Source organism: Streptomyces spinosus, from assembly GCF_020400655.1.
Lineage (GTDB): Bacteria > Actinomycetota > Actinomycetes > Streptomycetales > Streptomycetaceae > Streptomyces > Streptomyces argyrophylli.
In genome coordinates this window covers 337,511-381,329 of the sequence record NZ_JAINRC010000008.1, presented here as the reverse complement: position 1 = coordinate 381,329, position 43,819 = coordinate 337,511, and the positions used below count along the sequence as shown (strand labels likewise).

Sequence of the window (43,819 nt, the reverse complement as noted above, 5' to 3'; positions counted from 1 at the left end):
GGCACAGGGCGACTCACCGCGGAGGGCTACTCCGGCACAGGGCGACTCACCGCGGAGGGCTACTCCGGTAGCGGGTACGTGTCCCGCAGCGGCTACCCGGCAGGCGGGGACCACTCGCGCATCAGCCCCCTTACAGGCGGGGACCGCTCCCGCATCAGCCCCCTTACAGGCGGGGACCGCTCCCGCGTCAGCCCCCTGACAGACGGAGACCACTCCCCCACCAGCCATCCGGCAGTCGAAGCCCGCCCCGCCACCAGCACCCTGGCAGCCGAGGCCCGCCCCGGCGCCGGTCACCTCGCGGGCGGGACCCGGTCCGGGCCCCTCCCGGCCGTCGCCTCGCCCTCCGTCGCCTCCTCGTACGGCACCCGGCGGCCGTTCCTGGTGCGGCTGGAGGACGGCAGCGCGGTCACCGTGCGGATCGTCCTGGTCCGCGACCGCACGCCGGCCGTCTCCGGTCCCGACTTCCTCATCGTCGACCGGGCCGGGCTGCCCGCCCCGGCGAGCCGCCCCACGACCCTGCTGCTCACCGGCGACCACATGGACGCGGACGCCCTGCGGAAGGCCGTGGGAGGCTCGGCCGCCGTACGGCTGCGGGCCGAGGAACGCGCCCGGTACGCCGACTCGCCCCTCCAGTCCGGCGCCGAGCGCGTCTACACGGCGGCGGTCGTGACGGGGGCCGGCTTCGCCGTGCTGGCCCTGCTGCTGTCGCTGCTCCGGGCCGCCCCCGAACAATCCGCGCTACTGGCCCGCCTCCGCACGATGGGCCTCACCCGAACCGAGTCCCGCCGCCTGCTGGTCCTCGAATCGCTGCCCCAGGCCCTCCTGGCGGCCCTGGGCGGCACCCTGACCGGCTGGACGGCGATCCGCCTCCTCGCACCCGGCATCGACCTGACGGCCGTCGCCTTCCCGTCGGCCCAGAACCCCGTGACCGGGATCCGCCTCCACCCGGACACCTGGTCGCTGCTGCTGCCGGCACTCTCCGTGGTGACGGTGGCGGTGGGAGTGGCGGCGCTCCAGGCGTGGTGGTCGGGCAGGCGGGGCTCGGTGACGGAACTACGGGCGGGGGACGGCCGATGACCCCCCGCACGGCACCCGGCCGGCACGGGCCGGCGGCCCCGCCCAGGCCCGGCACGGACACGGCGTACCCGCAGGAGACCCCATGACAACCGACCCGAGCCTGACCGAGCTGGCCAACCGCGTCACCGAGGCCGGAGCGAACCCGGCCTACGGCCACGACGCCCTGATCACCTGTGACCGCCTCGTCCGCGTCTTCACCACCGCCGGGACGGAGGTGCAGGCCCTCCAGGGACTGGACCTCCTCGTCCGCGAGGGCGAACTGATGGCGCTGGTCGGCGCGTCCGGCAGCGGCAAGTCCACCCTGATGAACATCCTCGCCGGCCTCGACACCCCCACCGCCGGCGCGGCCCGCGTCGCCGGCCGCGACCTGCTCACCATGACCGCCGCCGACCGTCTCGCCTACCGCCGCGAGGTCGTCGGCTTCGTCTGGCAGCAGACCGCCCGCAACCTCCTGCCCTACCTCACCGCGGCCCAGAACGTCGCGCTCCCCCTCCAGCTCTCCCGCACCCGCAAGGGCCGTCGCGCCCGTACCGAACGCGCCCTGGAACTGCTTGAGCTGCTCCAGGTGGCCGACTGCCGCGACCGCCGCCCGCAGCAGATGTCCGGCGGTCAGCAGCAGCGCGTGGCGATCGCCGTGGCCCTCGCCAACGACCCGGCCGTCCTGCTCGCCGACGAACCCACCGGCGAACTCGACTCGCGGACGGCCACGCAGATCTTCGACGCCTTCCGCACGGCCAACGAGATCCTGGGCACCACGATCGTCATCGTCACCCACGACCAGGCGGTGGCGGGCGAGGTCCGCCGTACGGTGGCGATCCGGGACGGCCGGACCTCCACCGAGGTGCTGCGCCGCAGCGAGATCGACGCGGCGACCGGCCACGAGACGGTCGTGGCCCGCGAGTACGCCATGCTCGACCGCGCGGGCCGCCTCCAGCTGCCCGCCGACTACCTCCGCGCCCTGGACATGCGCGATCGCGTGGCCCTGGAACTGGAGTCCGATCACATCGGCATATGGCCCGACGACACACGATGAGCGCAACCACCCGGTTCAGCGCACACCGAACCTCCCGGTTCGGCGCACACCGGACCACCCCGTTCACGCACGCCGGACCGCCTGGCCCCGCACACGCCGGGCCGCCCGGCCCCGCACACGCCGGGCCGTCCTGCTCAGCGCACGCTGACCCCGAAGGCCCCGAGCAGCCCCGCCTGCCGCACGGCCACCGAGCCGTACGGCGTACGCAGCCGCAGCCACGCTCCCGAGGAGAACAGCCCGGTGTCGCCCGGTTCGCCGCCGGGCCGCAGGAAACCCAGTGACTGGGCCGCGTGCACGGCCCGGACCGGCAGCCGGGTGCCCGCGATCTGCCGGGACCAGATGTCCTGTCCGATCCGGTCCAGCTCCGCGCGGGTACGCCCGTGCGGCCCCAGTTCCTCGGTGCGCGAGCGGAACTCGGCCACGGCGGCGGCGACCGTGGCACGCAGCGTGTCGGGCGCCGGAAGTCCCGGCTCGGGCCGCCAGCCGGCGCGTGGCGGCAGCACCCCGGCCCACGGCGGTCCGGTGACCGCGCCGGGGACGGCGGCGGTGGCCGCGCGCTCGTCCACGGACTCCAGGAACTCACCGGCGGAGACGGTCACGTCGAGGGTGACGTCGAGGCCGTCCTCGTACGGCTTCGCCAGCCGCACCGCGCGGACCGCCAGCACCTCGAAGGACGGTGGCCTGCCGAAGACGGCGAGCGCGGTGCCGGCAGCCTGCAGCCGCACCGCGGCCCCACGGTCGAAGTGGAGCAGCCGGGAGAGGAAGGCCGCGAGGTCCGCCGCCTCCGTCTCGTCGGCCAGGTGCAGCACGGTCATGCCGCGACGGCCTCCCCTTCGGGATCGGGCTCGGCGTCCGCGGTGCCCTCGGCAGTGTCCATGTACTCCCGGAGGAACTCACGCTCCTCCGCGGTGATCCGCCGCGGGCGCTGGGCGTCGAAGTCGAACGGGACGATGACCGTCGACGCCCGCACGTACACGAGGTCCCCGTCCTTCACCTCGTAGGTGAGTGTGAAGGACGCGGCCTTGATCTCGGTGACCCACAGCTCGATGTCCACCGGCTCGTGCCGGTGGACGAGCTGCCGCTTGTAGTCGATCTCGTGGCGCGCCACCACCGACCCCTGCTTGAAGTCCTTGTCCGGGCGGAACAGGAAGTCGATCCGGGCTTCCTCCAGGTAGCGCAGGAACACCACGTTGTTGACGTGGCCGTACGCGTCCATGTCCGCCCAGCGCAACGGGCAGCGGTAGATGTGGCGCAAGACCGATCAGCCCCGGGTCAGCTTCTTGTAGGTGGCACGGTGCGGACGGGCGGCGTCCGGGCCGAGCCGCTCGATCTTGTTCTTCTCGTACGACTCGAAGTTGCCCTCGAACCAGAACCACTTCGACTCGCCCTCGTAGGCGAGGATGTGCGTCGCGACGCGGTCGAGGAACCACCGGTCGTGGGAGACGACGACGGCGCAGCCGGGGAAGTCCAGCAGGGCGTTCTCCAGGCTGGAGAGCGTCTCGACGTCGAGGTCGTTGGTGGGCTCGTCGAGGAGCAGCAGGTTGCCGCCCTGCTTCAGGGTCAGCGCCAGGTTGAGCCGGTTGCGCTCACCGCCGGAGAGGACCCCGGCCGGCTTCTGCTGGTCCGGGCCCTTGAACCCGAAGGCCGACACGTACGCCCGGCTCGGCATCTCGACCTGGCCGACGTTGATGTAGTCGAGCCCGTCGGACACGACCTCCCACAGCGTCTTCTTCGGGTCGATGTTCTCGCGGCTCTGGTCGACGTAGGAGATCTTGACCGTCTCGCCGACCTTGATGTCACCGGAGTCCGGAGTCTCCAGGCCCTGGATCATCTTGAAGAGGGTGGTCTTGCCGGCGCCGTTCGGACCGATCACGCCCACGATGCCGTTGCGCGGCAGCGTGAAGGACAGCCCGTCCACGAGGATCTTCTCGCCGAAGCCCTTGTGCAGGTCGTTGACCTCGACGACGACGCTGCCCAGGCGCGGGCCCGGCGGGATCTGGATCTCCTCGAAGTCCAGCTTCCGCATCTTGTCGGCCTCGGCGGCCATCTCCTCGTACCGCGCGAGCCGGGCCTTGGACTTGGCCTGCCGCCCCTTGGCGTTCGAGCGCACCCACTCCAGCTCTTCCTTGAGCCGCTTCTGGCGCTTGGCGTCCTTCTGGCCCTCGACCTTGAGGCGGGCGGCCTTGGTCTCCAGGTAGGTGGAGTAGTTGCCCTGGTACGGGTAGGCGCGCCCGCGGTCGAGCTCCAGGATCCACTCGGCCACGTTGTCCAGGAAGTACCGGTCGTGGGTGATCGCCACGACGGTGCCCGGGTACTTGGCGAGGTGCTGCTCCAGCCAGTTCACCGACTCGGCGTCCAGGTGGTTGGTGGGCTCGTCCAGCAGCAGCAGGTCGGGCTGTTCCAGCAGCAGCTTGCAGAGCGCGACGCGGCGCTTCTCACCACCGGAGAGGTTGGTCACCGGCCAGTCGCCGGGCGGGCAGCCCAGCGCGTCCATGGCCTGCTCCAGCTGGGCGTCGAGGTCCCAGGCGTTCGCGTGGTCCAGGTCCTCCTGGAGCTTGCCCATCTCGTCGAGCAGCGCGTCGGAGTAGTCGGTCGCCATCAGCTCGGCGATCTCGTTGAACCGGTCGAGCTTGCCCTTGATCTCGGCGACACCCTCCTGGACGTTCTCCAGGACGGTCTTCTCCTCGTTCAGCGGGGGCTCCTGCAGGAGGATGCCGACGCTGTAGCCGGGCGAGAGGAAGGCGTCACCGTTGGACGGCTGCTCCAGCCCCGCCATGATCTTCAGCACGGTCGACTTACCGGCACCGTTCGGGCCGACGACGCCGATCTTCGCCCCGGGGAGGAAGTTCAGGGTGACGTCGTCGAGGATCACCTTGTCGCCGTGCGCCTTGCGCGCCTTGCGCATGGTGTAAATGAACTCAGCCAAGAGAAACCGTCCGGCAGCTTGAAATCTGGCAGTGGGCAGATACACCCCATCTTGCCTGACGGCTACCCCTGGACGGAAACCCGTCGGGTCCGAGGGCCTCGACCTGCCGTTTCTCGGTCCGCGCGGCCGCCTCCCCCGGCACCGCCGGTCGTCGACGACCGGCCTTCCAGGCTCCGGCACGGCCCCGGCACTCCCGCACGGCCCGCAGACGGCGCACACCGCCGCCCGGTGACGCCCGCGTCCGGCCTCCGGTGCCGGTGCGTGCGACGACGGAGCGTCCGCCTTCGGGGGCCACGCTCCGGGGACCACCGCGCTGCCGCACACGGGCCCCGACGGTTCGCCGACCGAGCGCGACGGCTTGTGACGCACCACCTCCACCCGCTCACGGAGCGGTCGTACACGACACGAGGGGGCTTCCGGACTATCGCGAAGCCACTCGAGCGTCCTGGTGCCGCGTCGTCTTCGCCGACGAGGCCGCCGCTCGCCGCCGCCCGCTCAGAAGTCGTGCCATCACCGCGCCCACCAGGACCGGGACGGTCACGAGCACGGTCCACCACGGGAGGTCCAGCCACACCGAGACGGCCCCCACGCCCACGCCGACGCAGATGTCGGTGAAGACCAGCCACCTGCCGTACGGCTCCCAGACGAAGGGCGCGCAGGCGGCCGGCCTGGCCAGGCGGACCGCGCCGAACACCAGCGACTGGGCCGCGAGGAGTGCGAGGAGGACGCCCAGGGCGGCGTTTCCCGAGTGCTCGTCGCGGGGTGCGTCGGAGGTGTTCTGGCGGACACCGTCCTTGCTGAGGGCGACGATGTCACCGCGCCAGCCGGTGGCGGTCACCTCGTCGCCCCGGTGCAGCGTGTCGAAGAGGGGCCTGGAGTCGCCGAACCGCACGACCGTCCGCCGTGAGTCGTCGTCCTGGTCCCGTGAGTCGTCGTCCCGGGCCCTGAGCGTCGCCTCGTAGACCGTGACCTTTCCCGTGAACGTGGACTCGGTCTTCGTGACGGTGAAGTGCCCGGTCACGAGGCAGTCCTCCGCAGCCGCCTCCCGCGGGGCCGCCTGCGCGGGGCACGGCCCGGCCGCCCGGTACTGCTCGTAGCGCTCCTGCCGGCCCGGCACCCACACCGTGAACGCCAGGTAGCTCAGCACTGCCGCCGTCAGGGCCAGCACGATCAGCGCCATGCCGGTGAGCCGCACCCGGCTCTCCGGCTTCCGCCCGGAATCGCCCTTGCTGCCCGCAACGGCCCACGCCCGCTCCACCATCGTCGCCCCCTCGCTCGTCCATGAACTGAAGCAGGCATAGCACGGGGGCGGAGGGCGGTGGGTGACGGGGCGCGCGTCCCCCGTGACTGCTCACACGGTCTGGTACGACCGCCCGCCGGACTCCCCCTGACTCACGCGCCTGGAGCGCGGAAGGCGACCTGCCGGCCGGCGGCCTCGTCGACCTCCTCCAGTGTGAGGAGAGGGGTGGCCCGGGTGTGCAGGGCACCGCTGGCCTTGACCGCGAGACTGACGGCGGCCATCGACACCGGGTCGGGGAGGTCGATGATCAACACGAGGTCGTCCTCCCCGAAGGCGAAGTACATGGCCTCCACCGTCCCGCCGAGGTCGCCGACGACTCGGTCGACGGCGTCACGGCGACCGCTGGCGCCTTCCTTGAGCAGCCCCTTCGTACCCTCTGGCGTGTAGGTGGCCTGGATGAGGAACTTCGGCATAGGACTGCTCCCTGTCCGCTTCGTGTCCGACAGCACCATGCACTACCCGCTGCCACACCGGTCACCGCTCACCGAACGGCTCCATTCACCCGGAAGCGCCGCACTCCGCTGCCCGCACCGCGCCACCGCTGCACGCGCCATCCGGTCCGGAATGTCCGAACGCCCGACAGAGCGCCACCCGGCGGCATCGCTTCCGTGCCGGCGACGAGGAGGGCGGGCTGTGCTGTGCTGTGCTGTGCTGTGCTGTGACGAAGCCGTACCCGAGCACGGCGAGCGGGTCGCCCTCAAGCGGGCCGAGCTGACTTCCGCCCGGCCGAGGTCGGCATGGCGGCTCCGGCCGGAACCGCTTCGGCCCTCGACGCCGGCACCCCGCGCTGCCACGGCGTGGTCGTCGGACCGGCGCCGGTCGGGAATGGCCGGCGCCGCCCACGGATCATCCGCCGTGGGTCGACTCCCTCTTGCGCAGCACGATCAGGACCATGCCGCCGATCACCACCAGACCGATGGCCACACCCGCGATCATGGGGGTGATCATCGAACCACCGGTGGCGGCCAGGTTGGTGGTGTCCGCGGTGTTTCCGCCCACCGCGACCGGGGTGGGCTCGGTGCGGAGCTGGGCCGTCTCCGTCGTGATCGTGCCCTGCGTCTTGCAGTCCAGGACGCCGGTGAAGCGGTGGCTGAACCCGTGGGGGCCGGTGATCGTGAAGTCGTACGCCTGGTCCTCCTGGAGCGGCACGCTCACGGTGCGGGACGCGTGCGCGGGGACCGTGTGCTCGGCGCCCATCAGACGGAAGGTGAACGGCTCGTCGCCCTTGTTGGCCGTGGTGATGTACACACCGCCCTTGGCGCAGTTCTTGCGGGCCGAGACCGCCGGTATGGAGCCCTTCTCCGCCCAGCCCGCCGTCGCGGTCGCGGAGACGGTGGACTCGCTGGAACCCGCCAGGATCTGGGTCTGGCTGCGGCTCTCGGAGGCGAAGGCCCGCCCCACCGGCACGGTCGTGGAGGCCTGCACGCTCAGCTGGGCCGTCCCGTCCGCCGCGTCCTCGGGTATGTCGAAGAACAGCTGGCTGCCGTTCCTCGCCGAGGTGATCACCTTGCCGTTCCGGTCGATGATCCGCACCCCGCTGGTGGCCGCGTCCGCCGGCGGGCTCACCGTGACCGCGCCCGCGTTGGTGTGCACCGTCACCGGCCCGAGCAGGTCGCCCGGCCGGCCGGAGACCGCGGGCGGGTCCAGGGTGAGCGAGGGCTGCGGCTCGCCGACGTTCCGGGCGCTCTTCTCCAGGTAGTCGGCGAGCTTCTCGGCCCGCGGGTCCACGGCGTCGACCTTCGCGCCGTCGGAGTAGCGCCAGATGGCCACCTGGGTGCCGGCCGCCGCGTCCTGTTCGGTCAGCCCGCTCGTTCCCGCGTGCCGTGCGAGTGCGGCGAGGTCGTTGACCTGGGGGTAGGAGTTCTGCAGGATCCAGCGGATCCGGCCCGCGTCCTTGTTGGTGCCCAGCGAGGTGCCGCTCCAGGGCGTCTCCTGGTACCTGGCGTCCCGCTGGGTCGGGTTGTGGAGGTCCACGCAGTACGTCTGCAGGGTGCCGCCACCGTCCACGGACATCTCGAACAGGCCCGCGGACACCCGCTGGTCGCCGCCGTCCTCGTGGATCACGGCCTCGCCGTAGGTCTTCAGACCGTTGATCGTGGCCGTCGCGCCGCCCTGGGTCTGCGGCGTGTCCACGGCCACGGCCGTACCGGCGCCGGACAGCACGCCGGCCGCTATCAGGCCGGTCACCGTGACGGCGGCGGCCATGCGGGCCGTTCCCGTGGACCGGCAGAACCCAGAGAGCGCAGCAAGCACAGAATTCCCCTTCGAGCAGGACCCGTTGGACGTGGGGGACGGTCCCACCAGCAGAATCGGCAGCCCCAAGGGGCACGCCCGGCATCCTATGGATCAGGCGGAGCCTCCCCCGGCGGTCGGATCATCCGATGGCCGATCCGATCCGTAATCGTTATCGCCGGGACCGTCCGCGAGCTGGTCGTATCGACAAATCCACCGGTTCGTACCGCGTGTTCAGACCGTGAGAGGTGGACTTCGGGGACGGTCCGGCCCCAAGGCGTCGTTGACGACGCGCTGCTGACGTCACGTCACCGTTGCGGCTTGCTGTTCCTGTGTCTCGACTCCCCCTTCTTCCGCGCCTTGTTCCTGCTGCTCCCGACCAGGCCGCCCCGGCTGTCCGTCCTGCGGTTCCGCCGGCCGCGGCGTTTCCCAGTTCGGCTCCGGGCGGGACGCCGTCGGTGGTGCCTCCGGTTTGACCGCGCGCTGGAAGAACGCCATACCGCGCGACAGGTCATGGCCGATCGCCACGGCGTCGATGTCGGCGGAGGCCCACTGCTGCTGCCCCTGCACCTCCGTGCGCACCTTGAGCCGGCCCTGGACGACGACCGGCTGGCCCACCTCCACGCACGCGGCCACGTTGACCGCGAGCTGCCGGTTGGCCCACACGGTGAAGAAGTTGGTGTGCCCGTCCGTCCAGACGTTCTTCTCCCGGTCCCAGTAGCGCGCGGTCACCGCGAGCCGGAACCGGGCCGACGGTCCCGTCGCCAGTTCCCGGTAGGCCGGCCGGGTCGCCACGTTCCCCACGACACAGACAGTGGTCTCGTTCACTTCGATCACTCCCCTCCCCCGCCCCGCACCTTCCGGCCGGGCGGGCACGCGTACGGGCCCGTCCCGTACGGCTGCGTCTGCCGTGCCGCGCGTACCTCTGCCGTACGCGCCGGCACCACCCGACGACCGCCCGCACCGCCCGCCGCCACTCCTGGCCGGACCCGCCGTGCGATCGCCGTGCCCTCAGACTGCCTCCGCCGGGCCGAGCCCGCTGAGCGCTGTGGAGGATCACCCCCCTGTGGAAAACCTTGCCACCCACAGGGGTGACCACGGCCGGCTGCCGGCCAGTATGACGAGCCGTCCAGGTGCCAACCGGCACGGGTGACGGCCCGAAGCAGGAACCAACCAGCACGGGTGACGACCCGCCCAAATGCCAACCGGCACGAGTGCCGACCCGCCCGCGAGCAACCGCCCGCCGCTCCGGTCACCCGCCCCCGGCGTCCCTGTCACCCACCCATGCCCAGCGCTCCCGTCACCCCTGACCAGCCGGCTCCCCTCGCTGACCGAGCTTTCTCACCTCACCGCACCCCGCTCCCGGTCCGCACCACCCTGCCGTACTGTTCACGCACCTCGCGGTACCGCAGCAGTTCCGCGGCCACCGGATCGAGCACCCGGGCCCGGCCGCAGCTCGCCGCCGCCTCCCGCAGTCGGCGTTCCGCCTCCTGGCCGTAGCGTCGTGCGGGCCCCCGGGCCGCCATCCGGCAGGCCCACTCCACCAGCGGCCCGCCGATGATCCCGCACACCATCAGCAGCACCGGAACACCCAGGTTGGGCGCCATCACCCCGGCGATCTGGCCCACGAGCCACGCACCGCCCGCGATCTGCAGCAGGGTCATCGCCGCCTGGACCAGTACGGCCACCGGCCACCAGCCCGGCCGGGGCGGGCGGCCCGGCGGCAGTCCGGCCCGGGCCGCCAGGTCGTCCAGCGCCTCGGACAGACCGTTGGAACCGCGGACGGCCGCCTCGCGCACCGCCTGGGCCCAGGGAGCGGGCAGCCCGGCCGAGGCGCGGTCGGACACGGTACGTACCGCCTGCTCGACGCTCTGCCGGGCCGTGGCCTCCTCGTCGGCCTGGGCGCGCACCGCGTGGCGGCCCGTCGTGGAATCGCCACGGCCCTGGTACCAGCGCCACAGCCGCAGCCAGGGCGTGCCGCAGGCGCGGTTGGCGTTGCGCAGCCAGGCGCGCTCGGCGGCCTCGCCCGCCGCGGTGGCGCCCACCGCGTCCGCGAGCCGCGCGGCGAAGTCCTCGCGCGCCTCCTCGCTGAGGCCGACCCGTCGTCCGGTGGCGTAGACGGGCCGCAGCTCGGCCGCGGCGGTGTCGACGTCGGCCGCCACCCGGCGGGCCGCCGCGCCGCGCTCCGCCACGAACTCGCCGAGCGCCTCGCGCAGGTCGCCGACGCCCTCCCCGGTGAGCGCGGACAGCGCGAGCACGGTGGCGCCGGGTTCGCCGTGCTCGCCGAGCGCGATGCCGTCCTCGTCCAGCAGCCGCCGCAGGTCGTCCAGGACCTGGTCGGCGGCGTCCCCGGGCAGCCGGTCCACCTGGTTCAGGACGATGAACATGATCTCGGCGTGGCCGGCCATCGGCCGCAGGTACCGCTCGTGCAGGACGGCGTCGGCGTACTTCTCCGGGTCCACGACCCAGATGACCGCGTCGACCAGTTTGAGGATCCGGTCCACCTGTTCGCGGTGCTGTACGGCGGCCGAGTCGTGGTCGGGCAGGTCCACCAGGACCAGTCCGCGGAGCTGTCCCTCGGTGTCGGGGCCGTGCAGCGGACGGCGGCGCAGCCGGCCCGGGATGCCCAGCCGGTCGATGAGGCCGGCCGCGCCGTCGCTCCAGCTGCACGCGATGGGTGCGGCCGTGGTGGGGCGTCGTACGCCGGTCTCCGAGATGGGCACTCCGGCGAGCGCGTTGAACAGCTGCGACTTGCCGCTGCCGGTCGCTCCGGCGAGGGCGACGACGGTGTGCCGCCCGGAGAGCTTGCGGCGCGCGGCGGCCTCGTCCAGGACGCGACCGGCCTCGGCGAGGGTGTGGCTGTCCAGTCGGGTGCGGGAGAGCCCGACGAGTTCGCGCAGGGCGTCCAGGCGGGAGCGCAGCGGGCCGTCGTACGCCAGTGGGGCGGGGGTGTGGCTGCCCGGCCCGCGGTGCGTGGGTTCCACGGCGGAGGCGCGCTCGGCGGCGAGGGCGGCGGCGCTGGCGTCGGTGACGCGCCGTGCGATGAGACCGTCGTCCCAGGCGCCGGAGGAGTCGCCCTTGCCGTCGGCACCGGTGTCGGTGCCGTTCGCCGTACCGGTCCCGTTCGCCGTACCGGCGCCGTTGGCCGTACCGGCACCGTTCGCGGTACCGAGGTCGGTCGTGGCGGTGGTCTTGGGAGGCGTGGCGTCGGGTGCGGGGCGGGGCTTCGGGGAGTGGGGCTGGGGCCGGGGTACGGAGACGCCGCCCTCCTCAGAGCTGTGACCGCGCGCGGGGCGGTCACGATCGGGGGCGCGGTCGCTTGCGCCGTGTGCGCCTTGTGCGCCGTGTACGCCGTCACGGTCGCGTTTAGCCCTGCCGTCCCGCGCGGTCTCGCGGGCCCGTTGCCCCCGCTCGGCGTCGCGGCCGGCGTTGTCGTCCTTCACGCGCGCGGGGGCCCCGCCGCCGGCGTCCGGGCTCTTGCCGCCACCCCCTTCCAGGCCCTTGTCCCGGGTCCCTTCCATGCCCTTGCCCCGGCTTCTTTCCGGGCCGTGGTCCTCGCGCCTGCCGCCACCCTCGCCGCTCTCCTCGGCCTCGTCCCCGGAGAGGGCCACGTCGGCTCGTCGTGGCGCGTCCGCGCGGTGATCGGTACCGGGACCGTCGTCTCCGCGCTTGCCCTTGACGAGGTCCAGATGCGCTTCCAGAAGACCACCCGCGCGCTCGGCACCACCCAAGGGGCCGCGCTCGGCACCATCCCTGGGCCCGTGATCGACACCACCCTGGGAGCCGTGCTCGGCGCTGCCCTCGAGGCTCGAGCCGGGGTGCCCACCGTGCGCTCCGGGCTCCGTGTCACCGCTGTCGCTGCCGTGATCCATGCGCCTGATGTGCTTGGTGTGATCGGTGTGGTCGTGGTCAGTGACGGCGGTCACCGGTCACCTCTCCTTCTGCAGTACGGACAGCGCGGCGATGAGTTGGGCCTGGGGCTCGGGATGGACGTCCAGGGCGTCGAGCGGGGCGAGGCGCCGCTCGCGTTCGCGCTGCATGACGCGGTCCACGTGTTCGACGAGCAGCCGACCGGCCCGGTCGCGCAGCCGCAGCACGCCGTGGGCCCCGAGCCGCTCGGCGAGCCCCTCACCGGCGGTACGCGCCCGGCGCCCGCCGAGCACGGCCGTGGCGACGAGGGCGGCGACGACCTCCGGGTCGGGTGCGCCGGTCCGCTCCAGCACGCGTACCTCGTCCTCGGCGTACTCCTCCAGCTCGCGCCGCCAGCGCCGGGCCGCGAGCCCGATGCGGTGCTCGGCGCTCTCCAGGGAGGCCTTCCGCTCGGCGAGCCCCGGGGCGTCGGCGGCGGGCTCGCGCCGCCATGCGTCGTCGACGCGCTCGTCGGCCGCGGTCACGGCGCACAGCAGCAGGGCGGCCAGGCTGTCCACGAGGGCGTCCAGGAGTTCCCCGGCGGTGCAGTCCAGGGGGAAGGCGCGCCAGCGTTTGAGGGCGTCCCCGGCGAGTACGGCGCCGGACTGAAGGCGCGCCCGCACGCGCGCGTGCTCCTTGTCGTACGCGGTCTCGACGGCGGAGGTCAGCCGGAGGGCCGCCGCGTACTGGGCGGCGGCGGCGCCTGCCAGCTCGGGCAGGCGGGACTTGAGCGAGTTCAGGAGGCCGTAGGCCGTACGGGCCACGACGTGGTGGCGGGCCGCGGGATCCTGGGCGTGGTGGACGAGCCAGCTCTTCAGGGGCGCGACGGCGGTGGCGGGCAGCAGCCCGGCGCCCCAGGCGGATTCGGGCAGCTCGGGCACGGTGAAACGGGGTACGTCGCCGAGCCCGGCCTTGGTGAGCAGGGCCGCGTACTGCCGGGAGACCTCGGAGACGACCTGGTGGGGCACCCGGTCCAGGACGGTGACGAGGGTCGCGTCGTACTCCTTGGCGGTGCGCAGCAGGTGCCAGGGGACGGCGTCGGCGTAGCGGGCGGCGGTCGTGACCATGATCCAGATGTCGGCGGCGCAGATCAGCTCGGCGGCGAGGACGCGGTTCTGGGCGATCAGCGAGTCGACGTCCGGGGCGTCGAGGAGGGCGAGCCCGCGCGGGAGGGTGTCGGCGGTCTCGACGCGCAGCACGCGCGCGGGGTCCTCGTCGGTGAGCAGAAGCTCGTCCGTGGGGTCCTGGTGCGGCACCCACACACGGGTGAGGTGGGGGAGCACACGCATCCCGCTGAACCAGTGATGATCCTCCGGATGGCAGACGAGGACCGGCGTCCGGGTGGTCGGCCGCAGCACACCGGCCTCGCTCACCCGTCGGCCGACCAGGGAGTTCACGAGCGTGGACTTGCCCGCGCCGGTGGAGCCGCCGATGACGGCCAGCAGCGGCGCCTCGGGCTGCCGTAGGCGGGGTACCAGATAGTCGTCGAGTTGCGCGAGGAGCTCGTCGCGGTTGGCACGCGCGCGTGGCGCCCCCGCGAGGGGCAGCGGAAAGCGTGCGGCGGCGACACGGTCGCGCAGAGCGGAGAGTGTGTCGAGCAGCTGAGGCCGTACGTCCAAGGTCACCACATGCGAAGAATGCCCAATTTTAGGGGAATTCTGAAGCATATAGACATGTCTGCGCGCCGACGGAACAGATCGGACGGAAGGGATGACCGGGACACGCGCACAGTCCAGGCATAACGAGTGCACAACACCCGGTGCGTCAGGCGCCAAAAGCGGTGCACGATTCGTACCTGCCTGCGATTATCAGGACCGCTTCACCGAACCTCCACATCGAGCCACGGAGGCGAAGCGACAGGGTCGAGGAACCGGGAGCCCTATCCTTGACCCCGGCAACGTCACGGGTCAGCCCCCACCAGGGCACCAAGCACGAGGCCACCCCACCGGCCCCCGTAGCTCAGTGGATAGAGCAGGCGCCTTCTAAGCGCTTGGCCGCAGGTTCGAGTCCTGCCGGGGGCGCCAGTATCCGCCCTCCCGCTCGGGAGGGCTTTTCCCAGGTCAGAGCGGCTGTCAGCGGGTACGACGAAGCCCCGGACGCCCTCTTGATGATCAAGGGCAGACTCCGGGGCTGTCCGGCTGTCACCGGGTTTTCGCGGGTGGCCGTGTCGAATACGTGTCGAAGTTCTCGACCGGTCGGAGATCAGCCGGCGCCCCGCACCTCCGCCTCCGGAAGGTCACCCGCGGCTTCCAGCCGCCGCTTCAGGTCCGGCAGCTGCCCGTCGATGCACCGGGCGTACGTCGCCAGCAGCACGGCAACGCTGTTTCCGGCCCACTCGGCCACCTGAGCGGGCGGGATGCCGTCGTTGAGCCACTTCGTCAGGCGCGTGTTGCGGTTGTCGTAAACGCGCCGTCCGGTGGGTGACTCAAAGACGTGCGGGGGCAGTACGGCCTTACGCGCGCTGCGCCACGCCCGGCGGATGACGGAGCCGGCGAGGATCCCACCGAACTCACCTTGGAAGAGCAGATCACCCGGCTGGAGCTGTTCATCGGCGATGTGCTGCCGCAGGATGCGCGTCAGGGCCGGATGCCCCGGCACCGTGCGCGTCTCGCCCTCCGCACGGCCCTTCAGGTCACGTTGCTCGTGAATCTCGCCCGTATCGGTCCACTGCCTTCCGATCTCCGGGGTCGCCGTGTGGATCAGCAGTTCACACCACTGGTCATCGGCGTCGGGCTGGGGCAGGGTCACGTCCTCCACCCGCATGGCTACGGCTTCCTCGGGCCGGGGGCCGCAGTAGTACAGCGTGGCGAAGAAGGCGTGGAGCCGCTTGCCGCCGCGCGGCCGGCGCCGGATCCAGTCGAGGATGGCCGCCGCCTGCTCGGGATTCAGCAAGGACCGCTTGTCGACGGCGTTCGTGGTCTTCGTGACCGCCGTCGACTCCTTGCCCTTGGGAAGAGGGTTGACCCGGAGGATGCGCCGCCGGATCGCGTACTTCATCGCGACGTTGAGGATCCGGCGGTTGCGCTTCCGGGACCAGGCCGCCGCCTGCTTGCCGTCAAGGCGGGTGTCGATGGCTTGCAGGACCTGATCGACCTTCTCCGGGTCCTCCCAGGCGGAGACGGGCAGGGAGTTCCGCTCGACCCACTTCAGGATAGCCACCACGTCTCGGGGCGCGTCCGGGCGTCGGTTGGTGTTGAACGCCCATTCGCGAAGGGCCGTCCGCACGGCCGCAGGTGCGAACTGCGTGGGCTTTACCCGCAGCAGGGCGATGGTGGTGGCGGTCAGAGTCTTCGCGATGTTCTTGCGGCTGTTGCCGCCGAGTTGAGACCAGCGGGCATCCACGTACTCGACGGCGAACTTGTACCAGCTCATGGCAGCCGACTTGGAGCGATGGGACACCGGGAGACCCGTGGCGACGACGAATGCCTCGCCCTTGCCCGTGGCCCGGATGAGTTCCGAGCGGAAGCCCTCGGCGAGCGCGACGGTGTTGAAGGGCTCACGCCAGCGCTTGCCCGCGACCACCCAACGCACGGTGTACGTGGTCTTCCGGGCACCCTTGTAGGTGAGGATCTTGTAGATCTTCACGTCGTACGTCGTCTCCATCAGGCGGCGTCCTCGCGGTCGTCGAGCCAGTGATCGAGGTCGCTCCGCCGGATCCGGAGGTCGCCGTTCGGGAGCTTGATGCAGCGCGGCGCGCGGCGCTTGGCCCGCCAGTCGTAGAAAGTCGAGCGGGAGATGGCCAGTTCCTCGCAGACCTCCGCGAGGGTGAGCATGGTGCGTCGCGACCGGATGGCCGTGGTCATTCCGTGCTCCCTTCGTGCAGGAGGGCGTCGCGGGCGGTTTCGCGGTTGGTCTGGAGGTCACGGGCGATGGTCGCGGCGAGGGCGGCTTCGCCCGGGGTGTGGCCGTGGCCGGCGTACTGCCAGTCCGCCAGGACGAGGACGGTGTCCGGCTCGCGGTCGTCGAGGCCGAGGACGCATGCCTCTTGGGCTGCGCGGTAGTCGGCGCGTTCCTGGCGGAGGGCGCCGAGGGTGGTGGAGTAGGTGCGCGACTTGGACGAGAAGTGCCCGCGGAAGCCGAGCATGTGGGCCCAGGCCCAGAGGCGCCGGTCCGGGTAGAGGCTGTCCAGGTCGCGGCACGCGGTGATGAGCCGCCGGGTGTGGTCGGGGACCTGGTGGCGGTCGAGTTCGGCGAGTTCGCCGATACGGCGGTCCAGGGTGCCGGTGTTCTCGGCGGCCTTGGTCGCGTACTTGGCCACATACGAGGCGACGGCCTGCTCGGTGATGTCGGAGCCGTCACCGAACGCCTTGACCGGGCGGACGTCGAGCTGTCGGCCCCAGCGGAAGGTACGGGCGGGCTCGTCACCGGCAGCCGGGACCGACACGGACGTGTACGAGTGCGCTGCGGCGGCACGGACCGCGTCCGTGAGGAGGTCGACCGTGGCCCAGACGGGCGGGGGTGTTCCGGGCCCGTCCGGGCCGTCGAGGCGTACGACGGCGTGGAAGTGCAGGGCGCCTCGCTTCTGGAACTCGGCGACCTTGCCGTACGAGACGCGGAGGTGTTCGGCGAGTTCCCGGCGGGGCAGGCCGGCGCGGGCGGCGAGTTCGCGGCGGAGTCGCGTGGTGAACCGCTGCCAGAGCTGACCGGCGTGGTTGTTGAACAGCACGGCGCCCGCGTAGTCGTAGCTGTCCGGATCGAGAGCGGTGCCCAGCTCCGGAGCGTCGGGCGCGTGCCGGGTGCCACAGCGGCAGGAGCCGTGATCGGGGCGGTTGTGGACCGGGCCGAACGAGGGGGCCGTGAGGGTGGCGAAGACGCGCGGGTGATCGCGGACGGTGGCGGGAACGTCGCGGCGGTCGTCTCCGGCCAGGCCGGCGCGGATCAGGTGGTACGTGTCGCCCGCGTAGGTCCAGGCGCAGGACGGGCAGCGGGAGGCGCGGCGGTTGCCGCAGGCGAGGCGGAGGCGTCCGCCCGGCTCCTTCTCGGTGGAGTAGTGGTGCAGGGTCTCGCCGCTGGTCTTGTCCTTGTGGAGGACCCAGCCGGTGAGGTGGATCGGGTCGGAGCAGCCGCCGGTGCGGCGGATCTGGTCCTCCCAGCGGGCGTAGTCCGAGGCCGAGGCCACCCGGAGCACGTCTCCGAGAGTGATCGGGTCAAGCAATGTGTCGGGCATGCGCGCACTCGGTGTCGCGGGTGAGGCGCGGTGGGCCATGCTTGGGGTTCCTTCCGGTTGCGAGATCGGACAGGGACGGCGCCCAGGCGGCGGATGCTTGGCGGTATCGAGGCCGCCCGGGGGCCGGTCAGCGACGCTTGGCGTCGGAGGCGAGCAGGGAGCGCAGGACGACCGCGCAGACGGCGACCGAGGCTCCGGTGATGGCGACCGCCAGGAGCAGGGAGACCAGGACGGCTCCGAGCACCAGGACGACGGCCGTGCCGCCGCCGACGAGGGCGAGGGCGGTGCCGGGGGTGAGCTGGACCGCGGGCCGGACCGGCGTGGGAGGCGTCGGGGCGACCGGCGGGGTCTCCGCGTTCGAGATGATGGCGGTCGGCTCGACGACGACGGGCGGTGTGCCGAGCCCGGTCGGCGTGGGCATGATCGGGATCTTCGGGCGGAACATCGGTGGTCTCCTCTCGCGGGCTGGTTACTTGACGAGGGCGTTGATGACCGGGGCGAGGACGCTGTCGGCGAGGAGGAAGCCGCCGAGCAGGAGGACGGCGATGAGCCAGGCGGGCGGGCGGATGAGCTTGACGCCGAGGTAGCCGACGACGAGCAGGGCGAACCAGAGCGGGACCTGCATGGCGGTGGGTCTCCTAGCGGACGCGGCAGCGGTGGGTGCGGGCGGCGAGTTGGGCCGCGGATTGGCTGGAGTAGTCGGAGGACCAGCCGCAGCCGTCGGAGCTGCACACGGCGGCGTGCTTGGTCTGGCCGTTGCGGTCGCGGTGCGTGCCGATCTGCACCGGGCCGATGCGCATCACGGAGTGGAAGTGGTCGCGGGCGGGCATGTCAGTCGGTCTCCTCTCGGGTCGTGGTCGAGGCGGGGAAGTCGGCACGGATGCCGGCGGCGGTGGCCGGGTCGGCGGTGAGGCGGACGGCTTTCTCCGCGAGCAGGTGGGCGAGGAAGGGCCGCTTGGCGGCGGCCATCTCACGGGCGCCGTCGAGGTAGTCGGAGGCGGTCAGGTCGCCCGGGTCACGGATCACTGGTCTTCCTCTCTTGCCGATCAGGCGAGGTGGGCGGCGATGGCGTCGGCGAGGTGGGGCGGAACGCCGAGGCGGGAGCGCAGGGTGTCGGGGTCGATCGGGGCGCCGGTACGAGCGCGGTACTCGTCAGCGACCTTGCGGGCGTGGTCGACCAGGACGGCGGGGACCTGAGGAGCGGAGGCCGGGGCGGGAGCTTGGTCCGAAGGGGACGGGGCCGCGTCAGGCTCGGGTACGGCGTCTGTGGCCGAAGCGGCTTCGGCGTCCGGTACCGGCTGCTGAGCCGGAGGCTCCGCGCCCTCGGCCTCCGCGACGGGTGCCGGCGGAAGCGGCTCCGACTCCGCAGCCAACGAGTGAGCGAGGAGCGTGCCGCCGAGGAAGGCAAGAGCGGGCCATCCGGCGATGCCGAGGCGGAGCAAGGCGGGCGGGTCGGTCAGGTCGAGGAACCCGGCGGTGGCGACATTGGCACCGAGCGAGGCGCAGAGTGCGACCAGGAACCAGCACCAGGCCAGCCGGGACGGGCCCTCACTGCGCAGGCGCCGCCAGGCAGCCACCAGGAGGAGATCGACGCTGACCGGGTAGGCCCATGCCTTCCATCCGTTCTGTCCGGCGGCGGAGGCCAGGTCGTGCAGATGCGCGAAGGACAGGGCGCCGGCGATGACGGCCTGCACCAGGACCGCGTCGACGCGAAGGCCGTGACGGGCGCCCATCAGGAGTCACCCGGGTAGGCGGGGCCGCCGTCGGGGTCGTAGCCGTCCGGGAACACGCCCGGCGGCGGCTCCGGCAGGGAGACGGCGAGGGAGGGACTGACGGCTTCCACGAAATCGAGGTCGGCGCCGGTCGTGTCGGCGTAGAGGGCGAGTTGGCCGAGCAGGAGTACGGTCCGGGCGAAGTCCTCGCAGTTCGGGCACACAGCGAGATCTCTCTTCTTTGGGCATGGCGGGGTAGGGACTTGGCGCGAGAGCGGTCACGCCGACCGGTGGGAATCCGAGAAGTCAGGCGGTAGCCGGGGAAGGCTTGGCCGTCGGCGAGGAAGCGTCGGCCGAGGCGGAGAGAGTGGGCCGGAACGGAGCCAGCTCGGGCAGATCCGGCGTCCGGTCGGCATGCCGGTTGCAGATGTTCACGGCTTGACGGAGCGAGGTGTGCGGTGCGCGGATGCGGTGCCAACCTCCGGACGAATCGCCTGCGATGGCGAGCCCCCGCATCTCCGCCGGGATCTGGATGGCGGCGAGGACGGCGTCCGGGGCGATGTCGCCGAAGGCCATGTTGGCGGAGGTCTCGTCGTTGACGCGGTGTGCGGTACGGCCGGTGAGCTGGGCGCGGAGCATGGTGATGCCCTTGCCGAGTTCGGAGCCGAAGCGCTGCCCGCAGATTTCGAGGTAGATGCCGGCAGCTCGACCGAGCTGGGCGAGGCGGACCAGGGCGGTGATGATGCGGTCCCGGCGCTTCTCCTCCTCCTTGTTGGCGTACAGAGCGAGTTCGGCAACCTCGTCGACCAGGACCACGACCGGGGTCGGGCGCAGATCGGACGGCAGGTCCCAGATGTCGGCGGCGATCTCCGCGTCCGGCACGTCCGCGGCGAGGCGCTGCTGAGCCCTGATGACCTGATAGATGCGCTCCATCCGGACCACGAGCGCGTCCAGCACGTCGGCGGCGGTGTCGGGGTCATCGGCCAGCGCGGAGAAGCGGCGGGCCAGTGGGAACAGTTCAACCCCCTGCTTGCAGTCGATGCCGACGAGGGCGACGTCCATCGGGGCGAGCCCGGCGACCAGGTTGCGCTGGTAGACGGACTTGCCGGACTCCGTGGCCCCGAGGGTGAGGGCATGAGGTATTGCCCGGTAGTCGCGGTAGTGCACCGAGCCGTCCTGCCGCAGGGCGACCGGCACCCGCATCGGCTGGGTGTCGGTCTGGGCCGGCATCTGCACCCGCTTGAGTACGTCGTAGCCGGTCATCCGCACCTCTACGACGCCGGAGCGCAGCTCCCGCGAGGTCACGCCGTACATCGAGAAGGAATGCCGGAGCCGGTCCGAGGCGGCGGCGACGTCGAAGGCGTCCTGCCCAGGCCGGAGCTTGAGCCGCAGGACCAGGCCGGTACGAGTCGGCCGCAGCCGCAGAATGCGCGGGGCGCGTGGCCCCGGTGTCGGCCGGTTGGTGGCACGGGCGAGGGCGAGCCGCCACCGCGCGGGCGGAACGGTCAGCCCGCACGCGTCCATGACGGAGCCGTACCGGACCAGGACCTGCACCACGGCCAGCGTGACCCCGAAGGTCAACCAGTACCAGGCGGGGCGCCGCCACCGCAGAACACCTACGGCGGCGACGACCAGCACCAGGGCGACCGTTAAGGCGGTCATGATCAGGCCGCCTTGGGCCTTGCGGCGGCATCGGCGAGCGAAGTGACCGCGACCGCGCGGAACGCGATGCCGTGCCGCTTCTGGCCGTTGAAGTCGTTCTCCCAGGGCCGGGCGATCAGGCCGGTAAGCGCGACCGGCGTGCCCATGGCCAGTTCGCCGGTGATGCCGGGCTCCGGGACGGTGATGGAGAGGATCTCCACCTCCTCGTTCGCCGCGAACATCACGTCGACCGTCATCAGCTTGGCCCCGGTCTCGGCGTCGGTGGCGATCTCGCCGGTACGGCGGTCCCGGACCTTGACCTGCGGGGACTTGGCAACCATCACGACCGCGCCGGAGGTGTCAACGGGAATCTGACGCACAGAGAGTACTCCTCTATAGATGCTGAACTCCGTCACTCATGTACATGAGTGACCCGAAGAAGAGTGCCCGACTCCTGTACATGAGTCAACCCGCCACGAAGAAGAACTCGTGACGGGCTGCCGAGAGTTGAGTGCGCGTCAGTCGACGGCGGGGATCCGATACTCGAAGACGAACTGGTCAGCGGCCATGAGGGTGTCGCACACCTCGGCCACGAGACCCGCGGTCGTACGAGCCTCACGGATCAGATGAACCACGGGTGCCCCCGGACTCAGCGCCAGCTCCGAGGCTTCCGCCTTGGAGGCCAGCCGCGCTTGCAGCGTCTCGACGAACTCCGCGAACTCGTGTCCGTGGTCTTCGAGTCGAGCGTAGATGCCACCTCCGCCGGGATTCTCGGCGAACAGCTCCGGGATGTCCTTCACGACGTCCCAGGGCAGGTACGACGTCGCGGTCTCGACCGGGGTGCCGTTACGGAAGTAGAGACGCCGGCGAGCCAGCACCTGCGTACCGGCCGGAACGCCCAGCCGCTGGGCCGCATCCTCGGGCGCCTCCGTGGGCCCGATGTAGAGAACGCTGACCTTGGCGGTGGCGCCGGACTGCGCGGACTCCGCAAGATAAGCCGCCTGTCCACCCCGCCGGAGCGAACGCCGGAAGCGATCGGAGGAGCGGTGCCGCACCGGAGGCCGGTTCTTCACGATCGAGCCCTTACCGTGCCGGGTCTCGACCAGCCCACTCGCCCGCACCTCGACCATTGCCTTACGGATCGTCCCGCCGGACACGCCGTAGCGCTCGACCAGCTCAGACTCACTCGGCACCATGTCGCCAGGCTTGAGGACCCCCGCCCGGATCTGTTGCACGATCTCGTCCGCGATCTGCACGTACCGAGGTCCGGACCCGACCCCTCCAGCCGCAGTTCCCATAGTCCTTCTCTGCCTCCTATGCTCCTCTACATGAGTCAAGCACAGGAAGCGACGGCGTCTCCCCTGCACTCCGTATCTGTGGCCGGAGTGGTGGTGCGCGAGGACGGCCGCCTCCTGGCGATCCGCCGAGCCGACAACGGCACCTGGGAACTCCCCGGCGGCATCCTCGAACTCAACGAGACCCCCGAGGCCGGCGTAGCCCGCGAGGTCCTGGAGGAGACGGGCATCCACGTCGAGGTGGACGAGCTGACCGGCGTCTACAAGAACCTCACCCGCGGCATCGTGGCCCTGGTCTTCCGCTGCAAGCCGTCCGGCGGCACCGAGCGCACGTCGAGCGAGTCAACAGCGGTTTCCTGGCTTACGCCCGACGAGGTCAGCGAGCGCATGTCCGAGGTCTTCGCGGTCAGGCTTCTGGACGCCTTGGACGGCAACGGGCCCCACGTGCGCAGCCACGACGGCAAACGTCTCATCCCAGCGGGATAAAACCTTCTCTACTTCATCAAGGCCCGCGCACGGCGCGGGCGCGCGCCGCCTCTGCGGCGCGGCCTGCCTCCTGTCTGCGCCCCGGCTGGCCGCGCCCGGCGGCGCGTTACGTGCAGCGGGCAGAGATAGGAAAACCCTCTGTGGCTGAGGCCGGTCGGCTCCACGACTTTAGCCAGCCACTTTGGCGCGAGCCTCGAAGATCATGGCCCAAAATCGGGCACTAACGGGCAGGCTCACAACCTGCCCGATTCGCGGGCCAGCGTAATGGGCCATGATCACTCGCGCCAAAGCAGCTCCAGGCCAAAGTCGTTCCACCGACCTCGATATGGCGCAGACTGCCCCTTTGTCCGCTCCATGCGTGCTCTTGCCACAGTGTTTCCGCTATACGCCCAACTTGGATTCCAGGTACTTCTGAAGCGCAGCGAGTCCGGCGGCCTCCACCGTGTCGCGCATACGCAACAGGAAGGCGCTAAGCCTTGCCTTCGCACCCAACCGTTCTGCCTGTCGAGCATCGGGATCTTCAAGCTCATGAACGGCACTTTCCAAAGCCCCCGCCTCGGCGCCCCCATGAGACGCGATCAGTTGCAGCAGCTCCTTTGCTTCAGCTCCTAGATGCACAGTCCCCTGAACGCTTTGCACAACGGTGCCCTGAAGATTTTGAAAGATCTGCTGATTGACGTTAATCGTAGCCCCTGGTGGAAAATGTGATACCGAAGTGGCTGAAATAGCGCCGATGCTATTCGATGCCGTGGGGCTCGGTGTCAAGGAGCTTACAAAGCTATCGAGAACTGTCGAATCGATTTCCCCGCCCTCGGAAATGTCAAGCAACTCTGACTCAAGCCTGTGCCGAATCGACAGCATGCGGGCCTCCCGCTCGTGCCTTAGGTCCGTATTTATACGGCGTACAGATCGTCCGTAGCGCGTGACGATGTCGGTAGCCGAGGCTCGACCCACGCCCCGGGCCGCTAGTTCAGCTTCTGCGGAATCAGGATCAGAGGCACACAGATCCAGAAAGTCAGAAAACTCGCTGAACTGTTGCGACATTTCTTGAGGTAGGAGATCTGAATCCCCGAAAAATTCGTAAACACGACCTGCTGCCGTGGAATAGCCATCCTGGCGAACAGAATGTCGCCCGACCTGCGTAAGCCAGTCATGAAAGAGCGCCAAGAGTCGATCGGCTTCAGCGGCATATAGGCGCCCTGCGGGAACATAAACCCGGAAAAGTAGGTTGCTCTCGTAGTCGTCGATGAAAGATGCCGCCAGGGTGGACATCTCGGCATTGCTGTTGTAGGGAGTGAGGGATACGTTCGCACCATCCAGGAGTGCGAGGACAGTTTCTCTTATTTCCTCAGAGGGCGGGGCGTAGGCATTGTTCTGAAGCCAAGCTATGTAGCTCTCATACACGCGAGGGTCTTCATCCTCGTCTACCGCATCATAGGCATAGGTATAGGCATCAGCGTCGACCCCCTCAAGTACGGACGTATGGACGAATATCACGTGAGGCTTCTTCCCTATAGCCTCGAAAAGCCTCGGAATCACATCGGCGTGAGCCTCGCTTCCGGCGATGAGTCTGAAGAGAGGAGCTGTGAGCTTTCCGAGTACGGCGGTAAGCGAAGGATCCTCAAGAAGTTCAATGGTTTTTTCCCAGTTCGGGGGCAGCGAATAAAGACTCTTGCGCTTATAGGGAATCCCTGCAACTTTCAGCCTACTAGCAGAGAATTCCCTGTCGTCCGAACCGATGAGCAGAAATGATGACTGCTGCACGCTCGCGCTCCCCCCTGGAGATGCCAATACCCGCGAAGATGACTGTAGCGTCATGATCTGGATGAGTACGCGTGTGCTCACGGGCCCTGAAGTGCCGGCTGCGGACGCCGTGCGGGGGAGCTGGGCGGCAACCGTCGTGGCCCTGCCTGTAGGAACCCGGATCACCGACGAGGTCATCGGTGGCCAGCACTTGGGGCCTTCATACGGACAGATGGTGTGCCGAACGCCATTGCGCTAGCGGAGATCACAGCCGTGCCGCTCGGGATGGGCCTCCCAGCCCTCGTGGCCTTCGTCAGTGGGGGGGTCATTCGCCCATAACCACCAGGTCAAGGTCCGGCTCGATGAGTGGCTGGCAACGGACGAGTGATCCCCGCCGGGCCGTCTCTGGGCCGTCCGACGCCGCTCAGCGGCGACCGGCGACGACTACTAACGACAGTCGTAGCGACCGACAGCCGCAGGTCACCCGATTGGATCTGCGACACTGGTTGAGCCATGCCTAAGCCCGGAGAACTGAACTCACACGCTCCGAAACGGTCAAGCACTGGCCCATCCAGCGTTCAGCCTGGGCCGTGTCACATCCGTGCCAGGTTGGGCGGGGAGTCACGGGGAACGGCGGGCAACGAGCCGCCAGCGTCGAGGGGCTCCACCCCGCTCCCCCACAGATCAGAAGCCCAACTGCCCCTGAGGCGCCCCAGCTTCCCAAGCTGAGGGCCGCCCCTGCCTACGGCATCGGTCGCCCCGGTCCAGGTTTTCTCAGCTGGTCGGCGGTGGAACCGCTCGGGGCGGCTTGGGCATTTGGGCTGTGTGAGTGGGGGTTGTGTTCCTAGGCTGGGTCACCTGTAGCCATGAAGACCGGGGGGGTCAAGTGAGCACCGAGATTGTGCAGTTGGTGGAGCAGGCGGGGCCGTATCTGTCGACTGCGGTGAGCGCGTACGGGGTCGCGGTGTTTTCCCGGGCGGAGAGTGCGGCGGTGGATGCCACGGCGAATCTGGGGCGGCGGATCCTGCAGGCGGTGTGGCGCCGACGTGGCGAGCAGGGCCGGGCGGAGTTGGAGGCCGCGGTCCAGGACGCGGCAGAAGCGCCGGACGATGCGGACGCGGCAGCCGCTGTGCGCCAGCAGATCAAGCGCGCTCTGCGTGAGGACGCCGAGTTGCTGGCCGAGCTGGCCCGGATACTGCCCGCTTCCGGCGAGACGGTGAACGTGACGGCGTCGGGTGAGCGGTCGATTGCCGCGAAGACCATCACCACGGCCGTCACCGGGGACAACACGACGATCCGGCCATGACGGACAGCGTCGGGTCCGGGCGCGGCGGTCCGCAGGCGACGGGTCCGCGGTCCGTGGCGGTGGGCGGTGGTGTCGGTGTGGCGATCACCGGAGACGGCGCCCAGGTGGTGATGTTGCCGGCCGAGGCGGTGCGTTGGGCCAGGGAGATTGAGGCGCCGCCGGGGGCCGGGAATCTGCCCGGGTCCGCTTCCGGCGTGTTCGTCGGACGCCAGGACGAGCTGGCCGAGTTGCGCCGGCTGCTGGCCGCCGAGGGGGAGGCTGCGGTCACCCAGGTGCCCGGGACGCGGGCGATTCACGGGCTGGGCGGGATCGGCAAGAGCACGCTCGCCCTGCACTACGCCCACACCTTCCGGCACAGCTACACGCTGGTGTGGTGGATTAACGCCGCGAGCACCGAGCAGGTCGTCACCAGCCTGGCTGCCCTGGCCGTGCGGCTGTGCCCGCAGTGGGCCGCCACCGCAGGGGTGCAGGAGCGGGCGGCGTGGGCGATCCTGTGGCTGCAGTGGCATCCCGGCTGGCTGCTCGTCTTCGACAACGTCGAAGACCCCGCTGACCTGCGTCACTACCTCGGCACTCTCCCGGACGGGCATCACCTGGCCACCAGCCGCACCGCGACCGGCTGGCACACCATCGCTCCCGCCATGCCCCTGGGCCTGCTGGATGCCGAGGCGGCCGTGGACCTCCTGTGCACCCTCGCTTTCGGAGCAGAGCATGTCCCCACGCCGGCAGAGCGCGGGGACGCCACGGCTCTTGCAACCGACCTCGGCTATCTGCCGCTGGCGCTGGAACAGGCCGGCGCCTACCTTTTCGAGACCGGCACCTCGCCGGCCGACTACCGGCAGATGCTGGGACGCGTCATGGATGCGGCCGCGGGCGGGATCGACCCTGAACGCACCATCGCCCGTATCTGGCACCACACCCTGACCGCCGTCGAACGCCGCAACCCGCAGGCCGTCACCCTGCTGTATGCCATGGCCTGGCTGGCCCCCGAGAGCATCCCCCGCACTCTGCTCGCCCCGCTCTGCCTCGACCCGCTCGCCCTCGGCGAGGCCCTGGGCACGCTGTACGCCTACAACATGATCGCTTACAGCGCCGACCGCCAGGACGTCAGCGTCCACCGTCTCGTGCAGGCCGTGCTGCGGCACCGTCCCGCCACCGACCCCGACGGCTACCCACCCGGCCGACAAGACGCCGAACGCGTCGTACAGCAGGCCCTGCCCGACGAGGACACCGACACCTCACGGTGGGAGCGGCTTCTTCCCCACGTCGTTGCCGTCGCCGATTCCACACCACCCGACAGCCCGGCATCGACCGAAACGGCGGGCGCCTATCATGCCGCCGCTCAATACCTGTACCGCCAAGGGCGCGACGCCCACACCATCCCCCTGCGCACAGCCACCCTCGCCCAGTACGAGCAGGTCCTGGGCGGCACCCACCCCGAGACCCTGACCAGCCGCAACAACCTCGCCTACGCCTACGAGTCGGCTGGGGACCTGGGCCGGGCCATCCCCCTGTACGAGGCCACCCTCGCGCAGCGCGAGCAGGTCCTGGGCGACACCCACCCCCAGACCCTGAGCAGCCGCAACAACCTCGCCGGCGCCTACGAGTCGGCTGGGGACCTGGGCCGGGCCATCCCCCTGTACGAGGCCACCCTCGCGCAGCGCGAGCAGGTCCTGGGCGACACCCACCCCCAGACCCTGACCATCCGCAACAACCTCGCCTACTCCTACCAGTCGGCTGGGGACCTGGGCCGGGCCATCCCCCTGTACGAGGCCACCCTCGCCCAGTGCGAGCAGGTCCTGGGCGACACCCACCCCCAGACCCTGACCATCCGCAACAACCTCGCCGGCGCCTACGAGTCGGCGGGGGACCTGGGCCGGGCCATCCCCCTGTACGAGGCCACCCTCGCCCAGTGCGAGCAGGTCCTGGGCGACACCCACCCCGACACCCTGATCAGCCGCATTAACCTCGCCTACGCCTACGAGTCGGCTGGGGACCTGGGCCGGGCCATCCCCCTGTACGAGGCCACCCTCGCCCAGTGCGAGCAGGTCCTGGGCGACACCCACCCTCAGACCCTGACCAGCCGCAACAACCTCGCCAGCGCCTACGAATCGGCGGGAGACCTGCAGCGGGCCATCCCCCTGTACGAGGCCACCCTCGCCCAGTGCGAGCAAGTCCTGGGCGACACCCACCCCCACACCCTGACCAGCCGCAACAACCTCGCCAGCGCCTACCAGGTGGCGGGAGACCTGCAGCGGGCCATCCCCCTGTACGAGGCCACCCTCACCCAGAGCGAGCAGGTCCTGGGCGACACCCACCCCCACACCCTGACCAGCCGCAACAACCTCGCCAGCGTCTACCGAGCTGCCCAAGCTGTACAGCAGAGAAGTACAGCAACCTCAACGACCGCAGCTGACGCACAGCGACCTTCTACGGCCGATTGACCAGCCCAGCAGACCTCAATGGCCGTCCAGCCGATAGTTCGGGACGAAGCGATCGCGCACCTAAGGTGCGCTGCATGACCACCGACACCCCAGCCTGTCCCGAGTGCAACCAACCCATGCGGTCCTGCGGCCTTGTTCTCTTCGAACGGGAGGACGACGGCCGGCGGACCTGCCGGGCACTATGGCGGTGTACCGGTCGGCATGTCTGGTGGCGCTGGGCAGACCGGCCAGACGACCCTTTAGAGGTTTGCCCAGTCCCAGGGCCGTTCCGCTGACGTCCAGCGCTGACATCAGCGACCCTGGACAGCGGCAACCAGTTGTGGCTCTGACTCACGAGGCAAGCCCCGACCAGGGCGATGGTAAAGCGAGGCGCGCTGCGGCAGCCGAGCCATCTCCGGGCCGTCCGAGGCCAACCCCGCATGGCAGAAGCCCACGGCATGGTGTTCAGAACCGTGGGCTTCGTCGGGGTTCTTGTTCGGCGGGACCGACGGTCAGGAGACCGTCATCTCACGTCGCACCCAGCAGGCCGCAGCAGAGGAAGCTGCCTCAGCCTCTGGGACGACGCAGCGACCCCCTTCAGGGTCGATGAGGGTCGCTCACTGCCAGGACGCGACCGCGGCTGATTGCAACGCGGAGCACGTCCCGCAACGCCCTGGTCAGTTCCCTCGCCAGCCGTTGCAAGTCTTCCGGGCCGGCGTCCTGGTCGTCGAGGGTGGCGGAGGCATGCTCCAGCAACTCGGCGGCCGTCCCCAGTTGCACCGCTTCGATGTTGTCCGCCAGCCGGGACATGTAGCCGGCCTTGTCGTCGGTGTCCAAGTAGCAGGGCTTGCCCTCCGGCCCCGACCACGGGAGGAGTCGTAGTTCGTTCGGTGCCGTCATCGTTGGGTTCCCTTCTCATCGGTCACGTCGTGGGTGGTGAAGACCGCGTCGACGCGATCCCCGGGGAACACGAGTAGCGCGGCCTCGACGACTCGACCGGTGGAGTCGGTCGCAACCCGTGTGATCGCGAGGGCTGCCGCGGTTGGGCCGATCCGGAGGGCGGATGCCTCGTCCAGTGTCGGTGGACGAGCACATACCGTTTCCCGGACAGTTGCCGGTGCCGAGCCGAGGACGGCGAATCGCGTGGCCGTGTCCCGCCACGAGGAGTCCCCGCCCAGCAGGCCGGCCGGTGCCAGGCCGCGCGGGATGTAGATGCGGGCCAGACCGTGCGGTGAGTCCCCCTCATGGCTGATGCAGAAGATCTCAGCGAGCGGGCTGCCCGCCGGCACCCTCAGCAAGGACGTCAGATGGCCGTCTGCCTGCACGGTGGCGGTGCGAACAGTCACGCGCATGGCCGCTTCAGCGGCGGTCCATGGATCCAACGTTCCCCATCCCCCGACGTACACGATCTTGCGGAGGGAGCGGCGGACGAAGTTGCCTTTCCCGTGGATCTTCTCGACAAGACCTTCGCCCTGGAGGACTGCGAGCGCACTTCGCAGTGTGGCCGTACTGACCTCGTATCGGTCGGCGAGGTCTGCCTCGGACGGCAGGCGTTCACCCGGTTTGAATGCGCCGGTTGTGATCTGGCGCCGGAGATCGTCGGCGATGTCGTGATGGCGTGAAGGCACAGACCGGGTCACCGCCTTCTCTGCACGCGAACGGCGACGAGCCGGGTTCGCGTGTGTATGGTCAGCAGCTCGCCCGACTCGAAGAGAAGCCGTTTGGCCCCTTGGGGAAGTTGGAAGAGGTCCATGACCCGGCACGCTCTGCCGCCCAGTTGAATGACGTCGCCTCGCTGAACAGTGGTCGCCGTGACCTCGACAGTGGCAACTAGCGCGCCGCCCGGTGCCCAACCGCTCACCGCTGCACCTCCCTGGGCTTTGAGTGGCCCGGGATCGAGTGACACGGGCACGCGCACGTCTCGTAGACAACCGGCAGGTCGATCGGCGCAGAGACGGGAGAGGACTCCGTGCAGAGCGGGTGTGTGCCGATACGGCAGGCGGTCGACCGGTAGGGGACGGCAGATGCTTCGGTGACGCGGAGCTGTTGGCGTGGAGACATCAGCAAGCCCCCGCCAGGGTCGACCAGGCTTCAGCCGGCAGATGGGAAGCGACGACCACCACCCGTGGCCGTACCCGTTGCTCCCAGGCCAGCACGTAGGGGCGGACGAGTGCGTTGTCCTCCCCTGCGAGCGGGAGTCGATGGTTGGCGATGTCGGACACCCGGCCCAGTGGCCGCTGCGACGCATCGGCGGACGGCGGGAAGGCTGGGACCACCGTCGATCGGGACGTCGTTAAGGGGCGGCGGTGCCTGCCCTTGGGGGCGTACAGCGCTCTGGTGAGCGAGATGGCACGGCGGATACGGTTGAGCACGCTGCTCAGCTCCTATCGCTGATGGCTCGGTCCCCCGACATCGCCCGTCGCGGGGACCGCTTTGTGTACGACCGCCCAGAGGGTGCGGCCGTTCAGGCTGGTGGCGAGGAGGCCGAACCGATCGGCCTCGGCCACTACTTCCAGGGCCTCCCGCCATAGGTCAGCGGAGGGCGCTTCCGGTATCTCCGCTTCGACCGACGTGTAGCGGTCGTATTCCTCCACGCGCGTGGGAAGTCCGACGGCGGACAGCCGGGCGGCGATGGCCGCCACGCGAGATCCCGAAGCGGGCACAGGGCAGCCTCCGTCAATCGGCGATCACTTTCAGTGAAGCTAGTTAACTAGATTAGAGCTAGTGGACTAGATTTTCCATATGCCTGAGCAGCCGCCCTATCTCCGCATCGCCCACGAACTCCGGCGCCGGATCGCGGAGCATGTATGGGAGCCCGGGGACCGTCTGCCGTCCCGCGCCCAGATCGGCCAGGAGTACGGGGTCGGCGAGAACGTGGTCCGCCGGGCTCAGGAGCTGTTGATCTCCCAGGGTGTGCTGGAGGGCCGCGCCGGTTCGGGCACGTACGTCGCCGAGCCCCGGCAGCGGGTGCGGGTGGTCCGTTCGTCCGCCCGTGAGCGGCCCAACGGGTCTCCGTTCCGGGCGGACATGAAGGCCGTGGGCAGGCAAGGGGACTGGGAGAGCCGGACTGAGGCCAAGGTGCCGGCTCCGGCGGACATCGCGGCGCGGCTCGGCATCGCCGAGGGCGACCTGTGCGTCCGAACGACGTACGAGTTCCTGGCCGACGGCAGGCCCGTGCAGCTGTCGACGAGCTGGGAGCCGTACGACCTCACCGCCGGCACTCTCGTTGTCCTCCCGGAGGGAGGGCCGCACGCCGGGGCGGGGGTCGTGAACCGCATGGCCACGATCGGAGTTACCGTCAGCCACGCCGTGGAGCAGCCGGAACCGCGGACGGCGACCGCCGAGGAGGCATCACTACTTGGTATCCAGAAAGCGGCACTCGTGACGCACATCCGGCGGACCTATTACAGCGACGACGGTCGGCCGGTAGAGACGGCGGACATCGTCGTGCCCGCCGCTCACTGCGAGGTCGTCTACGAGATCCCGATCAACCGCTGACGGACGGATCGCTGACCGCCGGTTGGATACTCGAAAGCCGTGCCCCGGCGTACCCCAGTGAGGGCCAAGACCGGCCCGCGTTAACAACGCTCGTGATCAATACATCTAGCCCCGAGAACGGACCTGGCAGGTGCGAAGCCGTGACCGGTCATCGGGTTGTCAGTAATGCCAGCGATTGGCGTCGGCTTCATAGTCGCAGGTGATCTCGCGCCCTGCTGCGTCCGTAGTCGTCGCCCCCACGTCGATGTTCCGGCAGAACTGGCCAGCGTGGTAGCAATTACCGGCGTTGGATCGGATGCCGCACAGTTCCGTCGCGTTGGAGCTGTCCGATGCGGGCGAGCTGCCAGCCGTCGACGTGCTTCCAGCCGAGCTGGAGTCAGAACTGCCCTTTGAAGACGATTCGTGATGAGAGCGAGGCCGTGGCGGCGAGGCGCACGCCTCGTTCGCCTTCAGAACCGCGAACGTGAGAGTCCCGGCGCTCTTGGCGCCAGGAGCAGGAACCTGCCGGCACACTTTCCAGTTGCCGAGGTGAGACGGACTGCGGTTCAGGTGGCTGAGGTCTGAGTACGTCACCGACCTGACGTGGTGCTTGCGGGCGTCCGCCACAGCCTTTGCAAGGTTCCAGTGCTGGTAGTCGCGCAACGGCCCCCAAAGCGGCGGGGTCACCGAGGATCTACCCGAGGGAGAGGCAGTCAGGCTAGGCAACGTTGTGGGCTTGGCGGATGCGCTCCTGACGTGGTCACCGCCACTGCCTCCCGCTCCGATGGCGAAGCAAGCCACAGTTCCTACCGCCAAGACTCCGTAGGCCAAAAGTCGCTTCTTCGCTATGTTCTTCGCGCTCCGAGCAGCGTTGGACTTGGTGAGCTTCCTGTCACCAACATGCTCGACAAGTCGCTCTCGTTCCGTCTTCGGGAGACGTGGCGGAGGCGGCACGATCCGCTCAGGAATCTTGACCTGTATGGTCTGTTCGCTGCGTGGCACCCAGTCGAGTCGCTGCGCGTCCATCTCTGCGCGGAGTGCTTCCCGAGCCTCCTGCTTCGCCAGCTGTGGATCCGGTGCAGAGAACGGGAACCGCCGGGACCAGTCACTCTTGTGGCAACGAGCGCAGTTGGAAACGCCTTCGCCGCTGACGCGCATCAACCGGCCTACGCCGTGTCCACAATGCGGGCACGTGTGCCTCACTTCGAACATGGTCCCCCTCACCTGACCTGCACATATCAGGGCTGTACCTCAACGCCCTTCTGCTTGGGCGGCGAGAACGAAGCACGAAACCTCTGATAGATCACCTGCGCTGAACGAGATGATCAGGATGCCGCGCGACGCGGCCCACCTCAGCGGGCGGGCCACCATGGCCAGCAATGCTCGTTTGAGAACCTCGGCGGACCTGGGAGGAGGCCGCTGCTGGCTGCTACGTGGGGGGTAAATGGCAGGCCCGTGCAACTGCCTACAAGTTGGGATCCATACGCCTCACCGTTGGCACTGTCGTCGCACTGCCGGAGGGCGGAGAGCACACTGGTGCGAAGTGCTGTCGAATGCGTGTCGAAGGACGGTAGCCAAGGCGCCAGGCGCGACAAGAGGTGCAGGTCAGCAGCGGTGCGCTGCTCGTCTTACCCAGCGCCTTCTAAGCGCTTGGCCGCAGGTTCGAGTCCTGCCGGGGGCGCAACCTCCTACCTGCGAAAACGCCCCGGAGGGGATCTTCCCTCCAGGGCGTTTCGTGTCTCTGACGGCAACGCTGACGGCAATGGTCCCAGCACTCACTCGTCGGCGAGCAGGCTCCCCAGCCGGTCCAGTGCCGCCCGCTTCTCGGCCATGTCGGCGTGCGCGTAGATGTTCATGGTCACGTCCCGCGCGTTGTGCCCGACGGTGTCCCGGACGATGTGCGGCGGGATACCGAGGCCGAGAAGCAGCGTCACGCAGGTGTGCCGGAGGTCGTGGAAGCGCACGTTCAGGCCAAGCCACTCGCGGATCGGATAGAAGTGCCGGTTCAGATTACGAGGCTCGATGGCCGTACCGAGCCGCGTGGTGAAGACCAGTCCCGTGTCACGCCACCGCTCCCCCACATCGGCGCGTTCCGCGTCCTGCCGCGCGCGGTCCCGGCGCAACGCGTCCACGCAGACCCGAGGCAGCGGCACCGGCCGTTCGGAGCGGCGCGTCTTCGGCGCGGTCAGGACCAGGGCCCCGTCGACGCGTTGGAGCGCCGCAAGGATCTCCAGCGAGCCGTTGCCCAGGTCGACGTCGGCCCAGTGGAGGCCCGGCAACTCCCCTCGCCGCAGTCCGAGGTAGAGGGCGAGGACGTACGCGGCACCCAGACGGTCGTCGTCCACCTAGGTGAGGAGTCGCTTGACCTCTGCAACAGACAGGCCCCTGCCGACGCGATACGGAGAGGCGGGCGAGTCTCTTCTTTCCGAGCCGGGGACGAGTAGGCGTTCACGCACTTGCTGTAGCTGTAGACCGTCGAGGTCCGCACCTTGTGCCGGACGTCGGGTCGAGGTGGGAGAAAACCTTCTCCCGAGGTCCCTCGGACGCCCCGCGAGACCCACCGATACCCCGAGGCTGACCTACATAAATACCTCGCGGGTCAGGCCTGGATCTTGTCCTCGCTCCCCTTCCTTCCCCTTACATGGCAGCGTCTGACATGTCACGGAGAACTGTTGACGTGTTCGGGAATGCCGTAGGGGTCCGGGTCGGAGGCGGACGCCCAAGTGACAGACGGGCCCGGGCCGTTCCAGTGGGTTTCGACGAATCTCAGGCCGCGGTCCTCTCCGCATCACGTCACCGTCACGGTGACGAGGCCGGGGTCGGGGAGTTCCGTCGGGGCGGTGTCGCCGTACCAAGAGAATTCCAGGGCCGAGAGCCTGCCGGCGCCCACCCAGACCAGCAGTTCGCCGAACAGTTCGCCGGAGTCGTCCGTGACCGTACCGGTGGCCGGGATGATGCCGTCCTCGATTGCCGCTTCCGCTTGACGAGGATGCGCTGTTCGAGAGGGGAGAGCGGTCTGGCTGCGGTGCGGTCCGTCATGGTGTCTTTCCTGGGAACTTGTCGCGACTGAACGCGGTTCCGACGCGCGGTATCGCGTTGACCATGGCACCGCGGATGGTGACTGTTTCCCCGTGGATTGTACGGTCGACGACGAAACCACCGGATTTCGGTAGGTCGTCGCTCTCGACGAGGTGCCAACCTGCCATGTGCGTCTCTACTGAGGTTGAACTCGCGATGTCGCCGGGTTGCTCAGGTGAGTCTGATTGTCGGGCCGGTCTCGGCGAGGCAGCCGTCTATGACCAGACCGCCGGCCGCCGCCGATTACCTGCTGTGCTCAGTGCGGTCGTCATACTCTTCGCGGGCGGTGATGACTTCTTCGATGTGCAGCACAGACCACTCCGTGAGCGCCTTCAGCGGTTCCCGCAGCGTCTGGCCGAGCGCGGTCAGCTCATACTCCACGTGTGGCGGCACCTCTGGGTAGACGGTCCGGCTGACCAGCCCGTCGCGTTCGAGGGTGCGCAGCGTCTGGGTGAGCATCTTCTCGCTCACGCCCGCCAGCGCCTGCCGGAGCTGGCCGAACCGGGAGGTCCCGTTCCGGCCGAGTTCGCCCAGCACGAGGACCGCCCACTTGCTGCCGATCTGGTCGAGCAGGTCCCGCGACGGGCAGCCGCGCTCGTACGGATCGAATGACGGCATGGGCCCGGTCACATTCTTGACAGCAGCCATACGGCTCACCTCAATGCTTTCGCTCCGGTAAGTACCCTACCAATAAGTGGCTACTCCCCAACAGAGAGTGTGCAGGTCATTCTGTGTTCCATCCTGCGGCGGACGGACCGCGGCAGGCGTGCGAGGCACGCGCGGAAGGAAGGAATGACCATCATGCCGATCGTCGTCACCGGAGCCACCGGCCAGCTGGGCAGGCTCACCGTCGAGGCACTGCTGCGGCGCGGGATCCCGGCCGCGGACATCATCGCGACCGGCCGGGACATCGCCGGGATCAAGGATCTGGCCGACCGAGGCATCGCGGTACGTCGCGCCGACTTCGCGGACACGGACGGCCTGGCCGAGGCATTCGCGGGGGCGGACAGGCTGCTGCTGATCTCGGCCTCGGTCCCTGTGAGCGAGCGGGTCGCCAACCACCGCCGCGTGATCGACGCCGCGGCGTCCGCAGGCGTGTCGCTGCTGGCGTACACGAGCACGACGCACGCGGACACGGCCACCACCGTCATCGGTGCCACGCACGGCGAGACGGAGAAGTACCTGCGGGACCGCGGAATCCCCAGCGTGCTGCTGCGCAACAGCTGGTACCTGGAGAACTACACCAGCCAACTGCCGCAGATCCTGCAGAACGGCGCCGTCGTCGGCGCCGCAGGCGAGGGGCGGATCAGCGCCGCGTCCCGCGCCGACTACGCCGAGGCCGCAGCGGTCGTCCTCACCACCGAAGGCCACACCGGCGCCGTGTACGAGCTCGGCGGCGACGAATCCTTCACCCTGACTGAGCTCGCCGCCGCGATCTCCGCTGCAGCCGGAAAGCAGGTTACCTACGCTGACCTCCCGGAGACCGACTTCGCCCAGGCACTGGCCGCCGCGGGCCTGCCCGCCGAGCTTGCGGAGGTCCTCGCCGACGCCGACCGCGGCATGAACCGCGGCGAGATGTACACCGACTCCGGCGACTTGCGCAGCCTGATCGGACGCCCGCCCGTGACCCTGGCCGAGGCACTCTCGGTCGCCGCCCTGGGTTGAGGTTGAACTCGTGATGTGGCCGGGCCACTCAGGTAGGTCTGATTGTCAGGCCGGTCTCGGCGAGGCAGCCGTCTATGAATTCGGTGCGGTACTGGAGGTGCCGTAGGCCACGCCGGATGCACTGGACGAGGTGTTCGGGGGTGCTGAAGGCGACGTTGGAGAGCCAGCCGCGTCGCAGGAGGGGGGCAGTTGATCCACGAAGTGGGTTGGCTCTGCAGCAGAGTGAGCCGCTCACTGCGAGATCGTCTACGAGATTCCGATCGACCGTCAGTAGGGGATGGTCGGAGACCGCCGCATGGTGGCAGTAGGTATCGGCCTACCTACGGCGCCGGATGTACCAACCCGCCGCCAGCACGATGAGGACGCTGACCACGAAGGCCCACACCGTGACGGCGCCGTCGTATGAACGGTAGGCCACGAGAGCATGCATGCTCTGACGGATACCCAGGACGCTTGGGTGCAGACAGTGACACGCGTGGCATGCAGAGACAAGCAGGTCGGCAACGGCGTGACTGGTGATCCACCGAGCGGCTTCCAAGCACTTGGCCGTGCCGGGTCGGGCCCACCCGGATACGGTGCAGACCCGCGGCAACCTCGCGCATGCCCGCCGTGCCGCCCGAGCCGTGCAGCAGTGAGGTGCACCGGCTACGGCAGCCGTCCCGATCCCCCAACGTCCCCCGGGGGCTTCGGAGTAACGGTCACGGACGGCATCGCCCGGTCCGCAGCCGAGGGAGTTTGCCACCGGCGCGAGCGGCAAGGCGGACTCTATGAGTCAGTCGAACAGCGGCACGAATGGAAGTTCCGTATCCAAGCGGGGTGCGTCCGCCAAGGCGCGGCAGGCCACGGCGAAGGCGACTGCTCCCGCGTCACGGGCGGCGGACAAGGCGGCCGAGAAGACCGGTGACGTCGCGTCGGCGGCGGCCCGGAAGGCCGAACCCGTGGCCTCGGCAAGCACGGCGGTCGTGCACGGTGCGGCCGAGCGTGTCCAAGCCGGACGCCAGGCCGTCGTCGCCGCCTCGGGTCAGGCCGTGGCCTTCGCCAAGACGGCATGGACGGTGATCGCCCATCGGAAGGCCCTCGCCGCCGGTGTCGGCGCGGGGTTGTCGGCGCTGGGTGCCACGTCATACCTGGCGGGTCGTCGCGCGGTGCGCCGCACGCACGGTCCCCTCACCCGGCTGACCGGCGGCCGGATCTGAGCAGTACCCGGAAGCTGCGGCCGGGGGCGGGGACAGCAACGCCGGCGGCAACGAAGCTGGGCGACAGCGGCATTCAGCGCTCCAGCGCGGTACCGACGAGGTGCCGGCGGCGCACGCCGACGACGTCCGCTCGCGTCTTCCATGCGCTTGGCCGCAGCTTCGGGTCCCCCCTTCGGTGCCGGTCCGCCCTCCCGTCCGGGAGGGCTTTTCGCTGATCGGATCAGCGGAGCACGCGGCGTGAACGTTTTCGCGCGTCAGCCCGACGCCGTCAGGTTCCCTCACTTTGCTGAAGCCGACCGCCCCACCGCAACGGGTCACGGCGGCCCCCGGTTGCCCCGGATGTCCATCGAGCGATCATCGGAAGGGGACCGACCTGTCCCTGCGGTACCTCAGGCGCGTTGTCCCGACACTGGCCGCCGCAGCGTGCCTCGCCCTCGCCCCGCCAACGACCGCGCACGCGACAGCCTTGGGCTCGACGCCCGTGCGGACCTTCGAGTACAGCGTGGGCGGCATGACCGTGAAGGTGCCGACCGGTTGCATGTTCACGCACATCGTCCGCTGCCACGGCAGGAAGATCACTTACCAGAACGCCGGCGTCGACTGCGCCTTCGTCGCGGCCCTCAGCAGCGGCTTCTGCAACTGGCGCATCGACTTCACCTACGCCGACACCGACAACCGCACCTACCGCACCTACCGCACCTCACGAGGCAAGACGCACAGTGAGTGCAAGATCGACCCCATGCGGAACAACTCTCCCCAGACCCTCCCTCGTTTTGGCAGGACGTGTGCTCACCTCTACGTCAACGGCGTGCGACGCGTCAGCCAGTGTCACCACATCACCAAGTGAGTCGGTCATGAGTGAGCAGGAGCGAGGCCCGGGGCAGAGGCAGGGGCGCGCGGAAGGTGCGCGCCGGCGGTGGGTCGGTGGGGTTGCGTTCGCGGTGGGGCTCGTGGGAGCCCTGACGTTCTTCGCGTTCTTTCCCGGCCTCCCCCATGTCATCGACTGGGGAGCAGTGCTCGTGGGCCTCGGTGTCGGCGGCCTCATGCGGTGGGGGTGTGTGGCGTGGCTGGGCAGGCGGGAGCGGTGAGAGGGGGCGTCGGGTGGTGCGGGACCGGCGGGGAGGGGTGTTCAGGGGCGCGCTAGAGTCGCCGGACGGGAGGGAGATCTCGTGCGACTTCGCTGTGTGGTGCTGGACGACTTCCAGGGTGTGGCGACCCGGTTGGCCGACTGGTCGGTGATCGAGGACCAGGTGGAGGTCGTCGCGCTGCGCGAGCACCTCGATGGAGAGGACGCCCTCGCCGCGGCGCTCGCCGAGTACGACATCGTCGTGACCTTGCGCGAACGCGTCCCTTTCCCCGGCTCGCTGATCGCCCGCCTCCCCCGGCTGAGGCTGCTCATCGCCTCCGGGATGCGCAACAGCGTCATCGACTACGCCGCCGCCGAGGCGCACGGCGTCACCGTGTGCGGTACGGCGAGTTCCAGCACCCCGCCCGTCGAGCTGACCTGGGCGCTGCTGCTCGGCCTGGCCCGTGGGATCGTGCAGGAGAGCAACGCGCTGCGCGGCGACGGGCCCTGGCAGTCGACCGTCGGCGCCGATCTGCACGGGCGCCGGCTGGGTCTGCTCGGGCTGGGGAAGATCGGCGGCCGGGTCGCCCAGGTCGGCCTCGCCTTCGGGATGCGCGTCAGCGCGTGGAGCCAGAACCTCACCGGGAAGCGTGCCGAGGAGGCGGGCGTCGAACTCGCCGGGTCGAAGGAGGAGTTGCTCCGCGACAGCGACTTCGTGTCCGTCCACCTCGCGCTCGGTGACCGTACCCGCGGCCTCGTCGGCGCCGCCGAGCTCGCCCTGATGAAGCCGACCGCCTACCTCGTCAACACCTCCCGTGCCGCGATCGTCGACCAGGACGCTCTGCTGGCCGCGCTGCACGAGGGCCGTATCGCCGGCGCCGGCGTGGACGTCTTCGACGTCGAGCCGCTGCCGGACGGTCATCCGATGCGCACCGCGCCGCGCCTCCTCGCCACGCCCCATCTCGGCTACGTCTCCCACGCCAACTACACGACGTACTACGGCCAGGCCGTGGAGGACATCCAGGCCTATCTGGCGGGCTCCCCCGTACGCCGGCTGCCCTGAAGACCGCGGCACGACAGGCCCGCCCAGCCGGGCACTACGGCACGGGCCGACCCGTCAAGCACCACGCCACGACCGACCCGTCAAGCACCACGCAACGACCGACCCGGCGCGCATCCCGGCACGGCCGCCCCGTCAAGCGGCCGGAGGCCGTACGCGTTCGTAGACGCCCTCGCTCCGGCGCAGTTCGTGCAGGTCCACGAGGTACCGCCGGAGCGTCACATGGTCGATCCCGTCGGAGCCCTCGCACCAGGCCCGCAGCCGCTCGTTCACGACCCGTTCCGGGTAGGCGACCCCCGGCTCGAAGGTCCGCTCGGCGATGTGCCGGAGCACCTGCTGCTTGCGGGTCCACTGGGCCGGCAGCCGCAGCAGACGCCCGTCCCGGACGAAGGTGGCCACCACGTCGCCCGCGGCGGGGCGCGCGGAGCGCTCCGCTCCCCGCGGGCGGGCGAGTTCGCGCAGCAGGTCGTGGGCGACGGCCAGACCGTCCTCCCCGCCGTCCGTCACGGCACCCTGCTCGCGCAGTCTGAGCAGGGCGAGGGCGGTGTCCTTGAGCGGGAGGCCCGCCGTCTCGGCCACCTGCCGGGTGCTGCGCGCGCCCAGCGCCACCGCCGCGAAGGCCCGCAGCCTGTTCTCCTCGACGAGCAGACCGATCAGTTGCCGTGACCGCTCGTCCGCGTCGGGAACGTCACCGGGAACGTTGTCCGTGTCCACACCCGGAGGGTAGGGGCGGATCCCGGCCGACGCCCGTGGATTTACACCCCGGCCCCGCCCGGCAGCCCCCACCCCGCCCGGCCTGCCTGTTAAAAGAGTGATCCCCCGCTGATCACCGTGACCAGCCCGGTGCGGCGCCGTTGAACGGGAAGTGCGGCGGCTGCTCCGCCGTCGCGTTTACCGAGCTACAGAAGGAGAACGTGATGTCTCGCATCGCGAAGGCGGCCGGTGTCGCGCTCGGCACCGGTGCCGTGGTGGTCGGCGGGGCCGGGCTGGCCCTGGCCGACGCAGGTGCCGAGGGTGCGGCCGTCGGCTCGCCGGGCGTGCTGTCCGGCAATGTGATCCAGGTTCCGGTGCACGTCCCGGTCAACGTGTGCGGGAACACCGTGGACATCGTCGGGCTGCTGAACCCGGCCTTCGGCAACGCCTGTGTCAACGACGGCGGCCACGGCAAGGCCGGCAACCCCGGTCCTGGTCAGGGCGGCTACGGCAACTGAGCGGGTCGGCACCCGCGGACAAGAGCCCCGGCACCCCGAACGCCGGGGCTCTTGCCGTTCCCGCCCGGTACGCGGGCACGTGCGCGCGTACCGGCTGCTCACGCGTACCGGTAGATCCGGCTCACGTCCTCAAGCTGGTCCGGCGTCTCGTCCCACGGCGGCAGCTTCTCGTGCCGGGCGATGACCCGGTGGTGCTGTGCGTCGGAGCTACCGGGCGGCTCGGCCGGGAGGTAGCGGTGGTTGCGGTGGGCCCGCTGCCAGCGGTACCACTGCAGGTCCACGAAGGCGTGGTGGAGCCAGAACACCGGGTCGTTGACGGACGCGCCGCCGAGCATGGCGCCGCCGACCCACCGGTGCACCCGGTTGTGGTTCTTCCAGGAGCCGCTGCCGCTGCCGGTCCCCCAGCCCTCCAGCTTGTTGCGGAAGCCCTTGCGCACGGTCGAGTCCCAGGGCCAGGCGTCGTAGACGGGGTCGTCCAGTGCCCACCGCAGCTCGCTCCGGGTGGGCAGCCGGAGTGGTGCAGCGGAGCGGCCGAGGTCCCGGGTGAGGAACCTGCCGTCGGTGACGCCCTCCCTGAGGGTCCAGTGGCCCGCCGCGTAGGCGAACGGACCGGTCATCACCTGCCGGTCGGAACGGCGGCCGTTCCCGCCGAGCAGGTCCTTCGTCCACGGCACCGAGGACGTCGTACGGTCCCGGGTCCAGTCCCAGTACGGCACCGTCACCGAGGCGTCGACGCGGCGCAGCGCTCGCTCCAGTTCCAGCAGGAACCTGCGGTGCCAGGGCAGGAAGGACGGTGCCATGTGGGCGGTGCGCAGCCCGTGCTCGCCGTCGGCGGTGTAGAAGTCGATGTGCAGGCGCACGAACTCGTCGTACTCACCGCGCCGTTTCAGCGTCAGCAGCGCGTCCACGAACCGTCGTCGCTCGCCCGCGGTGAGCGTGCTGACGTCCTTACGCACGTACGTCATGCCGGCCCCCCTGGTGCGCCTGTTCCCCGGTGCCCGCGCCGGAGTGTCCGCCGAACGGGTGCGGCGCCAGGTCGCGCAGCCGTTGGCCGGGCCCGATCTCGTCCACGGCCGCCCGGGTCGCCTCCAGCGGCGTCCGGTACGACGTGTAGTGGTCGATCATGCTCAGCCAGGTGCCGTCGGCCCGGCGCATCAGGTGCAGCGGTCTGCCGTCGACGGTGATCCGCCACTCGATGCCGCCCTCCTCGTGACCCGCGGCGGGCACCGGGATACCGCGGATCCGGCGGCCCCGGTAGCTCTCGTCGAAGGAGCTGCGGCCGGGGTCCTCCGCCGGGGGTGCCGGCCGGGAGGCGGCGACGAGCGGCGCGAGTGCCAGCGCGGTGGCGGACGCCAGCAGCCCCCGCGCCGTCTCCCGCCGGGACGGTCCGGCCGCCTCCGCCCCGGCCCGCCGCTGCGCCGTGGCCCCTGCTCCGCCCATGCCGACGACCATGCTCGCTCCTCCTCTGGTTCACGGTGTTCGTACCGGCTAACCGGCCGGGAGCGCGCGGAGTCACCGCCGGGGGGCCATACGGCGGGTACGGCGGTGCCCGGCTACAGTCCCGGACCCATGCCGGCCTCGCCGTCCGCGGCGGTCCGCAGGACCGGGGGAAGGACGGCCGCCTGCGGAACCTTGGCGCCCGGCAGACCGGCTCCGCCCCCGCCGGGCGTGGTCAGGGGGGCGTCCAGGGACAGGCCGGGGGTGAGGGCTCGCAGGTCGCCGGTGGGTGAGTCCACGTCGACGTGGTCGAAGCCCTCGTCCAGGAGGTGCGGCAGCGGAGCCCTGGCGGCGAGGCCGGGCAGCCCGCTGGTCACCGGCAGCCGGGGCAGGGTCCGGTCCGGGAGGAGCCGGCCTGTGACGTACCGGGGTCCGTCGGGGGCGCCCGGCTTCGGCAGCGGCAGTTCGGCGCCGAGCCTCGGCACCTCCGTGCCGAGCGCCGTGGAGGCGCCGCCCAGGGGCACGGGGACGGGGACCGTACCGGCCGCCACGGCCGGGGCAGTGGCCCCCACGGTGGCCGCGACGCCCGTGACGACGGCGGCAAGGATTCCTCGGGTGGTCGGCTTCATGTCAGGTACGGTCCCTTTCGGAGATGCGGGGGTTGGAGGTCCGTACCGGGTAACGAGCGGAAAACGCCTTCATTTCGCGATTCCCCCGAGTGCCGTAATAGTCGGCTCGTCCAGAAGTCCCACCGGCGGAGGTCGGCGCCGGTGTCCCGACCGCGCCGGGACGCACGAGCGGAACACACGAGCGGAACACCCCGCAGCCATGAACGGAGCCCGACGCCGAAGCGGCACCCGGCCTCGGAAGGACGAGGCGTGCGGACGGGCGAGGGGGCGAGCCCGCCGCTTCCGGCCGCGTGCCGGGACATCAGGCACGCAGGCTGCGGGCGGGCAGGTAGACGTGCGCGGCGGCGTTCGTCGTCTCCGGGGCTCCCGCGAACGCGGCCAGCTCCGCGCCCGCGACCGGTCGGCGGGGGCCGGTCGTGGGGCAGACGCGGGTGGTGAACATGAAGTAGGTGTATCCGAGTCTCCCGACCGCCTCCAGCCACTCCGCCGGCGGCGTGACCTGAGTGGTGACGTCCGGCATCTGCAGGACGATCTGGCCGGCGACGACCAGCATGCTGACCTTCAGGCTCGGCCGGGTGGTGCCGTCGACGGGATCGCCGCCGACCGGCAGGCGCATGTCGTCCAGAAGCCGTGCCACGGCGGCGGACGCGCCCTGCGGGCCGCCCGGCCCGTCACCGAGGGAGCAGGCGAGCAGGCAGGGGGTTCTGCCCGCGCCCTCCTCGTTCCTGGCCATCCAGGCGAGCAGGGCGA

44 protein-coding genes, 1 tRNA gene and 1 pseudogene (1 of these 46 only partly in view) are annotated in these 43,819 nt (G+C 70.1%); 12 read left to right on the top strand and 34 right to left on the bottom strand.

What is annotated here, in order from left to right; all coding sequences use genetic code 11:
• Both LG395_RS17990 and LG395_RS17985 read left to right on the top strand, forming a co-directional pair.
• Positions 1-1,077 (top strand): FtsX-like permease family protein (locus LG395_RS17990; protein ID WP_308071270.1); only part of this gene is annotated, 1,077 nt, incomplete at its 5' end.
• Between the two features lie 82 nt (positions 1,078-1,159).
• Positions 1,160-2,110 (top strand): ABC transporter ATP-binding protein, encoded by a 951-nt coding sequence (locus tag LG395_RS17985; protein ID WP_225810425.1) that lies wholly within the window; start codon positions 1,160-1,162, stop codon positions 2,108-2,110.
• Positions 2,111-2,244: 134 nt separating this feature from the next.
• On the opposite strand, the gene LG395_RS17980 is transcribed toward LG395_RS17985, so the two are convergent.
• From LG395_RS17980 to LG395_RS17940, 9 genes are all read right to left on the bottom strand, one after another.
• A complete protein-coding gene (locus LG395_RS17980) occupies positions 2,245-2,925 on the bottom strand; it encodes a DUF8185 domain-containing protein (protein ID WP_171156219.1) in 681 nt (226 codons plus the stop codon).
• Entirely contained in the window at positions 2,922-3,365 is a 444-nt protein-coding gene (locus LG395_RS17975; protein WP_171156217.1) for an acyl-CoA thioesterase, read from the bottom strand. The genes LG395_RS17980 and LG395_RS17975 overlap by 4 nt, the downstream gene beginning before the upstream one ends.
• 6 nt (positions 3,366-3,371) lie before the next feature.
• Positions 3,372-5,036, bottom strand: coding sequence for an energy-dependent translational throttle protein EttA (gene ettA, locus LG395_RS17970; protein ID WP_171156215.1), 1,665 nt, complete (start codon positions 5,034-5,036; stop codon positions 3,372-3,374).
• Positions 5,037-5,457: 421 nt separating this feature from the next.
• Positions 5,458-6,297, bottom strand: coding sequence for a hypothetical protein (locus tag LG395_RS17965; protein WP_225810424.1), 840 nt, complete (start codon positions 6,295-6,297; stop codon positions 5,458-5,460).
• Positions 6,298-6,428: 131 nt separating this feature from the next.
• Positions 6,429-6,749: a GYD domain-containing protein gene (locus LG395_RS17960; RefSeq protein ID WP_171156211.1), complete on the bottom strand. Its 321-nt coding sequence runs from the start codon at positions 6,747-6,749 to the stop codon at positions 6,429-6,431.
• Positions 6,750-7,182: 433 nt separating this feature from the next.
• Positions 7,183-8,541 carry a Cys-Gln thioester bond-forming surface protein gene (locus LG395_RS17955; RefSeq protein ID WP_225810423.1) on the bottom strand — a complete coding sequence of 453 codons (1,359 nt, stop codon included), beginning with the start codon at positions 8,539-8,541 and terminating at the stop codon, positions 7,183-7,185.
• 330 nt (positions 8,542-8,871) lie between these two features.
• Positions 8,872-9,396: a single-stranded DNA-binding protein gene (locus tag LG395_RS17950; protein ID WP_171156207.1), complete on the bottom strand. Its 525-nt coding sequence runs from the start codon at positions 9,394-9,396 to the stop codon at positions 8,872-8,874.
• A 518-nt stretch (positions 9,397-9,914) separates the two neighbouring features.
• Complete coding sequence (locus LG395_RS17945; protein ID WP_308071269.1) at positions 9,915-12,494, bottom strand: GTPase; 2,580 nt, start codon at positions 12,492-12,494, stop codon at positions 9,915-9,917.
• A 3-nt stretch (positions 12,495-12,497) separates the two neighbouring features.
• Complete coding sequence (locus LG395_RS17940; protein WP_225810422.1) at positions 12,498-14,105, bottom strand: dynamin family protein; 1,608 nt, start codon at positions 14,103-14,105, stop codon at positions 12,498-12,500.
• 320 nt (positions 14,106-14,425) lie between these two features.
• On the opposite strand from LG395_RS17940, the gene LG395_RS17935 reads away from it, so the two are divergent.
• Positions 14,426-14,501 (top strand) — tRNA-Arg (locus tag LG395_RS17935).
• Between the two features lie 178 nt (positions 14,502-14,679).
• Here the strand turns inward: LG395_RS17935 and LG395_RS17930 are convergent.
• From LG395_RS17930 to LG395_RS17875, 12 genes are all read right to left on the bottom strand, one after another.
• Entirely contained in the window at positions 14,680-15,999 is a 1,320-nt protein-coding gene (locus LG395_RS17930; protein ID WP_225810421.1) for a tyrosine-type recombinase/integrase, read from the bottom strand.
• Between the two features lie 80 nt (positions 16,000-16,079).
• Entirely contained in the window at positions 16,080-16,280 is a 201-nt protein-coding gene (locus LG395_RS17925) for a helix-turn-helix transcriptional regulator (protein WP_171156200.1), read from the bottom strand.
• A complete protein-coding gene (gene repSA / locus LG395_RS17920; RefSeq protein ID WP_225810420.1) occupies positions 16,277-17,644 on the bottom strand; it encodes a replication initiator protein RepSA in 1,368 nt (455 codons plus the stop codon). Before repSA ends, LG395_RS17925 begins: the two co-directional genes overlap by 4 nt.
• 127 nt (positions 17,645-17,771) lie before the next feature.
• A complete protein-coding gene (locus tag LG395_RS17915) occupies positions 17,772-18,089 on the bottom strand; it encodes a SpdD-like protein (RefSeq protein WP_225810419.1) in 318 nt (105 codons plus the stop codon).
• A 24-nt stretch (positions 18,090-18,113) separates the two neighbouring features.
• Positions 18,114-18,269, bottom strand: coding sequence for a hypothetical protein (locus LG395_RS17910; protein WP_225810418.1), 156 nt, complete (start codon positions 18,267-18,269; stop codon positions 18,114-18,116).
• Between the two features lie 13 nt (positions 18,270-18,282).
• Entirely contained in the window at positions 18,283-18,474 is a 192-nt protein-coding gene (locus LG395_RS17905; RefSeq protein ID WP_225810417.1) for a mobile element transfer protein, read from the bottom strand.
• Position 18,475: 1 nt separating this feature from the next.
• On the bottom strand, positions 18,476-18,670 hold the full coding sequence (locus LG395_RS17900) for a hypothetical protein (RefSeq protein WP_225810416.1): 195 nt from the start codon (positions 18,668-18,670) through the stop codon (positions 18,476-18,478).
• A gap of 20 nt (positions 18,671-18,690) precedes the next feature.
• Positions 18,691-19,377, bottom strand: coding sequence for a DUF2637 domain-containing protein (locus LG395_RS17895; RefSeq protein WP_225810415.1), 687 nt, complete (start codon positions 19,375-19,377; stop codon positions 18,691-18,693).
• On the bottom strand, positions 19,377-19,580 hold the full coding sequence (locus LG395_RS17890; protein ID WP_171156186.1) for a hypothetical protein: 204 nt from the start codon (positions 19,578-19,580) through the stop codon (positions 19,377-19,379). Before LG395_RS17890 ends, LG395_RS17895 begins: the two co-directional genes overlap by 1 nt.
• Before the next feature lie 82 nt (positions 19,581-19,662).
• Positions 19,663-21,018, bottom strand: coding sequence for an FtsK/SpoIIIE domain-containing protein (locus LG395_RS17885; RefSeq protein ID WP_225810414.1), 1,356 nt, complete (start codon positions 21,016-21,018; stop codon positions 19,663-19,665).
• 2 nt (positions 21,019-21,020) lie between these two features.
• The gene (locus LG395_RS17880) at positions 21,021-21,377 is read right to left on the bottom strand and encodes an SCO3933 family regulatory protein (RefSeq protein ID WP_171156182.1); all 357 of its coding nucleotides are present in this window, start codon (positions 21,375-21,377) and stop codon (positions 21,021-21,023) included.
• A gap of 138 nt (positions 21,378-21,515) precedes the next feature.
• Positions 21,516-22,295 (bottom strand): GntR family transcriptional regulator, encoded by a 780-nt coding sequence (locus LG395_RS17875; RefSeq protein WP_225810413.1) that lies wholly within the window; start codon positions 22,293-22,295, stop codon positions 21,516-21,518.
• Positions 22,296-22,313: 18 nt separating this feature from the next.
• Between LG395_RS17875 and LG395_RS17870 the strand changes: the two genes are divergently transcribed.
• Positions 22,314-22,778 carry an NUDIX hydrolase gene (locus LG395_RS17870; protein ID WP_189813415.1) on the top strand — a complete coding sequence of 155 codons (465 nt, stop codon included), beginning with the start codon at positions 22,314-22,316 and terminating at the stop codon, positions 22,776-22,778.
• A gap of 381 nt (positions 22,779-23,159) precedes the next feature.
• Here LG395_RS17870 and LG395_RS17865 read toward each other — a convergent pair whose 3' ends face one another.
• The gene (locus LG395_RS17865) at positions 23,160-24,542 is read right to left on the bottom strand and encodes a hypothetical protein (protein WP_225810412.1); all 1,383 of its coding nucleotides are present in this window, start codon (positions 24,540-24,542) and stop codon (positions 23,160-23,162) included.
• Between the two features lie 865 nt (positions 24,543-25,407).
• On the opposite strand from LG395_RS17865, the gene LG395_RS17860 reads away from it, so the two are divergent.
• Entirely contained in the window at positions 25,408-25,827 is a 420-nt protein-coding gene (locus LG395_RS17860) for a hypothetical protein (RefSeq protein WP_225810411.1), read from the top strand.
• On the top strand, positions 25,824-28,271 hold the full coding sequence (fxsT, locus tag LG395_RS17855; protein WP_225810410.1) for an FxSxx-COOH system tetratricopeptide repeat protein: 2,448 nt from the start codon (positions 25,824-25,826) through the stop codon (positions 28,269-28,271). The genes LG395_RS17860 and fxsT overlap by 4 nt, the downstream gene beginning before the upstream one ends.
• A gap of 576 nt (positions 28,272-28,847) precedes the next feature.
• On the opposite strand, the gene LG395_RS17850 is transcribed toward fxsT, so the two are convergent.
• The 4 genes from LG395_RS17850 to LG395_RS17835 all read right to left on the bottom strand — a co-directional run bounded on the left by LG395_RS17850 (position 28,848) and on the right by LG395_RS17835 (position 30,913).
• On the bottom strand, positions 28,848-29,150 hold the full coding sequence (locus LG395_RS17850) for a hypothetical protein (protein WP_225810409.1): 303 nt from the start codon (positions 29,148-29,150) through the stop codon (positions 28,848-28,850).
• The gene (locus tag LG395_RS17845) at positions 29,147-29,890 is read right to left on the bottom strand and encodes a GntR family transcriptional regulator (RefSeq protein WP_225810408.1); all 744 of its coding nucleotides are present in this window, start codon (positions 29,888-29,890) and stop codon (positions 29,147-29,149) included. Before LG395_RS17845 ends, LG395_RS17850 begins: the two co-directional genes overlap by 4 nt.
• Positions 29,887-30,111 carry a hypothetical protein gene (locus LG395_RS17840; RefSeq protein WP_225810407.1) on the bottom strand — a complete coding sequence of 75 codons (225 nt, stop codon included), beginning with the start codon at positions 30,109-30,111 and terminating at the stop codon, positions 29,887-29,889. Before LG395_RS17840 ends, LG395_RS17845 begins: the two co-directional genes overlap by 4 nt.
• A 523-nt stretch (positions 30,112-30,634) precedes the next feature.
• Positions 30,635-30,913 (bottom strand): hypothetical protein, encoded by a 279-nt coding sequence (locus LG395_RS17835; RefSeq protein ID WP_225810406.1) that lies wholly within the window; start codon positions 30,911-30,913, stop codon positions 30,635-30,637.
• Between the two features lie 79 nt (positions 30,914-30,992).
• Between LG395_RS17835 and LG395_RS17830 the strand changes: the two genes are divergently transcribed.
• On the top strand, positions 30,993-31,748 hold the full coding sequence (locus LG395_RS17830) for a GntR family transcriptional regulator (protein ID WP_225810405.1): 756 nt from the start codon (positions 30,993-30,995) through the stop codon (positions 31,746-31,748).
• Between the two features lie 1,754 nt (positions 31,749-33,502).
• On the opposite strand, the gene LG395_RS17825 is transcribed toward LG395_RS17830, so the two are convergent.
• Positions 33,503-34,072 (bottom strand): site-specific integrase, encoded by a 570-nt coding sequence (locus tag LG395_RS17825; protein WP_225810404.1) that lies wholly within the window; start codon positions 34,070-34,072, stop codon positions 33,503-33,505.
• 976 nt (positions 34,073-35,048) lie between these two features.
• Positions 35,049-35,453 carry a winged helix-turn-helix transcriptional regulator gene (locus LG395_RS17820; protein ID WP_171156159.1) on the bottom strand — a complete coding sequence of 135 codons (405 nt, stop codon included), beginning with the start codon at positions 35,451-35,453 and terminating at the stop codon, positions 35,049-35,051.
• A gap of 144 nt (positions 35,454-35,597) precedes the next feature.
• Between LG395_RS17820 and LG395_RS17815 the strand changes: the two genes are divergently transcribed.
• Positions 35,598-36,470 (top strand): SDR family oxidoreductase, encoded by an 873-nt coding sequence (locus tag LG395_RS17815; RefSeq protein WP_225810403.1) that lies wholly within the window; start codon positions 35,598-35,600, stop codon positions 36,468-36,470.
• A 28-nt stretch (positions 36,471-36,498) separates the two neighbouring features.
• On the opposite strand, the pseudogene LG395_RS17810 reads toward LG395_RS17815, so the two are convergent.
• Positions 36,499-36,651 (bottom strand): annotated as a pseudogene (locus LG395_RS17810) (transposase); the annotation flags it as partial.
• A gap of 586 nt (positions 36,652-37,237) precedes the next feature.
• Between LG395_RS17810 and LG395_RS17805 the strand changes: the two are divergent.
• The 3 genes from LG395_RS17805 to LG395_RS17790 all read left to right on the top strand — a co-directional run bounded on the left by LG395_RS17805 (position 37,238) and on the right by LG395_RS17790 (position 39,795).
• Entirely contained in the window at positions 37,238-37,666 is a 429-nt protein-coding gene (locus tag LG395_RS17805; RefSeq protein ID WP_171156155.1) for a hypothetical protein, read from the top strand.
• Between the two features lie 481 nt (positions 37,667-38,147).
• A complete protein-coding gene (locus LG395_RS17800; RefSeq protein WP_225810402.1) occupies positions 38,148-38,513 on the top strand; it encodes a hypothetical protein in 366 nt (121 codons plus the stop codon).
• Between the two features lie 322 nt (positions 38,514-38,835).
• Positions 38,836-39,795, top strand: a complete 960-nt coding sequence (locus tag LG395_RS17790) for a D-2-hydroxyacid dehydrogenase family protein (protein ID WP_225810400.1) — start codon at positions 38,836-38,838, stop codon at positions 39,793-39,795.
• Positions 39,796-39,927: 132 nt separating this feature from the next.
• Here LG395_RS17790 and LG395_RS17785 read toward each other — a convergent pair whose 3' ends face one another.
• Positions 39,928-40,506: a DUF2087 domain-containing protein gene (locus tag LG395_RS17785; RefSeq protein ID WP_372463365.1), complete on the bottom strand. Its 579-nt coding sequence runs from the start codon at positions 40,504-40,506 to the stop codon at positions 39,928-39,930.
• 203 nt (positions 40,507-40,709) lie between these two features.
• On the opposite strand from LG395_RS17785, the gene LG395_RS17780 reads away from it, so the two are divergent.
• Positions 40,710-41,003, top strand: a complete 294-nt coding sequence (locus tag LG395_RS17780) for a chaplin (RefSeq protein WP_171156148.1) — start codon at positions 40,710-40,712, stop codon at positions 41,001-41,003.
• A gap of 98 nt (positions 41,004-41,101) precedes the next feature.
• Here the strand turns inward: LG395_RS17780 and LG395_RS17775 are convergent, their stop codons facing one another.
• The 4 genes from LG395_RS17775 to LG395_RS17760 form a co-directional block, all read right to left on the bottom strand.
• On the bottom strand, positions 41,102-41,968 hold the full coding sequence (locus LG395_RS17775) for a tyrosinase family protein (protein WP_171156146.1): 867 nt from the start codon (positions 41,966-41,968) through the stop codon (positions 41,102-41,104).
• Entirely contained in the window at positions 41,952-42,455 is a 504-nt protein-coding gene (locus LG395_RS17770) for a tyrosinase family oxidase copper chaperone (protein ID WP_225810399.1), read from the bottom strand. Before LG395_RS17770 ends, LG395_RS17775 begins: the two co-directional genes overlap by 17 nt.
• A 101-nt stretch (positions 42,456-42,556) precedes the next feature.
• Positions 42,557-43,069 carry a hypothetical protein gene (locus tag LG395_RS17765; RefSeq protein ID WP_225810398.1) on the bottom strand — a complete coding sequence of 171 codons (513 nt, stop codon included), beginning with the start codon at positions 43,067-43,069 and terminating at the stop codon, positions 42,557-42,559.
• 301 nt (positions 43,070-43,370) lie between these two features.
• Positions 43,371-43,819, bottom strand: partial view of a DUF5949 family protein gene (locus LG395_RS17760; RefSeq protein WP_225810397.1) — the 3' portion only. The gene runs 64 nt beyond the window's last position; 449 of the gene's 513 nt are visible here — the last part of the coding sequence; the start codon falls outside the window, past its right edge; its stop codon occupies positions 43,371-43,373.

Excerpts from the sequence above, each read along its gene's own strand:
- LG395_RS17830 (WP_225810405.1), top strand. The coding sequence starts at position 30,993 with ATGCCTGAGCAGCCGCCCTATCTCCGCATCGCCCACGAACTCCGGCGC.
- repSA (WP_225810420.1), bottom strand. The coding sequence starts at position 17,644 with ATGCCCGACACATTGCTTGACCCGATCACTCTCGGAGACGTGCTCCGG.
- LG395_RS17985 (WP_225810425.1), top strand. The coding sequence starts at position 1,160 with ATGACAACCGACCCGAGCCTGACCGAGCTGGCCAACCGCGTCACCGAG.
- LG395_RS17905 (WP_225810417.1), bottom strand. The coding sequence starts at position 18,474 with ATGCCCGCCCGCGACCACTTCCACTCCGTGATGCGCATCGGCCCGGTG.
- LG395_RS17765 (WP_225810398.1), bottom strand. The coding sequence starts at position 43,069 with ATGAAGCCGACCACCCGAGGAATCCTTGCCGCCGTCGTCACGGGCGTC.
- fxsT (WP_225810410.1), top strand. The coding sequence starts at position 25,824 with ATGACGGACAGCGTCGGGTCCGGGCGCGGCGGTCCGCAGGCGACGGGT.
- LG395_RS17815 (WP_225810403.1), top strand. The coding sequence starts at position 35,598 with ATGACCATCATGCCGATCGTCGTCACCGGAGCCACCGGCCAGCTGGGC.
- LG395_RS17780 (WP_171156148.1), top strand. The coding sequence starts at position 40,710 with ATGTCTCGCATCGCGAAGGCGGCCGGTGTCGCGCTCGGCACCGGTGCC.
- LG395_RS17805 (WP_171156155.1), top strand. The coding sequence starts at position 37,238 with ATGAGTCAGTCGAACAGCGGCACGAATGGAAGTTCCGTATCCAAGCGG.
- LG395_RS17875 (WP_225810413.1), bottom strand. The coding sequence starts at position 22,295 with ATGGGAACTGCGGCTGGAGGGGTCGGGTCCGGACCTCGGTACGTGCAG.
- LG395_RS17820 (WP_171156159.1), bottom strand. The coding sequence starts at position 35,453 with ATGGCTGCTGTCAAGAATGTGACCGGGCCCATGCCGTCATTCGATCCG.
- LG395_RS17885 (WP_225810414.1), bottom strand. The coding sequence starts at position 21,018 with ATGACCGCCTTAACGGTCGCCCTGGTGCTGGTCGTCGCCGCCGTAGGT.
- LG395_RS17870 (WP_189813415.1), top strand. The coding sequence starts at position 22,314 with ATGCTCCTCTACATGAGTCAAGCACAGGAAGCGACGGCGTCTCCCCTG.
- LG395_RS17895 (WP_225810415.1), bottom strand. The coding sequence starts at position 19,377 with ATGGGCGCCCGTCACGGCCTTCGCGTCGACGCGGTCCTGGTGCAGGCC.
- LG395_RS17850 (WP_225810409.1), bottom strand. The coding sequence starts at position 29,150 with ATGACGGCACCGAACGAACTACGACTCCTCCCGTGGTCGGGGCCGGAG.
- LG395_RS17960 (WP_171156211.1), bottom strand. The coding sequence starts at position 6,749 with ATGCCGAAGTTCCTCATCCAGGCCACCTACACGCCAGAGGGTACGAAG.
- LG395_RS17925 (WP_171156200.1), bottom strand. The coding sequence starts at position 16,280 with ATGACCACGGCCATCCGGTCGCGACGCACCATGCTCACCCTCGCGGAG.
- LG395_RS17980 (WP_171156219.1), bottom strand. The coding sequence starts at position 2,925 with ATGACCGTGCTGCACCTGGCCGACGAGACGGAGGCGGCGGACCTCGCG.
- LG395_RS17775 (WP_171156146.1), bottom strand. The coding sequence starts at position 41,968 with ATGACGTACGTGCGTAAGGACGTCAGCACGCTCACCGCGGGCGAGCGA.
- LG395_RS17910 (WP_225810418.1), bottom strand. The coding sequence starts at position 18,269 with ATGCAGGTCCCGCTCTGGTTCGCCCTGCTCGTCGTCGGCTACCTCGGC.
- LG395_RS17770 (WP_225810399.1), bottom strand. The coding sequence starts at position 42,455 with ATGGTCGTCGGCATGGGCGGAGCAGGGGCCACGGCGCAGCGGCGGGCC.
- LG395_RS17965 (WP_225810424.1), bottom strand. The coding sequence starts at position 6,297 with ATGGTGGAGCGGGCGTGGGCCGTTGCGGGCAGCAAGGGCGATTCCGGG.
- LG395_RS17915 (WP_225810419.1), bottom strand. The coding sequence starts at position 18,089 with ATGTTCCGCCCGAAGATCCCGATCATGCCCACGCCGACCGGGCTCGGC.
- LG395_RS17955 (WP_225810423.1), bottom strand. The coding sequence starts at position 8,541 with ATGGCCGCCGCCGTCACGGTGACCGGCCTGATAGCGGCCGGCGTGCTG.